The sequence below is a fragment of the Micromonospora sp. SL1-18 genome (assembly GCF_047921505.1).
Lineage (GTDB): Bacteria > Actinomycetota > Actinomycetes > Mycobacteriales > Micromonosporaceae > Micromonospora.
The window spans coordinates 1-55,990 of record NZ_JBLROA010000037.1; the positions used below are offsets into that span (position 1 = coordinate 1).

Consider the following 55,990-nt stretch of genomic DNA (forward strand, 5'->3'; position numbering starts at 1 on the left):
ATCGGTGTTCCCGCAGCGGCTGCACCGCTGGGAGGTGAACGCAGCAGGCACCCTCACGATCCGGGTGCCGGTGGTACGTGCACTGTTGGCCAGGGCTTGCTCGAACAGACCCCAGCCCTTGTCGAGGATCGCCCGATTCAGCCCGGCCTTCTGACGCACGTTGACGCCCGGTTCGGCGACGGTGCCCTTCGCCGTGGCGGTCATCGCCTCGATATTGAGTCGTTCCAGTTTGACGACCGCATGCTGGGCGCAGATCCGGTTCGCCGCCCACATCGCGAAGTCACGACGCCGGTTACGGACCTTCGCTGAGGTTTGGGCGATCTCCGCCCGGACCTTGCGGGCGCGGTTCGAGGTCTTCGCGCCGTACTCGCGGCGGGCGGTCTCGTGCCGGCCAGCCTTCGACTTCAGCCTGGCCAGCTTCCGTTCCTGACCGGCGGTGGTAAAGGCGCGGTTCCACATGCGCCCGTCGGACATCGCCACAGCGACCTTCACGCCACGGTCGACACCCACAACAGCGCCCGGCCGGACGTGCACCTGCGGCGTCTTGACGCCGGCGTGAACGCCGAACCCGACATGCCAGGCAACACCATCGAAGGACACCACCGCGTTACGGACCAGGCCACCCAACGGACGAGACCAGCGGAACTTCACCTCGCCAATCTTCGGCAGACTGACCACGCCCCACCGCCGGTTGACCCGCCGCACCGCAATCGCCTGACCCGGGAACGGGACCGACAACCGCGCCGAGCGGCGCTTGCGTGTCGGTGCACCGGCGGGGTGGCGCGGATCCCACCAGTTGCGGTACGCCTGGTCGAGTTGGCGCAACACCTGTTGACCGGACTGTGCCGGCAGATCCGCGACCCAGTCGAGTTCCTTACGCGCCTCGGTCAAGGAGGCGCACTGCGCAGTGACCCCGAGGGTGATCTTGCGCTGCTGCCACGCGAACTGACGCTGCTCCAAAGCGGTGTTGTACAGCCAGCGGCACGTGTGCCCCCACGAGGCCAGGCGCTGCGCCTGTTCCTCTGCGGGGTACCGCCGGCCCGTATCCGCCGTCACGTTCTACATCGTACACTTGTTCTGATGGCCACCGGTTACCCGGTTCCCGCTGGCGGGCACTGCGTTTTCCTGCTTCACGCCCATTTGATTTTCGTCACGAAGTACCAGGCAAGGGTCTTCACCGACGAACACCTGCACTACCGGGAGGGGTAATGCGGGAGGTGTGCGAGCAGTTTACATGCGAGCTGGTCGAGCTCAACGGCGAGGACAACCACGTCCACCTGCTGATGAACTTCCCACCCAAGGTGCCGCTGTCGAAACTGGTCAGCTCCCTCAAGGGCGTGACATCGCGCTATCTGCGCCACGACTTCCCCGAGGTTCGTCGCTACTTCTGGCGCGGCGCCCGACTGTGGTCCGGGTCCTACTTCGCCAGCTCCGCCGCAGGCGCACCCATGGCCGTCCTACGCCAGTACATCGAGCAGCAGAACCGGTCGGCTTAGAGCACGCTCGGGCCTTGACGGCCCTCCCACGCGGACCTTCACCCCCGCCGTAAAGGGCGGAGCACTGGCCCGCATCTCGGTAGCTTGGGCTGCCCCACTACCCTCCCCGGTATGCCAGACGTGATCGAGGCGACGCTGCGCCGCCAGCGGATCGTCGCGGTGAGCACCGTGGCGCTCGGCGTGCTCTGCGGTTCGCTCGGCCTGGTCCGATTCCAGGGGGCACCCGGCGCCCTGCTCGCCCTCGGTCCGAAACTGCTGGCCGCGGCCTATCTCACGTACCGGCTGCTCCGTCGTCCGAGCCGGGCACAACTGCGACTGGCCACCTCGGCGTTCTACGCACCTCCGCGCGGCCCCGTAGCGCTGCCCGTCGCCGTCACCACGTGGCTGCTCTACCTGGTCATCTACGACGACGGCGAACAGCAGCGCGACGCCCCCTGGGCGCTGCTGTTCGCCGCGTTGGCGGTGGGGATGGCCGGCTTCGTCCTGAGTCGGCAGTGGCGAAACGTCGCGCTGATCGACCTCACACCCGAAGGTATCGGAATGGGCTGGCCTCGGCGGTCCGCCTTCGTTCCCTGGTCGGCGCTGGATCTGCACCACCCTATCTACGCACTGGACCACGACCGGGCGCTCCGCCTGCCCCTCGCCCGGCCTGACCTGGTCCACCGTCGATTCGGACGGCGCCGCGACGAGCACTCCCCCGGGCTGGGGGACATCGACGTCGCACCCAGCTTTCTCGCCGCCGCCGTCCGGCATTACGCCCGGTACCCCGAGTACCGAGCGGCGATCGGTACGCCGGAGGAGTACAACCGGCTACGCTCGGCGCTCGCCGCCCCGCAGCCCGGGGTGCCCCACGGCCCGACGACCGGTGGATGGCCGGGTTAGTCTCGGCGGGTGCGTTCAGCCCAGCAGATCCTCGCCGACTCCGCCGTGATCGCCGTCGTGGGCGCGTCCCGCGACCCGGGCAAGGCCGCGCATCGCGTTCCGGCCGAGATGCAGCGGTACGGCTGGCGGGTCATCCCGGTGAACCCGACGGTGGACGAACTCTTCGGCGAGAAGGCGTACCCGTCGCTGGCCGACATCCCGCACCCGGTCGACCTGGTCGACGTGTTCCGTCCCGCGCAGGATGCGGTCGATGTGGTCCGCCAGGCGGTGGGGATCGGCGCGCCGGCGGTCTGGTTGCAGCTCGGGATCGTCTCGGCGGAGGCGCGACGGATCGCCGAGGAGGCTGGCATCGACTACGTCGAGGACCGCTGCCTCATCGTGGAGCGGGCGGCGGCCGGCCTGACCCGGCTCGGCTGACCCGGCACCGCTGGCCCGCAGAGCGCGACCCGGTCAGGGCTCCGGCGGGCGTCGGAGCGGCACCGCCCGGCCGCGTGGTGCCGGCGGCGCGGGGCCGAACAGTAGATCCAACTGGGCGTCCAGCGCGGCGAGCGCAGTCTCCGGCGGGTAGTGCCCGCCGAGCAGATAGACGCCCAGCCCCTCCAGCACGGCGAGCAGCGCCACCGCGGCCTGCTCGGGGGCGACCGGCGCCTCCGCCGAGCCAGCCGCCTGCGCGGCGCGGATCTGCCCGGCGATGAAGGCCAGCAGTTCGGCCGTGTCCCGGTGCAGCCCGGCGGCGATTGCCGGGCGTACCGCGGTGTAGGCCAGGAACGCCAGGGCTACCCGGCCGTCCGCCAGGCGCGCGTCGTCGAGCGGCAGCAACTCGGCCAGCATCGTCCGGAGCAGCGTACGCGGGGACGGGTCGTCCCCCAGCGCGGCGACGGCGCGGGTCACCCGGGCTTCGCCGCGTTCGCGTACCACGGACAGCGCGAAGGTCATCATCTCGTCCTTGGTACGGAAGTAGTGCTGCACCATCCCGGAGGAGACCCCGGCCTCCGCCGCCACGTGACGCAGGCTGACCGCCTCCAGCCCGCGTTCGGCGGCCACCCGCATCAGCGCGTCGGCGATCAGCGTGCGGCGCTCCCGGTGATCGACCCGCTTCGGCATGTCCCCATGTTTTCACAATGCGACTGCATTGACACGTCAGCCGCGCGCCGTTTACGTTGCAACTGCAATGCAAAGAACATCGGAAGGGTGGTGATCATGGGGAAGCAGGCTGTCGCGTTGCTGCGTCGTGTGGTCGCGTACGAGGTGGGCATGTGGGTGAGCCTCGGCCGGTGGCTGCTCCGCCGACCCCCGGCCCTGGAGCCCGGGGCGGCGGCGTTCAGCTACGTCGGCGTGGTCAAGCCGATCCTCGGCGTCTTCATCGTGCTCTCCACGATCGAGATTCCGATCCTCGACCTGATCCTCCGGCACACCGTCTCGTGGCGGCCGGTCCGGCACACCGCGCTCGCGCTCGGGATCTGGGGTGTGCTCTGGATGATCGGTCTCTTCGCCAGCCTGCGGATCCACCCGCACGCCGCCGGCGCGGCCGGGCTACGCGTCCGCAACGGATTCTCGGTCGACTTCCTCGTCCCCTGGTCGGCCGTCGCCCGGATCGAGCACCGCTACCGGTCGTTGCCGTCCAGCCGGGCCGTCCAGATCGAACAAGCCGACACGGGGACGATCCTGAACATCGGCGCCGGCAGCCAGACCAGCGTGGACATCGTGCTCCGCGAGCCGCTCTCCGTAGGGCTGCCGAAGGGCCCGAGTGAGCCGGTGCACGAGATCCGCCTCTACGCCGACGACCCGACCGCCCTGGTCGCCCGGGCCCGCGAGCACCTGGCGGTACGGCTGCCCCGCTCGGACTAGGCAGCAACCCCGCCCCTCGGCAGCGACGCCCAGCGGGTCCGTCAGTGGCGGAGGGACCGTACCCTGCGCAGGTGCCCCTCCCCCTGCTGGGCCGGCTGCCCTCGCCCGGCGACGGCCTCTGGACACGCCGGCTGCTCGCCGTCGCAGCCGCAGCAGCGGTGGCGGCGCCGCTGGCCGCCGGACTGCTCCGGCTGCCGCCACGCGACCAACTGGATCCCAGCTGTCTGGTCATGCCGCTCTTCGGCGCAGGGTGGCTGTCGCGGCGGTGGTGGCCTCGGCGCGACGGCCGCCTGGTGTGGCGACCACGGGCGGCAGGCCGCTACTCGGTCGAGCCGGGCCTGGTGGCACGGCGGTCCCTCGCCGGCTGGGCCGACCTGGTGGCCGAGACGATGAGGACGGCCGCGGTCGGGGTATGGCTGATCGGCACGCTGCCCGAGGAACCACGGTGGGCGGCGCTGCTGCGGCCGCTGATCGCGGTCGGCGTCGCCGCCGCGATCGCGTGGGTGGTCTTCGAGGAGGTCCGGTTCACCGGGCGGCTGGCGCTCACCGCGAGCGGCATCCGGCATGGCCGCCGGACGCACGGCTGGACGAACATCGACCGGGTCATCCCGCACAAGCAGGACGGCCGGGTGGACGGGGTGCGGCTGCGGCCGGCGAGGTGGGTCTCCCTGGAGCCGGCGCCGGTGGTGGGTGGCCGGGACACGGCGGTGCCCGAGGACCGGCTGGTCGCCGCGATCGAGCACTTCCGGTCCCGACCGGAGATGCTGGCGGTGGGCTTGCCGGTCACCGCGCCGGAGCCGGCCGCACAGCCGGCCGGCGGGTGACCGGCGCGCCGGTCAGAGCTTGTACTGCTTGAGCAGGCCGCGGGAGATGATGGTCTTCTGGATCTCCGAGGTGCCCTCGCCGATGAGCAGGAACGGGGCCTCCCGCATCAGCCGCTCGATCTCGTACTCCTTGGAGTAGCCGTAGCCGCCGTGGATGCGGAACGCCTCCTGGACGACCTCGGCGCAGTATTCCGAGGCGAGCAGCTTGGCCATGCCGGCCTCGACGTCGTTGCGCTGGCCGGCGTCCTTGAGCCGGGCGGCGTTGACCATGAGGGCGTGCGCCGCCTCGATCTTCGTACCCATCTCGGCGAGCTTGAAGGCGACGGCCTGGTGCTTCGCGAGGGGCTGGCCGAAGGTGCGGCGCTGCTGGGCGTACGCGACGGCCAGTTCGAAGGCGCGGATGGAGATGCCGCAGGCGCGGGCGGCCACGTTGACCCGGCCGACCTCGATGCCGTCCATCATCTGGTAGAAGCCCCGGCCGATCTTCTCCGCGCCGCCGAGCACGGCGGAGGCGGGGACGGTGACGCCGTCGAGCACCATCTCGGTGGTCTCGACGCCCTTGTAGCCCATCTTGTCGATCTTGCCGGGGATGGTCAGGCCGGGTGCGGTCTCGCCGAAGCCGGGCTGCTTCTCCAGCAGGAACGTGCTCATGTTGCCGTACACCGAGTCGGCCCCGGTGTCGGTCTTGACCAGGGTGGCCACCACCGAGGAGTACGCCCCGTTGGTCAGCCACATCTTCTGGCCGTTCAGGACGAAGTGGTCGCCGTCCCGGACCGCCTTCGACTTGATCGCCGACACGTCGGAGCCGCACTCCGGCTCCGACATGGAGAAGGCGCCGCGCACCTCGCCGGTGGCCATCCGTGGCAGCAGCCGGGCCTTCTGCTCCGTCGAGCCGTGCTGGGAGATCAGGTACGCCACGATGAAGTGGGTGTTGACGATGCCGGAGATCGACATCCAGCCCCGGGACAGCTCCTCGACCACCAGGGCGTACGTGAGCAGGGACTCGCCGAGGCCGCCGTACTCCTCGGCGATGGTGAGGCCGAACAGCCCCATCTCGCGCATCCCGTCGAGGATGTCGCTGGGGTACTCGTCGGCGTGCTCCAGCCGCTGGGCGTGCGGGATGATCTCCTTGTCGGCGAACTCCCGGACGGTCTCCAGGATCGACCGCTGCACGTCGGTCAGGCCGGGCGTCTGGGCGAGTCGGGCCATCTCAGCCTCCGGGGTCGGCGCCTTACTCATGGGTAACTGAACGCTCGGTAAGTATCGACCCCGCGACCGGCGAGGGCCAAGGTGACCAGTCCACACAACCGCTGTGAAAAGGTTCACCGCTGCGGGTAGCGTCCGCAAGAGAGGGCCGTTGACCTGTGACGGAGGGGGCGAGCGGGCGTGAGCCAACCACCCGGCGAGCCGGAGCAACCGCCGTCGCCGTACGAGCCGCCGTCCTACGGTCAGCCGTACGGGCACCCGCAGCAGCCGCCGTGGGGTCAACAGCCGCCGTACGCCCCACAGCCCCCGTACGGCCAGTACGGGCCGCCCGGGGAAGGACCGCGACCGCCCGGCGGCGGACCGAACGTGCTGGCCATCCTGGCGCTGGTCTTCGCCTTCGTGTTCGCGCCGGCCGGCATCGTCCTCGGCCATCTGGCCAAGCGGCAGATCCGGCAGACCGGCGAGGAGGGCGAGCAGCTCGCCAGCTGGGGGCTGATCCTCAGCTACATCTTCACCGCGATCGGGCTGCTCGCCTGCTGCGGCTGGATCGCCCTGGCCATCTGGGCGGGCTCCGAAAACGGCTCCTAACACTGACGGTCAGCGGAACTGGGCCTCCCGGACGCTGTTGCCACCGTCGACCACCAGCATCTGCCCGGTGATGTACGAGGCGGCCGGCGAGCAGAGGAAGGCGATCGCGGCGGCCACCTCGTCGGGCGTGCCGGGCCGGCCGACCGGGGTGCCGAGCCCCTGCTTGATCTCGGCCATCGTGGACGCCGCGGTGTGGATGAGGCCGGGCGCGACCGCGTTCACCGTCACCCCGTCGGCGATCATCTCCATCGCCAGCGCCCGGGTCAGCCCCACCACGCCCGCCTTCGCCGCCGCGTACGCGGCCTCGGTGGGCAGCGCGTTGACCGGGCCGGCGGTGGCGGCCAGGTTGACGATCCGCCCCCAGCCGCGCTCGGCCATCCCGCCGATGAACGCCCGGCTGCACAGGAACGCGGTGGTCAGGTTGCGGTCGATCTCGCCGCGCCACTCGTCGTAGCTGAGCTGGGCCACCGGCCGCAGCACCTCCGGGCTCGCTCGGCTGGCCAGGCCCGCGTTGTTCACCAGCAGCTCGACGTCGCCGAGCTGCTCGGCCACCGCGTCGGCGAGCGCGCCCACCTCGGACTCGTCGGTGAGGTCGGCGACGAAGCCGGTGACGCCCAGCTCACCGGCGCGCTCGTGGATCCGCCGCGTGGTGGAGACGATCGCCACCCGGGCGCCCAGGTCGGCGAGGCGGCGCGCGGTCGCGTACCCGATGCCGTCCGGGCTGCCGGCGCCCGTGACCAGGGCGACCCGGCCGTCCAACCGCATGGTGACCGGCTCGGCGAGCGGTGCCGGCTGGTCCTGCTCGGCGGATTCCGCCGGCAGGCTGCCGCGCGTGCGCCGCACCAGCCCAGGGCGGCTCACATCCCGTCGCGACCGACCGCCGCGCGCGTCAAAGCCCATGTCGAGATCCTGCCTGCTGCGGACGTTGTGAGCAACGCGGCACCCGAAAAGGGGGGTCTCGGTGTTGCCTGCCACTGGCTACCCTGACGAAACCCGTACGTACCAGGAGATGACCTGATGAGCTATCCCCCGCCGTCTGGTGGTTGGCAAGACCCGTCCGCGCCCGGCCAGTATTCGAACCCGCCCACCGACCCGACCCTGCCGATGGGCGGCAGCCCGATCCCGAGCCAGCCGACCTCGTCGGACCCGTACGCCGCGCAGCCGCCGAGCGCCCCGCCCGCGGCCGGCCCTTACGCCGCACCCGGTTACCCGCCCGCCGGCGATCCGTACGCGGCGCCCAGCTACCAGGCGCCCGGCTACCCAGCGCCCGGCTACCCGGGGTACGGCGCCCCGTCGGCCAAGACCAACACGATGGCCATCGTGGCGCTGGTGCTGGCGCTGGTCGGATTCGCGTCCTGCATCACCGCGCCGATCGGCGCGATCCTCGGGCACGTGGCCCGCAAGCAGATCCGGGAGACCGGCGAGCAGGGCGAGGGGATGGCGAAGGCCGCCATCATCGTCGGCTGGATCCTCACCGGCCTGCTGGTACTGCTGATCGCCGTCTACGTGGTGGTGATCATCGTGGCGATCAATTCGGCCGACACCAGCTACTGACATGACCGGGCCGTCCCGGACGACCGGGACGGCCCGTCGCCGCCCGTCGCAGGCGACCTGCGTTCACTGGGCGGGCGGGGCGAAGGACGAGGTACGCGCCATCCCGGCCGCGCGCCCCTTGGCGGCGACGACCAGGGCCATCTTGCGGGACGCCTCGTCGATCATCTCGTCGCCGAGCAGCACCGCGCCGAGCTTCCCGCCCGCCTCCGAGGTGTACCAGTCGTACGCGTCGAGGATCAGCTCGGCGTGGTCGTAGTCGGCCTGGGCCGGGGAGTAGACCTCGTTGGCCGCGTCGATCTGGCCCGGGTGCAGCACCCACTTGCCGTCGAAGCCCAGCGCGGCCGACCGCCTGGCCACCTCGCGGAACCCGTCCACGTCCCGGATCTGCAGGAACGGACCGTCGATGGCCTGCTTGTCGTGCATCCGCGCGGCCATCAGGATCCGCATCAGGATGTAGTGGTAGGGATCGCCCGGGTAGTCCGGGATCAGCGCGCCGACCACCAGCGACCTCATGTTGATCGAGGCCATGAAATCGGCCGGGCCGAAGATGATCGTCTCGACCCGGGGCGAGGCGGCCGCGATGTCGTCCACGTTCACCAGCCCGGCGGCGTTCTCGATCTGCGCCTCGATGCCGATCCGGCCGACCTCCAGGCCGAGGGTCTTCTCGATCTGGGTGAGAGTCAGGTCCAGCCACTGCACCTGGGTGGCGTTCTGCACCTTCGGCAGCATGACGCAGTCCAGGTTGGCACCCGCGCCCTCGACGACCTCGATGACGTCCCGGTACGTCCACGGCGTGGTCAGGTCGTTCACCCGGACCACCCGGGTCTTGCCGGCCCAGTCGCCCTCGTTCAACGCGGCGACGATGTTCTTGCGGGCGTCCGGCTTGGCCAGCGGGGCGACTGCGTCCTCCAGGTCGAGGAAGACCTGGTCCGCGGGGAGGCCCTGCGCCTTGCCGAGCATCTTGACGCTGGAGCCGGGTACCGCGAGGCAGGACCGGCGAGGGCGACCGACAGCGGCCATGGATGCGCTCCTTCCTGCGTGCGGCGGACACGCGACCAGAACGGAAACCGAGAAAACTTAACGATCCCAAAGGGCGTGGTGACGCCACGGTAACCTCGTGCCGTGACCGAGGTGAATGGACCTGTGGAAGATCTCACTGGGCACCGGACCGTGGTGGTGACGGGCGCCAGCTCGGGCATCGGGCTGGCCGCGGCGGTCGACCTGGCGCGCCGCGGCGACCGCGTGGTGCTGGTCGGCCGGGACCCGGCCCGGCTCCGGTCAGCCGCCGACCGGGTCCGCGAGGGCTGCGGCGACCGGCCGGAACTCTTCCGTGCCGACTTCGCCGTCCTGGACGACGTACGCCGCCTCGCCGAGCGGCTGCGCGCCGCGTACGACCGGATCGACGTGCTCGCCAACAACGCCGGCGCGATCGTCCTCCAGCCCGTCACCACCGTCGACGGCTTCGAGCTGACGATGCAGGCCAACCACCTCGCCCCGTTCCTGCTCAGCAACCTGCTGCGGGACCGGATCGGCCGGATGGTGGTGACCGCCTCCGGGGCGCACCGCAGCGGCGCCCTCGACCCCCGCGACCTCAACGCGACGCTGCGCCGCTACCGTCCGATACGCGCGTACGGCACCAGCAAGCAGGCGAACATCCTCTTCGCCGCCGAGGCGGCCCGGCGCTGGCCGGAGGTGCCCGCGTACTCGTTCCACCCGGGGGTGGTCCGCACCCGGTTCGGCATCGAGAGCCGGCTGGTCGCTCTCGGCATGCGGCTGCTGCCCTTCCGCAGCCCGGAGCGGGGCGCCGAGACCCTGGTCTGGCTGGCCAACCAGGACCCGTCCCGGCTGACCTCCGGCGGCTACCACTACGACCGTCGGCCGCGCCGGCCGTTGCCGAAGGCGGCCGATCCGGCGCTCGCCGCCCGGCTCTGGACCGCCAGCACGAACGCCGTCGGCCTCGACGGCTGACGAAGTCGGGACGCCGCCATGGTCGCCGCCCTGGTGGCCGACCACTTCGCGGCGTACCTGTGACCGTCACTCGGCGACGTGGACCGGGACGCTGGTGACCACCACGCCGGGCAGGGCCCGCAGCGCGGCGCGCAGCCGATGGTCGACGCGGCTGTGCAGGAACCGGTGCCAGCGGTGGCGCAGCACCACCTCCGGCACGATCACGGTCAGCGTCAGCTCCGGCCGGGTGGTGTGCAGCGCCTCCAGGTAGTGCGCCAGCGGCCCGATCACCGCCCGGTACGGCGACACGATGGTCTCCAGCCGCAGGTGGTCACCCCAGGCGCGCCACTGCTCACGGAACCGGTCCGCCTCGGCGTCCTCGGGAGCGATGTGCACGGCCAGCGTCGGCTGGCCCAGCGACGCCGCGTACGCCAGGGCCCGCAGCGACGCCCGGTTCAGCCGGGCCACCGGCACGACCACCAGATGACGTACCTCCTGGGGCAGTTCCTCGCCCTCGGCGGACCCGCCGGCTCCCCGCGGCCCACCACCGGTCGCGGCCCCGGCGGACGGCGGCGGCCCGGCGGACGGCGGCGGATGCAGCGCCAGTGCGCGGTGCAGCGCGGCGTAGTGCCGGTGGATCCGACGGGCGAGCAGCACCAGCGCCGGCACCGCGATCACCACCACCCACGCGCCCTCGGCGAACTTGCTGACCGCGGCGGTCAACAGCACCAGCCCGGAGAGCGTGGCACCGACCGCGTTGAGCACCAGCCGGTGCTGCCAGCCCCGGCCCCGGTGCCGGCGCCAGTGCACCACCATGCCCGCCTGCGACAGGGTGAAGGCAAGGAACACGCCGACGGCGTAGAGCGGGATCAGCGACTGGGTGTGCCCACCGAACGTGACGAAGATGAGCGTCGCGGCGATGGCGAGGGCGACCAGTCCGTTGTTGAACGACAGCCGGTCCCCCAGGTGCAGGAACCGGCGGGGCGCGTGGCCGTTGCGGGCCATGAAGAAGAGCAGCCGGGGAAAGTCGTTGAAGGCGGTGTTCGCCGCCAGCAGCAGGATCAGCGCGGTGGTGGCCTGCAGCAGCGCGTACCAGGGGCCGCTGGGGAAGGTGACCCGGCCGAGCTGGGACAGGATCGTCTGGTCCGATCGGGGCGCCAGGCCGTTCAGGTGGATCAGGCCGATCAGCCCGGCGAAGAGCACCACCAGCAGGGTGACCATCCAGCCGAGCGTGGTGCGGGCGTTGCGCCACTCGGTGGGGCGGAACGCCGGTATCGCGTTCGACACCGCCTCGATACCGGTCATCGACACCGCGCCGGAGGAGAACGCACGCAGCACCAGCAGCAGGCCCAGCCCTTCGGTGGCCGGCACCGCGGGCGGCGGCACCGGCGCGAAGCCCCGGCCCGCCGCCCGCGCGTAGCCGACCAGCAGCAGCGCGAAGATGGCCGCCACGAAGGCGTACGTGGGCAGCACGAAGATGTTGCCGGCGGTACGCACCCCGCGCAGGTTCCCGGCGAGCAGCACGGCGATCACCAGCACGCCGAGCAGCACGGTGGCTGGCGTGAGCCTGGGCATTGCCGAGGTGATCGCACTCACCCCCGCCGCGATCGACACCGACACGGTGAGCACGTAGTCGAGCATCAGCCCGGCTGCCGCCGTGAGTCCCGCCATCGTGCCGAGGTTGTCCCCGGCCACGAAGTACGACCCCGCTCCGTGCGGATACGCCGGTACGGTCTGCCGGTACGACAGCCCCACCGCGATCATCAACACCACCAGCACGGCGGCCAGCGGCAAGGAGAGGCCGAGGGCGCCGCCGCCGGCCAGCACCAGCACCGCCAGCATCGCCTCCGGCCCGTACGCCACCGAGCTGAGCAGGTCGGAGGAGAGGATCGGCAGGGCGACGAGCTTGCGCATCCGCTCGAAGACGACGGCGGAGCTGGCCAGCGGCGGGCCGAACAGCGTCCGGCGCAGCCGGGTGAGCGCCCGCCCGGCCCGGGAGCCGGGCTCGTGGGCGGAAGCGGTGGCCTGCAGCTCGCCCGGCTCCTCGACGGTGAACATGTCGATCGGGGTCAGCCGCCCGAACCGGCTCGGCGACGGGCCGGGCCGGTTGCGGCCCAGGGTCGGGTCGACGGGCAGCTCGTCGGGGCGGCGGGGCACCTGCCAGCGCTCCCCGATCCGGCCCAGCGCCGCACGTTCCTCGGGGCCCAGCGGCGGGAACTCGGCCGAGGGCGTGACCAGCGTCCCCCGGTCCGGCTCCGGGCCGCCCGGCTGCTTCGCTCCCTTCCCCACCCCCGCACTGTCACGGAAAGCGAGCCCCGGGGCGGCCAAACCAGAAAACTGCGCCGCCGACGAGGACGGATGGTACTCAGTCGGCGAGCTGGGCGGCGCCGGCGGGAACCGGTACCGGCTCGGTACGGCGCCCGCCCCGGGAACGGCCGAGGACGACCACGGCAACGCCGGCCAGCAGCAGGGCCAGCCCGGGCAGGGCGAGCGGGCGGGGTAGCTGGCCGAGCCAGACCCAGCCGATCAGGGCCGCGCCCGGGGCCTCCAGCAGGATCAGCACGCTGATCGTGGTGGCGGAGACCCGGTGCAGGGCGTAGTTGAACATCGAGTGGCCGAGCAACTGGGCGCCGGCCACCAGACCGAGGATCGCCAGCCAGGTGCCGGGGGCCCAGCCGTGCAGGGGTACCCCGCCGAGCAGGCAGACCACCAGCAGGATCGCCGCGCAGACGCCGTAGCAGATGGTGGTGTACGTGGTGGTGCTGATGGTGGCTCGGGCGCGTTCACCGAGGGCGGTGTAGACGGCGGCGAACAGCCCGCCCGCGACGGCGAGCAGGTCACCGGCGAAGGCACGGCCGGAGGCGGTGAAGTCGGCGCCGGTGGCCAGCGCCGCGCCGAGCACGGCCACCCCGATCCCGGCCCAGACCGTCAGCGGCAGCCGCCGCCCCTGCCAGCGGGCGATCAGCCCCTGCCACACCGGCTGGGTGGCGCCCAGCGCGGTGGTCGCGGCGACCGTGGTGAGCTGCGCGCTCGGCATCCAGGTGGCGAAGTGGGCGGCCAGCGCCACCCCGGAGAGCACGCAGTACACCCCCTCGCGCCGGCCGGCGCCCACGGCCAGCGCACGGAACTCGGCCCGCCGGCGGGCCAGCGAGAACGGACCGAGCACGGCTACCGAGAGCAGGTTCCGCCAGCAGGCGACGGCGAGGGCCGGCGCGGCGGCGAACGCGACCAGCGGGGCGGACGACGAGACGGCGGTGACGGCCAGCGCGAGCGCGCCGAGGGTCAGCGCGTCGAGCGGACGGCGGTACGGAACGGACGACACGGAGAGCAATCCTCACACGAACAGCGGACACCACGGACCGTCAACGCTCCGTTACGATCATGCGCGTCCCGGCGACACCCTCCCCCTCGACGCCCGGAGGCACTCCCGCATGCCCAGCTACCAGGCGGTGCTGTTCGACTTCTTCGGCACGCTCACCTACGGCGTCCAGCGTGGCGCCGCCCACCAGACCACCGCCGAGCTGCTCGGCTGCCCGCCCGACACCCTGATCGAGGTGCTCGATCGCACCTACTACCAGCGCGCCAGCGGCCGGCTCGGCGATGCCGAGGCGACCCTGCGCTGGGTCTGTGAACAGGCCGGCGTCCACCCCTCCGACCGAGCGGTACGCGCCGCCGCAGCCTCCCGCCACCAGGCCGTACGCGCCGACACCCGGCTGCGCGACGAGGCGGTGCCGGTGCTGGCCGCGCTGCGCCTGCGGGGCGTACGCACCGGGCTGATCAGCGACTGCACCCACGAGCTGCCGGCGTTCCTGCCCGAGCTGGCGGTCGCGCCGCTGCTCGACGTACGCGTCTTCTCGGTGCTGCTGGGATGCTGCAAGCCGGACCCGGCGCTCTACTGGGCCGCCTGCGGCCGGCTCGGCCTCGTGCCGGCCGACTGCCTGTACGTGGGTGACGGGGGCAGTCAGGAACTCACCGGCGCGGAACGGGCGGGCATGACGGCGGTCCGGCTGGCCGCCCCGGACCTGGCCGACCACATGGTCTTCAACGCCGACCGGTCCTGGCACGGCCCGGTGCTGGCCTCGCTGGACGAGGTGCTCGACCTGCTCGACCCGGTCCCCTGCGCGGTCCCGGTCTGACGCTCGGCGGTGGCGTGCTCGCCGGCGGGGCCCGCTCGGTGGCTCAGCGGCGGACCTTGTGCAGCCGGAACGGCGTACGGGTGGCCCGGACCACGGAGGTCTCCCGGGGCCGCTCGGCCAGCGAGTCGGCCGGCAGGTCGCCGCCGGTGACCGGGGTGCCCACCGGGGTGAGCCGGTTCAGCGCGCAGCCCTCGGTGGCCCAGCGTCCCACCAGGTCGGCGGCGGGGCCGGACGCGTTGAGCCGCTTCGCCGCGACCAGCGGCGCGGCGGCCTCCCAGTCCTCGGTACCCGGCCGCAGCCGGGCCACCCGGGCCGGCCAGGTGACGATCCGGCCGCCGTGGTCGCCACGCAGGGTCACGTCGGCCGCGTCCGCGTCGGCGAGCCCGGGAGCGGACTGCTCACCCGGGCCGCTGACCACCAGGAGCCCGCCGTCGAGCGGCAGGCACCACAACGCGTACGCCGACCCGCCGGCCACCGACACCCACGCCACCGCCGCCTTCTTGACCGCCTCGTCGACCAGCGGTGTGGCGACTCGCTCGTCCACCTCTTCGCTCACTCCGGCATCCTTCCGCATCCGCGCCGACTGGCCGCTCAGCCCACGAAGGGCGGGACGGCGATCTCGCCGCGGGCCACCGGCATCACCTGGCCGGAGACCGTCGCGCCCAGAGCTGCTCCGCCGGCCGCGGTCACCGTGCAGGCCAGCGAGGACGGCCGATTGATCTCGATGCCCTGGCGCACCGCGTACTCCGAGCGGCCCTCGCCGGGCAGCAGCCCGCTGGCGACCAGCCAGACCCCGAGCCCGAGGGCGGCCGAGCCGGTCGCCGGGTCCTCCGGCACGCCGAGCCCCGGCACGAAGACCCGGGCGTGCGCAGTGCGCGTGGCGGCGTCCCAGGAGAAGACGCTGACGTGTTCCACGCCGTACCGCTCGGCCGCCGCCGGGTTCACCCTGGCGCGGGCCACCGCGTCGGCGCGTACCGGAAGGTAGGGAAACTCCAGGCCACAGCCGGCGACCCGGGGCGCCGGGCCGGCGTGGTCGGCGGCGGTGAGGCCGGCCATCTCCAGCAGCGGCTCCGGGTCGAGTTCCGGGCCGAGGGTGGGCGTCCCGCCGGTGAGGGTCGCTCCGGTCTCCGTCACCTCGATCGGCAGCACTCCGGCGCCGCACTCCTGGGTGACCGTGCCCGCGTCGAACATCCCGCGCCGACTGGCGGTCACGGCGGCCCCCACGCTCGGGTGCCCGGCGAACGGCAGTTCCTCGGCCGGGGTGAAGATCCGCGCCCGGTACGTCGCACCGACCTGTGCCGGCGGCAGCACGAACACCGTCTCCGACAGGTTGAACTCCAGCGCGAGCGCCTGCATCTGCTCGGTGGCCAGCCCTTCGGCGCCGAACACCACGGCCAGCGGGTTGCCGGCGAACGGTCGATCGGTGAAGACGTCCACGATCTCGTAGGCCAAGGTCGACATGTTGATAAACACTAGGCCCTTAGGCTGGTGCCGTGAGCACGCCGAACCGGGTCTACCTCGCTCGACTCGCCGGAGTCGCCGTCTTCGACCCGAACGGCGACCAGGTGGGCCGGGTGCGCGACGCGGTTGCCCGGATACGGACCGACCAGCGCCCGCCCGAGGTGGTGGGACTGGTGGCCGAGATGCCGATGCGGCGGCGCATCTTCCTGTCCATCAACCGGATCACCACGATCGACCCGGACGCCGTCGTGCTCGGCAGCGGCACCCTCAACCTGCGCCGGTTCGAGAAGCGTCCCAACGAGCTGCTCGTGCTCTCCGAACTGCTGGACCGCCGGGTCCAGTTGGCGGGCGGGCAGGCCGGTTTGGTGGTCGACGTGGCCATGGACTGCGGCCGCACCGGCGAGTGGATGCTGGCCCGGGTCGCCGTCCGCGAGCTGACCGGCCGGCTCACCCGCCGCGGTCACCTGCACCAGGTCGAGTGGGACCAGGTGGGCGGCCTCGGCGGGGTGGGCGACACCCGGGGTACGGCCAACCTGCTGGCCGTACTCGAGGACATGCGCCCGGCCGACCTGGCCAACGCGTTGCAGGACCTGCCCGACGCCCGGCGCAACGAGGTGGCGGCGGCGCTGGACGACGAGCGCCTCGCCGACGTGCTCAGCGAGCTGCCCGAGCGTGACCAGGTGGAGATCCTGGCCGCGCTGGACCGGGAACGCGCCGCCGACGTGCTGGAGGAGATGGACCCGGACGACGCCGCCGACCTGCTCAACGAGCTGCCTCCGCCCGAGCAGGACGTGCTGCTCGACCTCATGGAGCCCGACGAGGCCGACCCGGTACGCCAGTTGCTCCGCTACGCCTCCGGCACCGCCGGCAGCGTGATGACCTCCGAGCCGGTGATCCTGCCGCCGGACGCCACGGTGGCCGAGGCGCTGGCCCGCATCCGGGAGCCGCAGCTCTCCCCGGCCGTGGCGGCGCAGGTCTTCGTGGCCCGCTCACCGCTGACCACGCCGACCGGTCGTTACCTCGGCATGGTCCATTTCCAGCGACTGCTCCGCGAGCCCCCGGCCGACCTGCTGGGCGGGGTGGTGGTCAACGACATCGACCCGCTCCGGCCGACCACCCCGCTGCCCGAGATCACCCGCCGCATGGCCACCTACGACCTGGTCGGCATGCCCGTGGTGGACCGGAACAACCGGTTGGTCGGCGCGGTGACCGTGGACGACGTGCTGGACCACTCACTGCCGCGCGACTGGCGGGACCGGGACGTCATGCGCGCCGCGCCCGCCGCCGAGGAGCCGCCGGGCGGGACCGATGACTGAGCAGCGACGCTCCGAGCGGCGGCTCGACCAGCCGCGCGTACCTCGGGGACTCCGACTGCCCCGGATCGACCAGGAGACCTTCGGCCGGTGGTCCGAGGGGATCGCCCGCAGCATGGGCACGGCGAACTTCATCGTCTACATGACGCTGGTCCTCCTCGCGTGGTTCGCCTGGAACACCCTCGCCCCGTCGAACCTGCGCTTCGACCCCTACACCTTCACCTTCCTCACCCTGATCCTCTCCATCCAGGCGTCGTACGCGGCCCCGCTGATCCTGCTGGCGCAGAACCGGCAGTCGGACCGGGACCGCATCGCGCTGGAGGAGGACCGGCGGCGCGCGGCGATGCAGAAGGCGGACACGGAGTACCTGGCCCGGGAGATCGCCGCGCTGCGCATCGCGATGGGCGAGGTGGCCACCCGGGACTTCCTCCGGTCCGAGCTGGCCCGGCTGGCCGAGGAACTGGACGAGGCAGCGCAGCGCCGGCAGCGGCGGGAGCTCCGGCAGCGGGGCCGGGAGGGCACCCGGCGGCCTGGCGGTGCCGAGCCGCTCGGCGAGCCCCGCGACGACCTGGACGACGACTACGCCGGCGACCGACGCACCGAGAGCTGAGCCGGACGCGACAGCGTTGAACGCCGCGCGCCTCAAGGGGCCAGGCGAGCGGCGTTCGCCCCGATCGTCCCACTTGGTGGCGCAACCCGTCCACCCCTCGGTCGGGGCCATCGAATCGCTCACACCGGCCCCACCAGCGGCGGTCACCGATGACCAGCGACGTAACATTGCGGACATGTCAGCACCCGTCAGCACCATCTCCGACGCGGTCCAGGCCGCCCTGGCCACCGTCAACGACCCGGAGATCCGTCGGCCGATCACCGAACTCGGCATGGTCCGTTCCGCCGAAATCGGCGACGACGGCGTTGTCCGGGTCGAGCTGCTGCTCACCGTGGCCGGCTGCCCGCTGAAGGACAAGCTGCGTAGCGACATCACCGCCGCCGTGGGCGCGGTGCCCGGGGTGACCGGCGTCGAGATCGAGTTCGGCGTGATGAGCCCGGAGCAGCGCCAGCAGCTGCAGTCCAAGCTACGCGGCGGCGCCACCGCCGAGCCGGTCATCCCGTTCGCCCAGCCCGGCTCCCGCACCCGGGTGTACGCGGTCGCCAGCGGCAAGGGCGGCGTCGGCAAGTCCAGCGTCACGGTCAACCTGGCCGCCGCGCTGGCCGCCCGCGGCCTCTCGGTCGGCGTGGTCGACGCGGACATCTACGGCCACTCGGTGCCCCGGATGCTCGGTGCCGAGGGCGCCCCGACCCGGGTCGAAGACATGATCATGCCGCCACAGGCGCACGGCGTGAAGGTCATCTCGATCGGCATGTTCACCCCGGGCAACGCGGCCGTCGTCTGGCGCGGCCCGATGCTGCACCGGGCCCTGCAGCAGTTCCTCGCCGACGTCTACTGGGGCGACCTGGACGTGCTCCTGCTGGACCTGCCCCCGGGCACCGGCGACATCGCGATCTCGGTGGCCCAGCTCCTGCCGAACGCGGAGATCCTGGTCGTCACCACCCCGCAGGCCGCCGCCGCCGAGGTGGCCGAACGGGCCGGCGCGATCGCACTGCAGACCCACCAGCGGGTGGTCGGCGTCATCGAGAACATGTCCTGGCTGGAGCTGCCGGACGGCTCGCGGATGGAGGTCTTCGGGGCCGGCGGCGGCGAGGCGGTCGCCGAGTCGCTGACCCGGACCATCGGCGCGCAGGTGCCGGTGCTGGGGCAGATCCCGCTGGACACCCTGGTCCGCGAGGGCGGCGACGCCGGCACCCCGATCGTGCTGGCCCAGCCGGACACCCCGGCCGCCAGGGCGCTGTCCCAGGTCGCCGACCGCCTCGCGGTCCGCCGCGAGTCGCTCCTCGGCAAGCCCTTGGGCCTCCAGCCCACCCCCCGCTGACCGCCGCCCGCTGTCCTTCCCGCCCGCTGCAAGATCCGCGCTGAGTCACGGAAAGAGTGGCCATTCCGCCGGGAATGGCCACTCTTTCTCTGTATCTGCACCCGTCTTTCTCTGTATCTGCACCCGCTGAGGCGGAAGCGGGAGCTACGGAGCGGGGGTCAGGTGGCGTCGTCGAAGCTGGAGCGGGGGGCGGGAGCAGGGGTCGAGGTGCCGCCGGTGGCGGTGATCGGGCGACTGCCGTTCGTGCGCAGGTCGGCTGCCTTGGCGACGCCCTTCAGATCCTCGTGCACGTCGGTGACGTCCGAGCGCAGGTCGTCGTACATGCTCTGCAGCGGCTTCCGGATGGCCTGCTCGTCCTCCTCGCTGAGGAGGTGCTTGCGGATGAACGCCTTCGGGTGCAGGTCCTCCAGCTGGATGTCGGTGCCCAACTCGCGGCTAAGGTCGCCGGTGGCGTTCCGGGCCATGGCGCGCAGGTTGCGGACCATGCGCAGCCCGTCGTTGATCACGGTGGGCAGCCGGTCACCGAAAATCAGCAGCGCCAAGAGCAGCAGCGCGCCGATTTCCCACCAGTTCAGGTTCTCGAACACTCCGGCCTCCTCGTGCTTGTCAGGGCAAGACTACGCACGTCACGGGCCGACCGGGAGGGGGTGACGGCTGCTCACTTCGCGTCTGCGGCGAGCGTCACCGAGGCCTTCTGCCGGGCCGTGCCCCGCCGGTACTCCACCGCCACCACCGAGCCCGGGGCGTACTTGCGGACCAACGCCACCAGGTCGGCCGGGTCGGTCATCGGATGCCCGTTGAGCCGGAGCACCACGTCCCCGGTGCGCAGCCCGGCGGCCGCCGCCGGGCCGGACGGCTCGACGCCGTTGAGGCGTACGCCCCCGCCCGCCACCCCGGTGCCGCCAACCTGGGCGCCGATCACCGTACGCCGGGCCTTGCCGGTGCCGATGATGTCCTGGGTGACCCGCTTGGCCTGGTTGATCGGGATGGCGAAGGCGAGCCCGATGTTGCCGGCCTCCTGCCCGTCGGCGACCAGCGACTTGATCGTGGAGTTCACCCCGACCACCCGGCCGCCGCCGTCGACCAACGGGCCGCCCGAGTTGCCGTGATTGACCGCGGCGTCGGTCTGGATCGCCGCGTAGTAGCGCGTCGGGCCGCCCGGCTCGCCGGCCTGCATGGTCCGGTCGAGGGCGCTGACGATGCCGGCGGTGACGGTGTTCGTCAGCGAGAGCGGCGAGCCGATGGCGAGCACCGGGTCGCCGACGGCGAGCGCGTCCGAGTCGCCGAACTCCACCGGCCGCAGCCCGGTACGCGTGACCTTGATCACCGCGAGGTCCGACTCCGGGTCCTGGCCGACCACCTTGCCCGACGCCGAACTGCCGTCGTTGAAGATCACCGTGGCCTTGCCGGGGCCGCCGGAGACCACGTGGTCGTTGGTGATGATGTGCCCCTCGGCGCTGACCACAAAGCCTGAGCCCTCGCTGGTGCCGCCCAGGCTGGCCACCCGCACCGTCACCACGCTGGGCAGCAGCTTCTCGGCGACGCCGGCCAGTGACTCGGGCTTGCGCTGGGCGAGCGCCGGGGCCTGCGCCGACTGCGCGCCGAGGCTGGGTACGCCGGGGCCGCCGCGCAGGAAGGCGTACGTCAGGGCGCTGCCGAGCGAGCCGGCGAGCAGGGCTGTGATCAGCGAGATCAGCACGACCTGCCGCAGCCCGGGCCGGACGGGCGCGTCCGGGTCGCTGACCGGTTCGGGTTCGCCGCCGCCGCCGATCGGGGCGGCGGGCACCACCACCGCGGCGGGCGCGTACGGGTCGCGCCACGGGTCGGCGAGCGCGTCGGACCACCAGGGTGAGGCCGTGCCGGCCCCGGCCTCCTGAGGGCCCTGAGGGCCCTGGGCCGGGCTCCCGGGCGAGGTCGTGCCGCCCCCGACGCCCTGGGCACCCTGAGGGCCCTGGGACAGGCTCCCGGGTGCCGGCTGTCCCGCCGGTGCCGGGGTCCCGCCGGGCTGGCGCCAGTCCCAGCCGTCGGTCACGTCGGTGCCTCCCAGTCCGTCCCGCGCGTCCCGCGCCGGGGCCGACGGAGCCAACCGCCGTGCCACACGGGACACCGTCCAGGATTGCACGGATGCCCGGATCGGAGTCAGGGGTTGCCCATCGTGATCGTCTCGAGCCGACTCGCGGCTGCGCCCGTCAGGTCCCACCTCTAGGCTCATAGCGCAAGTAACCCCTCGCACCACTCCCGCCGCCCGGAGGTGTCCCATCGCCACGGTCGCCAGTTCCGGCAACTCGACGGCCCAGGCGCTCCAGTTCGCCGAGTCGTACGTCACCGAGGATGTCGTGCTGCGCACGGCCCGCCGTCTCGCCAAGGAGGTGGGGGTGGACGCGGTGACGCCGGGGGCGGGGGCCGCGCTGCGACTGCTCGCCGCCGCCGGGAATGCCCGCGCGGTGGTGGAGATCGGCACCGGCACCGGGGTCAGCGGTCTCTGGCTGCTGCGCGGCATGCGCCCCGACGGGGTGCTCACCACCATGGACGTGGAGGTCGAGCACCAGCGGATCGCCCGGCGGATCTTCGTGGAGGCGGGCTTCCCGCCGGGGCGTACCCGGATCATCACCGGTCGGGCCCTCGACGTGCTGCCGCGGCTCGCGGACGGCGCCTACGACCTGGTCTTCGTCGACGCGGAGGCGACCGGCTTCACCGCCTGTGTGGACGCCGCGCTGCGGCTGTTGCGGCCCGGCGGGGTGCTCGCGCTCAACGGTGTCCTCGCCGGCGGCCGGATCGGCGATCCGGCCGCACGTGACGTGGAGACGGTCACCGTCCGGGAGACCATCAAGGCGATCCGGGAGTCGGAGCACTGGGTCCCCGCGCTGCTGCCGGTTGGGCACGGCCTGCTCGCCGCCGTGAAGAGCTGACCCCCGCGCCGGTCGCCGCCGGCGCGGGGTGCGACCGGGCGGGCACCCGGGCCCACGCAGGCCGGGTGCCCGGTCCGCGCCCGGTCAGCCCAGCGTCGCCAGCCAGCGCAGCAGCCCGCGTACGCCCCAGCCGGTGGCGCCCCGGGTCAGCTCGGCGTGCACGTCCTCGGACCAGGAGGGGGCGGACATGTCCACGTGCACCCAGCGGTCCCGCAGGTCGCCGGTGAACTCGCGGAGGAAGAGCGCGGCCACCACCGAGCCGGCGCCCCGATCCGGGGAGCTGTGCAGGTCAGCCAGCTCGCTGCCCAGGTACTCGACGTAGTCGGCGGGCAGCGGCATCCGCCAGGCGCGCTCGCCGGCCGCCTCGATCGCGGCCAGCAGGTCGGTCGCGAGCTGGTCGTCCTCGCTGTACAGGGCGCCGTGCCGCTTGCCCAGCGCCACCGCGTTCGCGCCCGTCAGGGTGGCCAGGTCGACCAGCAGGTCGGGGCGGAGCTCCCGGTTCGCGTACGCCAACGCGTCGGCCAGCACCAGCCGCCCCTCGGCGTCGGAGTTGGTGCTCTCGCTGGTCAGGCCGCCGTAGTGGCGGATGATGTCGCCGGGGCGGAACGCCGAGCCGCTGACCATGTTCTCGGCCAGCGGCGCGAGCGCGGTGACCCGCACCGGCAGCCGCAGCGCGGCGGCGCCCAGGGCCGCGGCGACCACCGCGGCGGCGCCGGCCATGTCCTTGCGCATCAGCTTCATCGCCGGCACCGGCTTGATGGAGATGCCGCCGGTGTCGAAGGTGATCCCCTTGCCGACCAGCACCACGTGGGTGCTCGCGTCCGCGGGCCGCCAGTCCAGCTCGACGAGGCGGGGGCCGCTGGCCGAGCCGCCGCCGACGGCGAGGATGCCGCCGAAGCCCTCTTCCGCGAGCTCCGCCGGTTCGCGTACCCGCAGGTGCAGGTCGGGACGGTCGGCTGCCGCAGCCCCGACCTGGGCGGCGAACCAGGCCGGATTCTTGGCCGACGAGGGGGTGTTGGTGAGGTCGCGGGCCAACCGGGTCATCTCGGCGGTGGCCCGGGCCGTCGACAGGATCGGGGCCAGCGCCTCCGGGTCGGCCACCACGACGTCCACCTCGGCCAGCGCGGGCGTTCCCCCGGCCTCGGTCAGCCGGAACCGGTACGACCCCAGCAGCAGCCCCTCGACCAGGCCGCGCAGCGCCGCCGCGCCGTCGGCCGGGAGCGCCACCGTGACGTACGTCTCATCCTTGGCGGCGCGGGCCAGCGCCGCTCCCGCGCACCGCCAAGCGTGTTCGTCACCGGCGCCGACGCCGAGCAAGACCAGTCGCGAAGGCGTACCGGTGGGGCGCAGGTGCTCCCGGATCTCGCCGGCGTCGCCGGTCAGCCGGGCGACGGGGAGCAGCGCGGCGGCCTCGGTCCGGACGTCGTCGGCGGGCGGCGAGGCGGTGGGGACCAGGGCGGCCGGGGAGTCCGGCCCTTCGGGACGAACGGGCAGGACGAGAGTGTCGAGCCGCACGGGCTCGCTCACCAGACGAATGGCCAGCACGCTGGACCGTACCTCCGAAAAATTCTCAGAGCGGACTTTTCGCCGCTCGTTGGGTCCACGAAGTCCCTGAGCCACCGGCACAGCCGGTGGCTCAGGGGCGGACGAACCATTCGCGCGACGCGCATCGCGCGGACCGCTCCTCGATCAGCCGGCAGCCTCCTTGAGCGCGTCCCCCAGCGCGGTGGCCTCGTCGGGAGTCATCTCGACGACGAGCCGGCCACCACCCTCCAGCGGGACCCGCATGACGATGCCCCGGCCCTCCTTGGTGACTTCCAGCGGACCGTCGCCCGTCCGCGGCTTCATCGCCGCCATGTTGTCTCCCCTCAGACCTACACCAGGGTTGGTGGGTTGCCCCACAGCCACTTCGCCATAACCACCCGCAACCACTACGGGGGCGTCGACCAACGATTTTCCCTGATGAACACCGCCGGACCCAAACCGAAGCGGCATTGATGTAACAGCACCTAGCATATCTTGGGCAGGCCTGTCACAATGTGCGGTCATGCAGGCACGGTCGGCGCTCTTCGACCTGTACGGCGACCACCTCCGGGCCAGGGGTGGGCGGGCACCGGTCGCCGCCCTGGTCAAGCTGCTGTCGCCGCTGGGGATCGCCCCACCGGCGGTACGCACCGCGGTCTCCCGGATGGTCCGACAGGGCTGGCTCGAACCGCTCCGGCTCGCCGCCGGGCCGGGATATTCGATCACACCCAAGGCGGCCCGCCGACTCGACGAGGCGGCGGCCCGGATCTACCGCACCGGCCGGCAGAGCTGGGACGGCCGGTTCGACCTACTGGTGCTGGAGGCACCCGTCAATCGACGGGACCGGCAGCGGCTCGCCGCCAACCTGACCTTCCTCGGCTACGGCACGCTCGACGACTGCACCTGGGTGGCCACCCGACCCGGCGAGGACGTGGACGTCCTGCTCGCCGATGCGGGCGTGCGCTACGAGCGGTTCACCGCCGCCCACGCCGCCGGCACCCCCGGCGCGATGGGGATCGTCCGCCGCGCCTGGGACCTGACCGAGATCGGCCGGGCGTACGAGCGGTTCGTCGCCGAGCAGAAGCCCCTCCTGTCCGGGGTCACCGTGCGCAGCAGCGACGAGGACGCGTACGCGGCCCGATTCCGGCTCGTGCACGCGTGGCGTACCTTCCTCTTCCGGGATCCACAGCTGCCCCCGGCGCTGCTCCCCGAGCGCTGGTCGGGCGCCAGCGCGGCCAGTTTCTTCGACCGGCACGCGGCCCGGCTCCGGCCGGCCGCCGACCGGTACGTCGAGCAGTGCCTCGACAACAACAACCGCCTCGCCCGACAGAAGGGTCGTTAGAACGTGACCGAGCCGCTGCTCGTCGACCGCACCGACGCCGTCGTAACCCTGACGCTCAACCGTCCGACGGCGATGAACTCGCTCGACGTCGCGCTCAAGGAGGCGCTCCGCGACACCCTGGCCGAGCTGGAGACCGACCGGTCCTGCCGGGCGGTCGTACTGGGCGGCGCGGGCGGCTCGTTCAGCGCCGGGCAGGACCTGCGGGAGCACGTGCAGACCCTCGAATCCGCCGACCCCGACCCGCTGGCCACCGTGCGGGCCCACTACAACCCGATCGCCGCCCGGCTCGCCAACCTGCCCCAGCCGGTGGTCGCCGCGGTCCGGGGCATGGCCGCCGGGGCCGGCGCCTCGCTGGCGTTCCTCGCCGACTTCCGGATCGGCGGCCCGAAGACGAGGTTCCTGATGGCCTTCGCCGGGGTCGGGCTCGCCGCCGACACCGGCGCCTCCTGGACGCTGCCCCGGCTGGTCGGCCACGCCAAGGCCGTCGAGCTGCTGATGCTCGCCGAGCCGGTGGGCGCCGAAGAGGCCAACCGGCTCGGCCTGCTCACCAGGCTGGTGGACGACGACGAGCAGGTGCTGCCGGCCGCGCAGGAGCTGGCCGCGCGACTCGCCGCCGGGCCGACCGTCGCGTACGGGGCGATCAAGCGCCAGCTCTCCATCGCCGACGCCGGCACCCTCGCCGACGCCCTCGCGGCCGAGGCGCAGGCGCAGTCGATCTGCGGCGCCACCGCCGACCACAAGGCGGCCACCATGGCGTTCGTCAACAAGCAGAAGCCGACGTTCGAGGGCCGCTGACCGTCCGCCCCCGCAGCTCCCGGATGGCCACTCTTTCGCGGAACGTGTGGCCATCCGCCGCGGCATGAGCCTTCAGTCCGGAAAAAGGGCGCCATGCGGCGGGGCACGGGTGGATCAGTCGTCCTCTTCCGGATCCTGATTGGCCTCGGCCCCGAGCACGAAAGCCTGCATGGCCAGCTCGTCGCCGGCGGGCGAGACGAAGGCGGGCAGCTCCCGGGGGCCAAGCTCCTGGACGTACGACCAGAAGAGCCGGACCGCCTCGGCGGGCGAGGCCGCCTCGATCGGCAGGTCGAGGCTGACCAGCCAGGACCGGCGGGCCGGGGGCGGGCCGAGCCGGTCGGCCAGCTCCCGCCAGACGGCAAGGTCGAGCCCGGTCACCGGCCCGTCGAGGGCCAGGCCGTGGACCCGAACCGGCTCGTCGAGCACCCGCCGGGTGTACGTGATCACCAGCTCCCCGGGGCCGGGCTCGGACTGCGGATCGTCCGGGTCCTCCCGGGTCTCCGCGGCGGGCAGGGCGACCCGGCCGAGGGCCACCAGCCGCAGCGGCTCGTCGACCAGCACCGCGACCAGGTCACCCGGCCGCGACCGGGCCGGATGGTCCAGCCCGGTCAGCTCAAGCGTGTCGTGGTGCACCAGGCGCTCGGCCTCGTACCGCCCGGCGGGGAGCAGCACCGCCCAGGCGCCGGGCGAGGTGCCGTCGGTGCCCTCCTCGATCGTCTCGCTCGTCCGGAGCTCGGTGTCGCTCATGAACCAATCCCATCACGCCCGGCCGGTGCCGGTCCCGGCACGTCCGCCGGACGCCGCCCGGTCACGCCCGAGCCGGCTCGGTGGCGACATGGCAGCCGCCGAGGTGGTCGTCCACCATGCCGGTGGCCTGCATCAACGCGTACGCGGTGGTGGGGCCGACGAACCGGAACCCGCGCTTCTTGAGCGCCCTGGCCAGCGCGGTGGACTCCGGGGTGAGCGCCGGCACCTCGGCGAACGACCGCGGCCGGTCCGGCCGGGGCGGCGGCGCGTACGACCAGAGCAGCGCGGAAAGGCCGTCGGGCAGCTCCAGGGCGACACGGGCGTTGGCGATGGCCGCCTCCACCTTGGCGCGGTTGCGCACGATCCCCGCGTCGGCGAGCAGCCGGGCCACGTCGGCCTCGCCGTAGCCGGCGACCTTCTCGATCCGGAACTCGTCGAAGGCGAGCCGGAACGCCGGACGCTTGCGCAGGATGGTCAACCAGGAAAGGCCGGACTGGAACGCCTCCAGGGTCAGCCGCTCGTAGAGCGCGTCGTCGCCGCGCAGCGGCCGGCCCCACTCCCGGTCGTGGTAGACGGCGTAGTCCGGGGTGCTCGCCCCCCAGGCGCAGCGGGGCAGCCCGTCGGTGCCCGTCACCAGGTCAGTCACGGCGTACACGGTAGGCCAGCCCACCGACAACGGGCCGGGCCTCGCCGGTCAGGGCAGCCGGCCCTGCTCCACCAGCCGGGCGAACTTCTTCAGCGCCTGGGTGAGGCCCAACTTCGAGCCGGGCCAGAGCACCGGCCAGGCCACCCGCCCGGCGGTCCCGCCGGGCAGGTGGAACCACTCGTGCCAGACAACCTGGGTCCGGTCCCGTTCCACCGGTGTGCAGCGCAGCACGCCGGGGCCGCGCAGCAGCTTGCCGCAGTGCACCACCCCGACCTCGTACGGGGCGTCCACCCGGACCACCCGCATCTCGTCCCGCAGCACCGCCGGGCCGAGCGCGGTGACCGCCTCGACCAGGCTCCCCTCCCCGCCGTCCCCCTCGACCACGTGGACGCTGGTGAGCGGGATCCAGTCGGACTGCCGTTCCCAGTCGGTGAGCGCGGCGAAGACCTGCTCGGCGCGCGCGTTGACGATCACCGTCGCGGTGACCTCCCCGGCGCCGGGCTGGGCCGCCTCGGTGAAGCCGTCGCCCTCCGGGCCGGTCACGCCGACTCCGACCGGACCACCCCACCGTGCTCCCGGGCTCCGTCGGCGTCCGCGTCGTCGATGTTCTCGGCGGCACCGGTGGCCTGCTGGTCGCTGGGCTCGGCGGCCGAGGAGGAAGAGGCCGGCGGACGCAGGGAGACCGGCCCGTCGGCCGGCTCCCGGTCGACGGGCGCGGCGACCGGGGCGAGCGGACCGGCCGACGCCGGGACGTCGGCGGCGGGTGCCGTCTCGTCCTCGACGGCGGCCGCCGCCGGCGCGGCGGCCACTCCGGCCTCGGCGGTCAGCGCACCGACCTGGCTCGGCCCGGCGGCCGGGGAGCCGGCGGCGGGGCCGGTCCCGGCGGCCTCCTCGCGGGTGCGGCGCAGCGCGTCGGCCTCCTCGGTCCGCCCCTCGCGGAGCGCGACGACCTCGGCCTCCAGCACGCCGATCAACTCGGACTTGTAGCCGATGTCGTACGCGGCCCGCCGCATCGCCTGGTCGACCTGCGCCATCCGGTAGCCGCGCAGCGCGGTGTCGAAGCGCGCCTCGGCGACGTCCGACTCGTGCAGCGGTCGGCCGCCCGGCAGGGGTACGGCGCGGCCGTCGGGCTCGGCGGGCGCCAGGCCCGGATCGCGCCCGGAAACCAGCACCGTCACTCCGAACACCACCGCCGCGACGGTCAGTGCGACGACCAAGATGAGCAGAACCTGACCCATGGGGAGATCGTGACATGCTGGCCGGCATCGGGCGAGTCCTCCACTCACTCCGATCATGATTCGGTGCCCCGGCGTACCCGGCGGACCGGCCGAGGCGGGACCGGATAGCGTCGTGGGCGGCCGGCGGACGACCGGAGATCAGGAGGCGGGCATGGCCGGGGCGCTGCGGCTCGGTGGGCGGACGTTCTCCCCCGGTGAGCTGGTGGTTATGGCGATCATCAACCGCACGCCGGATTCGTTCTTCGACCGGGGCGCCACCTTCGCGCAGGACAGCGCGCTGCGTGCGGTGGAGCGGGCGGTGGTCGAGGGCGCGGAGATCATCGACATCGGCGGGGTCAAGGCCGGGCCGGGCGACGAGGTGGACGCGCCCGAGGAGATCCGGCGGACGGTGGACACCATCGCCGCGGTCCGGGCCGCCTTCCCCGACGTGGTCATCTCCATCGACACCTGGCGGGCCGAGGTGGCGATGGAGGCGGTGGCGGCCGGCGCCGACCTGCTCAACGACACCTGGTCGGGGGCGGATCCCGCGCTGGCCCGGGTGGCCGCGGCGACCGGTGCCGGGCTGGTCTGCTCGCACGCGGGCGGTCTCGCGCCGCGGACCCGGCCGCACCGGGCCGCGTTCGACGACGTGGTGGCCGACGTGGTCGCGACGGTGACCGGGCTCGCCGAGCGCGCGGTCGCCCTCGGCGTACGCCAGGACGGGATCCTGATCGACCCGGCGCACGACTTCGGCAAGAACACCCGCCACTCGCTGGAGATCACCCGGCGGCTGGCCGAACTCACCGACACCGGGTGGCCGCTGCTGGTCGCCCTGTCGAACAAGGACTTCGTCGGCGAGACGCTGGACCTGCCGGTACCGGACCGGCTGGAGGGCACGCTGGCCGCCACCGCCGTGTCGGCCTGGCTGGGCGCCCGGGTGTTCCGCGCCCACCAGGTACGCGAGACCCGGCGGGTGCTGGACATGGTCGCGTCGATCAAGGGGGACCGGCCGCCGGCGCTGACCCGGCGCGGCCTGGCCTGAGCACTCGACAACTCCTGTGCGGCGTCAGGTCCAGCGGAGGATGTTCTTGCGCCAGGCGTAGAGGATGCCGAGCGCCACCACGGCGATGAAGACCGCCATCTCCACCACGGTGGTCAGGCCGAACCCGGGCCGGTCGAAGACCAGCGCCCAGGGGAAGAGGAAGACCGCCTCCACCGCGAACAGCACGTACAGGTACGCGTAGACGTAGTAGCGGATCTGCATCTGCGCCCAGTCGCCGCCGACCGGGTCGAGACCGCACTCGTAGCTGGCCCGCTTGCCCCAGGGGTCGGCCGGACGGCCAGGACGCAACACCCGGTTGGCCGAGAACGCCGTGACGAAGAAGACAACGGCGGCGAGCAGCAGGAGACCGAGCGTGGCGTACGAGCCGAGGTAACCGGTCACGGCCGGCAGCCTACCGGTCCGGCCGTCGGTCCTGGCACCCGCGACTGGCCCGTGCCGCCCGTGTCCGCGCGGTGATGTGAATTACGAGCAGCGGCACTTAACGCCACAAATCCGGGCATACAGTAGCCCGATCGGGTCCCACACGTCGGACCTCCACCAAGGTTGCCCTAACGGGGCGACGTAGGCTCTGACGTGAGAAACGGAGCGGGCCGAGCCAGGGACGGACGGCCGGCGGCAACAGCGCGTCTAGGAGGGCATGTGGCCGGACAAGGCGGGGTCACCATCATGTTCAGCCGCCCGTGCGACGGAGCTGAACGAAGCGAGGTACGGGCGTGACCAAGCAGATCCGTCAGCTGGACCGGGTGGTGATCCGGTTTGCCGGTGACTCGGGCGATGGTATGCAGCTCACCGGCGACCGGTTCACGTCGGAGACGGCCCAGTTGGGCAATGACATCTCGACGTTGCCGAATTTCCCGGCGGAGATCCGGGCCCCTGCGGGCACGTTGCCGGGTGTGTCGAGTTTCCAGGTGCACTTCGCCGATTACGACATCCTGACACCAGGGGATGCCCCGAACGTGCTGGTGGCGATGAACCCGGCGGCGTTGAAGGCGAACCTGGTGGATCTGCCGCGCGGGGCGGACATCATCGTCAACACCGATGAGTTCACCAAGCGGAACCTGACCAAGGTCGGCTACCCGTCCAGCCCGCTGGAGGACGGCTCGCTCGACGGGTATGTGGTGCACCCGGTGGCGTTGACGTCGATGACGATCGGCGCGTTGGCTGAGCACGCGGTGTCGAAGAAGGACGCGGAGCGGGCGAAGAACATGTTCGCGCTCGGCCTGCTGTCCTGGATGTATTCGCGGCCGTACGAGTCGACGCTGCGGTTCCTGGAGCGCAAGTTCGCCGCCCGGCCCGAGTTGGTGGCGGCGAACGTGGCCGCGTTCCGGGCGGGCTGGAACTTCGGCGAGACCACCGAGGACTTCTCCGTCCGGTACGAGGTGAAGCCGGCGCGGATGCTGCCGGGCACCTACCGGAACATCACCGGTAACCAGGCGCTGTCGCTGGGTCTGGTGGCCGCGGGGGTGCGCTCGGGGCTGCCGGTGTTCCTCGGGGCGTATCCGATCACGCCGGCGTCGGACATCCTGCACGAGCTGAGCAAGCACAAGCGCTTCGGCGTGGTCACCATGCAGGCCGAGGACGAGATCGCCGCGGTGGGCGCGGCGCTGGGCGCCTCCTACGGCGGCTCCCTGGGGGTGACCACCACCAGCGGTCCCGGCGTGGCGCTCAAGGGTGAGACGATCTCCCTGGCGGTGGCGTTGGAGCTGCCGCTGCTGATCGTGGACGTGCAGCGGGCCGGCCCGTCGACGGGCATGCCTACCAAGACCGAGCAGGCCGATCTGAACATGGCCCTGTACGGCCGGCACGGTGAGGCCCCCGTCGCGGTGATCGCCCCCCGCTCCCCGGCGGACTGCTTCTACGCCGCCCTGGAGGCGGCGCGGATCGCGCTCACGTACCGCACCCCGGTGATCCTGCTGTCCGACAACTACGTGGCCAACGGCTCCGAGCCGTGGCTGCTGCCCGACGTGGAGTCGCTGCCCGATCTGCGGGTGGACTTCGCCACCAGCCCCAACGGCGAGGACGGCACCACGTTCCTGCCGTATCTGCGGGACCCGCAGACCCTGGCACGGCCGTGGGCGGTCCCAGGCACCCCCGGGCTGGAACACCGGATCGGCGGCCTGGAGAAGGCCGACAAGACCGGTGACATCTCCTACGACCCGGCCAACCACGACTTCATGGTCCGCACCCGCGCGGCCCGCATCGAAACCATCCCGGTGCCGGACGTGGAGGTGGAGGACCCTGACGGTGACGCCCGGGTCCTCGTCCTCGGCTGGGGTTCCACCTACGGGCCGATCGGCGCGGCCTGCCGCAGCCTGCGCCAACGTGGCCTGCCCGTCGCGCAGGCCCACCTGCGGCATCTGGCGCCGATGCCGGCCAACCTCGGCGAGGTGCTGGCCGCCTACGACCGGGTGGTCATCCCCGAGATGAACCTCGGCCAGCTCGCCCACGTCATCCGCGCCAAGTATCTGGTCGACGCGATCGGCTACAACCAGGTCCGCGGCCTGCCGTTCACCGCGGCCGAGCTGGAGACGATGCTGGAAGAGGTCTGCAAGAATGTCTGAGCCCGTCGCCCTCAAGCTCACCGCCAAGGACTTCAAGTCCGACCAGGAAGTGCGCTGGTGCCCCGGCTGCGGTGACTACGCCATCCTCGCGGCCGTCCAGGGCTTCATGCCGGAGCTGAACATCCCCCGCGAGCGGATCGTGTTCATCTCCGGGATCGGCTGCTCGTCGCGTTTCCCGTACTACATGAACACCTACGGGATGCACTCCATCCACGGTCGCGCGCCGGCGATCGCCACCGGCCTGTCCGCCACCCGACCCGACCTGTCCGTCTGGGTCGTGACCGGCGACGGCGACGCCCTGTCCATCGGCGGCAACCACCTCATCCACGCGCTGCGCCGCAACGTCAACCTCAAGATCCTGCTGTTCAACAATCGGATCTACGGCCTGACCAAGGGCCAGTACTCACCCACCTCCGAAGTCGGCAAGATCACCAAGTCGACCCCGGTCGGCTCGGCGGACGCCCCGTTCAACCCCCTGTCCCTGGCGCTGGGCGCGGAGGCCACCTTCGTCGCCCGCACCATCGACTCCGACCGCAAGCATCTGCAGTCGGTGCTGCGGGCCGCCGCGCAACACCAAGGCTCCGCGTTCGTGGAGATCTACCAGAACTGCAACATCTTCAACGACGGCGCCTTCGACCCGCTCAAGGAGCCGGCCACCCGCGACGACCACCTGATCCGGCTGGAGCACGGGCAGCCGATCACGTTCGGCAAGGACGGCGAGCACTGCGTCGTCCACCCGCCGGGCGGCTTCGGGCTGGAGGTCCGGGACACCGCCACCACCCCGGCCGACCAGATCGTGGTCCACGACGCAGGCGTCACCGACCCCGCGTACGCCTTCGCCCTGTCCCGGCTGCCGGGGCTGGACCTGCGTAACACGCCCATCGGCGTGTTCCGCTCCGTCGCCCGCCCCGCCTACGACAGCGTGGTGCAGGAACAGGTCGCCACCGCGAAGGCGAAGACCGACGAGACCCCGGAGCAGCAGCTCGCCGGCCTCCTCGCCAGCGGCGACACGTGGACCATCATGTGATCCGCTGATCATGCCGAAGGCGGCCGACCCCGACCGGGGCGGCCGCCTTCCGCGTTCTGACGTCAGACGCCGGCGGTCTGGGGACGGTCGTCGCGGACGTACACGATCATGTCGCCGGTCTCGATCTCCGCGCCGGCCCGGTCGGTGAGCGTCACCACCCGGCCCCGGCGGACCAGGGCGATGACCAGCGAGTCCAGCTCGCGCGGCGACCGGCCCACCTCGTCGCGGTCGGCCGAACGCATGGCCAGCGCCATGCCCTGCCCGGGGGTGAGCAGATCCTCCACCACGTCGATCAGCGGCGGGGCGGAGGTGGAGAGCCCGAGCAGCCGGCCGGCGGTCGCCGAGGAGACGATCACGTGGTGCGCGCCGCTCTGCTTGAGCAGCGGCGCGTTCTCCGCCTCGCGTACGGCGGCGATGATCCGGACCTGGCCGGCGGTGAGCTGCCGGGTGGTGAGCGCCACCATCACCGAGGCGTCGTCACTGTCGGTCGCGATGATCACCGCCTTGGCCGTCCGTACGTGTGCCTCTTCCAGCACCGCCGAGCGGGTCGCCGAGCCGTCGACGGTGACCAGCCCGGCCGAGGTGGCCTGCCGCAGCGCGGCGCCGTTCCGCTCCACCACCACGATCCGGGACTTGTCCATCCCGTTCTCGAGCAGCGCGGAGACGGCACTGCGGCCCTTGGTGCCGTAGCCGCAGATGATCACGTGGTCCTTCACGGTCCTCCTCCACCGGATCAGGCGACGGCCGTTCCGGTACTGGTCGGTCAGGACTTCCAGGGTGGTGCCGACCAGGATGATCAGGAAGAGCACCCGGGCCGGGGCGACGAACAGCACGTTGGCCAGCCGCGCCGATTGGCTGGCCGGGGTGACGTCGCCGTAGCCGGTGGTGGAGAGCGAGACCACCGAGTAGTAGAAGCAGTCGAGGAGGGTCAGCCCGCCCTCGTTGTTGCCGTCGTGGTAGCCGTCCCGGTCCAGCCAGACCACCGCCACGGTGGCGCAGACCAGGACCACCGCGGCGGCCAGACGCAGGCTGAGCGCGCGCAGTGGCGCCCGCCGGTGCGCCGGAAAATGGATCACCGTCGGTCCTGCCCCGCCGCCGTCGCCTGCACGTGGACAAGATAGCGGGTACGCCGCTCTCCCCCCGTCGGGGTGTCGGTCGCCGTGACCACCGGGCCAGCGGTAGCTGGCACGCCGGGCGGTCGACCTGGCAGTGACCGGGACCGGCCCGGTGCGCCGGCCGCGCACGCGGCATGATGGGACTCCGGGGGGACGACGACCGCGAGGAGGCCCGCATGTCCTTGCTGCGACGCGTGATCGGCGGAGTGCTGCGCCGGATGCGGCAGCGGCAGGGCCGCACGCTGCGCGAAGTCGCCAAGGCGGCCGGCGTCTCGCTGCCGTACCTGTCGGAGGTGGAGCGCGGACGCAAGGAGGCCTCCTCCGAGGTGCTCGCGGCGATCTGCCGGGCGCTCGGGATCAACCTCTCCGACCTGCTTGAGGAGGCCCGGGACGAGCTGCGCCGGGGCGAGCAGCGGATCATCGCGCCGCCCGGCGTGGCCCTAGCCCAGGTGGACCGGGCACCGGCGGTGCGTGGCGCGCGCACCGGCCCGCAAGCGCGGGTCGGCGGTGGGCCACGGCTGCACGTCACCCGGCGTCCCGCCACCCCCACCCCGCTGCTCGGTGGGGCGCTGCGGCTGCCGGCCACCGGGCCGACGCCCGTCGGCCCGGTGATCGGGTACGCGACGCCGACGGCCATCGGGACGGGCACCAGGATCTGGCTGATCCCCTCCCCGCCGGCCGGGCGCCGTCGTCCGCGTACCTCGGTCGCACTGGCCCGGCGACGGGCCCGGCCCGGCCGGCGACGGCTGGCCGCCGCGTAGGCCCGCCCGGTTCTGCCCACGGCAAATCTGCCGCCGGCAGAAGTGCTGGTCTCGGGGCCGCCGCCGACCGGAGGCTGGAGACCGCCGGTTGCCGGGCGGCCCGTCGCCCGCCGGGGGCACGGAGGGTGGTCAGGTCATGGGGTACGGCATCTGGATGTTGGACGGCGGTCAGCCGTCCTTCGGCGACCAGGTCTTCGAACGGCTGCTCAAGGAGCGCATCATCTTCCTCGGCACCGAGGTCACCGACGCCTCGGCCAACCAGATCTGCGCGCAGATCCTGCTCCTCGCCGCCGAGGATCCGGAGCGGGACATCTTCCTCTACATCAACTCGCCGGGCGGCTCGGTGAGCGCCGGAATGGCGGTCTACGACACCATGCGTTACGTCAAGAACGACGTGGCGACCCTGGCGCTCGGGATGGCCGGCTCGATGGGGCAGTTCCTGCTCTGCGCCGGCGCCGCCGGCAAGCGCTTCGCGCTCCCCCACTCGCGGGTCATGATGCACCAGCCGTCCGGCGGGATGGGTGGCACGGCCGCCGACATCACCATCCAGGCGGAGAACATGCTGCACGTGAAGCGGACCATGCAGGAGCTGATCGCCCGGCACAGTGGGCACACGCTGGACGAGATCCAGACCGACTGGGACCGGGACCGCTGGTTCACCGCCGAGCAGGCCCGCGAGTACGGCCTGATCGACCGGGTCATCACCCGCGCCGAGCAGCTTCCGGCCTGACGGCGGCCTGGCGGACGGCACGGGGCGGCCGGCGGGGCGAACGCGACGGCGGCCGGCGGGACGGTCCCCCGCCGGCCGCCCGCGCCCGACTCACGGGTAGCTGATCACCGGGCTGGTGCCGTCTGAGGTTGGGCCCTCAGCAGGCGCTCTGCCCTGCTACGCGGGCTCCGTACGCCGCTTCACCAGGCTGTCGACGAGGACCTCGACGTAGTCGGCCGTCTCTTCCCAGCAGGTCACGGAGTGACACTGGATGCCCATCGCCTTGACCGGGTAGTCGTTGCCGCCGTGGTCCAACCGGTCACCGACGAAGAGCACGTTGTCGTGCTTCAGGTCCAGGCACTCGAGCAGCTTGCGCATGCCGTACGCCTTGTCCACGCCCTTGCGGGTGACGTCGATCGACGTGGAACCGCCGCCGCGGACCTCCAGGTCGGGCAGCTTCGCGGCGACCGTATCCCGCAGCCGCTGCTTCTTGCTGCCGTCCGGGTCCCAGCCGTACTTCTCGGCGGGCGGGGCGGACTGGCCCAGCGCGGAGAAGGTGATCTGGCTGCCCCGGTCCTCGATGATGTCCCCCCAGGTCTTCGCCTCCCAGAGGTCGAGCGCCTTCGCCGACTCGGTGAGTGCCGCGACGACGCGAGCCTTGTCCGCCTCGCTCAGGTCCTCGGCGTAGATCAGCCGCCAGTCACCGTCCTGCCACCGGAGATACCGCGTGCCGCAGGTCGGCATCAGGTGCAACCGGCGCAACTTGTCCTCGGCAAGATCGAGGTGGGCCAGCACCTGCGCCTCGAACTGCTCGAACCGGCCACCGGAGATGATCAGGACGTCCACCTCGCCCAGCAGGTGGCCGAGGAGTTCCGCCATCCGACCATCGATCTGAGACTTGGAGACAGCCAGGGTGTCGTCCAGGTCGAACGCCACCACTCGAAGATCATTCATCAAGTACCACCATGTCTCGCGAGCAGGCCAGGACTTAGCAGGGTACCGACGGTGACCATCCGCCAGCCGCGAGCCCCGAGCGTCACGCTGAGCAGTCCCTCCTCGCGGAGGGTAGCAGCGGACCGAGTTGGCTCGGGCCCGGACGAGTGGGTCCGCAGTCGATCGGCGTCACGACGCGCCGCCGAAACCTGGCCAGCCGGGCGAGCCGACACACGCCTCGTTGCCTTCGGGCCAACACCCCGCGTGGGCATCGCTCACCAGACGTCCGCCGGCCGCGACCGCCGCGATCCGGGCCGGGGGCCGCCAGCAGCGGGCAGGTAAGTCCCGGAAGGCGGAACCGCGATCGTTGATCAAGGGTGTGACCTGGTGCCCCCGGCAGGATTCGAACCTGCGAACACACGGTTTAGGAAGTGTCGACAGGGCCGGAAGTCACACGCAGCGACCTGGCTTGACCTGCGCCGCCATGCCAGCCGCCACGTCCAGGAGCTGACCGCCGTTGACCCTCGGGTCCCGTCTCAACGGGCACGCCCGCACTCCCCTGCCTTGCAAAGATCAAGACCACTGTCGGCCGGCGTCGGCTACTACGGCCGGCTACTGGCCCACGGATGGCCCGTCGGCATTCGCGTGGTCTTCGCTCTACGAGTGGGTGTAGCGACAACGGTGGCCGATCCCTATAGTTCGCGATCATGGAACAGTCTGTCGCAGCCGTTCTCCTCTACGTCCTGGGCCTGTTCGTCCTCTACTGGGTGATTCGCCTGGCTGTCCGGCATGCGATCCACGACGGCGACAGGCGCCGGTCACGTGGTGAATCGTGAACGTCGGGGAACCGCCGCAGCCGGAGCATCCGAGCGGCGAAGAGAAGGTAGGACGTGCCATGACCGGTCAGCTCTCCGAGAATCAGCGAAGGTACAACCCTCTGGCGATCATGGCCTGCTGCATGGGCCTGGTTCCGCTGCTGTACATCAGCGCGGGCTATGCCGAGCTGATAGACCTGGATATCCGACTTCTAATCCCTGTGCTGCTGCTCGGCGTCAGCGCGGTTGCCGTAGGCACAGTGGGACTGAAGCAGATCAAGACGACTGGCCAACGTGGTCGCGGTCTGGCGATCGCCGCGTGCGCGGCTGGCACAGCCGTGTTTGCGGCCCAGGCCTTCTCCTTCGTGTATCTGATGGTGGTGGGCTGGTCGCCTGCCGGCTGCGGCCCACCCGACCCCTGCTGGTGAGTCGTGAACGTCGGGGCCTTGACTTCAGCGAACGTCGATGTTGCAGACCGGCAAAGCTAGCGGATGCTGGGTCGCGGATTCCCACGGCGTTCTGATGGCCGCTCGTCGGCTCGGGCACGCCAATGCCAGCGTGACGACCCGCCACTACGCCCGTGCCGTCGATGGGCGAGACGCTGAGGTCGCTCAGCCCTTGGACGCGAGCAGGGCGAAGGTGACGAGGCGATCGGGCACGCAGCGGGCACGCAAGCCCCGGAAGGCGGAGCAGTGATCGTTGATCAAGGGTGTGACCTGGTGCCCCCGGCAGGATTCGAACCTGCGACACACGGTTTAGGAAACCGATGCTCTATCCCCTGAGCTACGAGGGCGCGAGGGCCTAGTCTAGCGACCTGGGCGTTCACCTGGGGTGGCAGGGAGTGGCCCACGTTCGCCCACGTCACCCGCACCCCTGTTCTCCCAGCCCAGGACCACACCCCGAGCACACGAACCCCGGTTTGCGACCGGCGGTCGGCCACGGTGACCCGCACTGGCACCGGTTGACCCGGGTTGGCATCCGCTGGAGAGCACACACCCCGCACATCATGCAAGATCATGGTACGCCGCCCGCTCTACCGGCCCGGGATCCGCCTGCCGGCAGGAACGCGCCTCGGCGGCAAACCTCCGCGGGCTTCGAGCGCTGATTCAGGCCACAACGCGGATGCCGGGCCAGCGTTCAGCGGGGCGGTAACGGGCGAGTCTTTGCCGGGCGATCTCCGGGCTGACTCTGGTCGGGTTTACGCCGCCACACCCCGTCGAGCACGACGTCCCGCACGGCCGACGGATCGAACCCGTCGCCGTACCGCTCACGCCACACCATCTCGCGAAGGACGCCAGCGCCCCCGACCCAGGTGTCCGGCAGCCCGCCCCATCACCCCGTCCCCGACCCCGACGCCGACGCCGACGCCGACGCCGAGACTCCCGGACGACGCCCAACGTCCGGGTCAACCACGGTCTGCGCCGAACCAGCCCCCGCAACTCGTCCTCGCGCACGCTCCCACCCCCCACGTCGTCCTGCCACGTGCCGACCCGACCGACCAGCGTCTCACCGTCAGGCCCAGGTCGTCGCGTCGGTTCTGAACGAATGCGAGCACCAGTTCCTGTCCCGAGTCGCCTGTTCAGGCGAACAGCCGGCCAAGGAGAGCACCCTGGCCGGACTGCAGGACGTGCGCGGACCTCAGCGGTATCCAGAAGCACTCGAATCGAGTGGGTTCCTGCTCACCGTCGTGCTCTTCCTGGCTCGTCACCGAGCAGGCGCCGGTCCAGCGAGTTCCAACTGGAAGACGTGACGATGCTGGATCTCGAACCACTCGCGCTCTGACAGCGTTGCGTTCACCATCGTGGCGGCGGGGCAGCGCCGACCTGGCGAACGCCGGCTCCCGGCTGGCTCACCAGTTCGCGCTGATCGCCGACCTCACCCTGTTCCTGGCGTCCATGGTGGTCTTGTTCTCCGCCACCCGCTCCACCCGCCGCTGACGGGCCGCCCTCGGGCGGGGAGATAGACAACACCCCACCCGGAACGTCGGGCGTGTCGCCCACCCGGATGCGGCAGGCTTGACCCCCGACCCGCGCTCGACGAGGAGGCCACCCGCATGTCCGATCGCACCATCGCCGCCGACGACCTCGCGAAGGTCCTGGAAGACCACCCGAAGCTCAGCGCCGAGGGCTACGACCACCCGGACGTCCGGCAGCCCGACAAGCTCGTCGGCTCCCGCGACAACCTGACCCGCCGGCTGGACGAGGTGCAGGCCGCCTACGACTGGATCACCACCCTGCGCCGGGTCCGGATCACCCGCGGCACCGCCAGCAGCTACGGACTCAAGCACGAGGGTGAGCGAGCCGGCATCAGGTACGTCACGAACGGGGCGATGATCGCCGCCGCGTACCTGGCCGGCGTCACCGTCAAAGTCGTCCCCGGTGACCCGAACCCGAAGCTGGGTGTAACCACCGCCCGGCGGAAGCCGAAGCCCGTGCCGGGCAGCTTCGCGGCGTGGCTGGCGGGGCAGGTCGACCACAACGACCCGGTCGGTGACCTGGCCCGCGACGCCGCCGAGGACGACGGCTGGCCGGTCGACGGGGACTACCGGGTGTACTACGACTACCTGAACTCGGTGCACGCCATCGACGGGGCGATGCGGTCACTGCGCACCGCGTGGACCGCCTTCTCGGGCAGCGAGCCGGAAGACCCGTACGGCGACGACGAGTGACCCGCTGCGGGTCCGGCGGGAACGGCTGGCCGAACACGCTGGACGTTCCCGCCCACCGCTGGCCCGGCGTGTCCGGAACCCACGATCACCAGCCGCGGCAGCAGAGCGCCGCCGAGCAGTTCCGCGTCGAGCTCGACCGCCGAGGCATCGCCCCCCGACCCCGAGGTGCGGGAGTGGGCGCGCGAGCAGATCGCCGCCAAGGAACCATGCACCGTCAGCACAATCGTAGGCCCGACACTCGGCGCCTTCTGCTGCTGGCTCTCATCGGCACCCCGCCGGCGTCGGCGCGTCCCTCGCGAGCGGCGAGCCCGCCCACGCCGCCGACCACCCGCCCCGCGTCGAGCGGCCGGGGGCCTGCTCTACCGGGTGCTCGACGTGCCCGACCGGATCCTCGCGCCCGGCAAGGCGACGCCGTCCGCGGGCAAGCCGCGCCAGCCAGTGCGTTCCACCGTGGACCGGGTCGTCGACGTCGTCGCCCAGTCCCTTACCAAGACGAGCGTTAGTTTCTTGACCGTTGATGGTGGTTTCGGTGTTATGCCCTGATATAGGCAAGGTGCGGGTCGGCGAAGAACCCGCGCACGATCTGGGGCATCTTCTGTAGGCGCCGCAGGGCGCCGATAGCGAGGCGTTTCATCTCCGCCTGACTCGTGGGGACGGCGCGTTTGATCCGGTCGTGCTTCACGTTCTTCCACGCCCACTCGTCGGGGTTGAGTTCCGGGGAGTAGCCGGGGAGGAAGAACAGCTTCAGTCGCCCGTCGGTGGACTCCACGTACTGCGAGGTTTCCTTTGCCCGGTGGGCGGGGTGCCCGTCCACGATCAAGAACACCGGACCGTTTGCATCGGCCAGGAGCCGATTGCAGAAATCGATGAACCGGCCGGCGTTCAACGTGCCTTCGAACACCTGGAACCGCAACAATCCTTTGGCGTTGACCGCCGAGATCATATTGATCGACTTGCGTTCGCCAGTGGCGACGACGACCGGGGTCTGCCCGATCCGTCCCCACGTGGTACCGGCGTGGTGGTCCGTGCGGATGCCGGCCTCATCAGCGAAGAAGACCTCCGCGCCAGCCGCAGCGGCCTCCGCCTTGATCGCCGGGAAGGTCTCCTGCTTCCATGCCCGCACCTTTTCCGGGTCCTGCTGATAGGCCCGGTACAACGGCCGTTGCGGCGACAGGCCGAGCTTTTTCAAGATCCGACCAACGGTCGGCAGCGACAACCGCACCCGGAAATGACGCTTGATCAGGTCCCGCACCAGCTGACGGGTCCACAACGCGAACCCGAACGTATGCGCCCGTGGATCCGATCCCACGATCCACGTGTACACCCGCATCATCTGCTCATCGCTGAGCGCCGTCGGCCGGCCCGAGGCGAACTTGGTCGACAACGCCTCCAGCCCACCTTCACGGAAGGTCTTCTGCCAGGCGAACACCGACCCGCGACTGACCCCCAGGGCCTCGGCGACATCCTCAGCCCGCCACCCGTTCTCCATCAACTGGACCGCCCGGATACGTTCCTCGTGCGTCGATCTGCGGCCCTTCTTCGCCATTCGACCATTGTGTCATGTCCAGCATGGATAGTCTAGAAACTTACGAACTCCCTAGTAAGACCACCGCGTTCGATCGCCCCCAAGTCCTCACGTCGACGCGGTCCTGCCGAGCGCGAGTCCCACCGCCCTGTTGGGGAAACCGGCACGACCTCGGCCGCGAGCCCGAGGGCCGCCCCCCGTTCGAGTCGCGTGACCGTCCTCAGTCGCTGCGTAGGAAAATGTTGATGAAGACGAGAAGCTACGGCCTGCATCGCACGGCAGTGCCGGTAGCGGCACGCTGACCTGGACCTCCACGAATGGCAGAGCCACCGTGATTCGGGATCGTGCGTCGGTGGACCGGCGCGCCGAGCCGCTCGCTCCACTGTTTCACTGCCTCATTGAGTCCGGCCATGATGTCGTCGATGGTGCGAGGTCAGCGACGTGGTCGGACGCCGTCGGACGGAGCGTCCAGAATGCACGGGTCGATCGCGCCGCGGCCTGTGCACGATGCGGCTGGCCTCACACTTCCTGCCCTCGGCCGGTCGCAGCCTGCACGACGGCGCGGGCGTCATGCAGCGGCGTTGGCGAAATCATTTCGATGGCTTACTAGCTGTTGTGGATTTTTGTGCGCGCACGGTGTCGATTACGACTGCGCTAAGTGCGTCTTGTTTCGCCCCGTCCAGGAACGCGTTAGCCCAGGGTTGGGTGTCTTCGACGCGCGCCGCTATCGCAAATATATCCGTCCTATAGGCGTCAGGACATCTTCTGAGTAGCGCATTTGCGTCAGCAGGGCTTAGCTTGCCGCGAAGAGCCCCGAGCCTTGCCGCCTCGATACGCGCCAACCAGTCACTGTCGTCAGTTCGCATAATAGACAAGGCTTCGTCTAAAATTCTGTCGCTCACCTTGTCGGACGCGCGACTGAGAACCCGATACAGCCAACCGTACTGCCAGCCGAGCAGGAAGCCTGCGTGCGTAAGTGGGATCTCGACTGCGCGAACTACTTCGGTAGGGTTTGCATCTACCACCGAGAGGAGGTAGCTGCAGACGTTCTGAGTCTCCTCGGGAAATACCGTGAGAAGTTCGGCGGCATGGTTGATCGCAACGGATGAGCGAGCTGCGGCAAGGCGGCGCAAGCAGAAAACCAGTCTCGCGTGCCATATTTCCCGAGTGAGGGCGTTCGCTTTGCCAGGGCGACGTCTCATCGCATCGCGAAAAATCTCCTCCACAACTTCTGTGATGGAAGGTGCGATGTGGTCCTTGAGCTTCTCCAGGACCTCGTCGATGTCGATCTCCTGGTGGTACCAGAAGCTCCATTGAGTGTCCTCGTCGACACCGGCGGCCTCCATCAACTGAGCAAGATCGTCCGGTTCTCCGTGCTTGATGGCGTCTCGCCTGGCCTGTGCCATCCGCTGGGTGAATTCGGTCCTCGCCTTCTCGAGGTCTGCCAAATGACCTTCGTAAGTTGCGAGCTTGAGCACTCGCACCTTGCTCGCATTCATCAAGAGACCGGCACGACGGAGAGCTTCCTCTGTGACGCTTAGAGCTTGTCGGGCCTCTGGCCACGTCGGCACGCTAATGCGCATGTCGTCCCCATGACGAACGTACGGAAGGCTCGTTCGTCGAATGGACGCGTCCGAGTCGGCCAGGTAGAGAGTCGCGAGCGGGTCTGAGGTAGCAATCCCCTGAGGTAGCCCTCGCCTCTTCCCCATGACATCCCGAAGGAAAGATGCGAGGGCGTCCACTAGTGGCCGGCCGACGCCAGCCCGGACTAGTTCGGATGACAAACGACCATGCTCGACGGACTCATAGAAGCCGGCAACGTCTGCGATCACGACGTAGCCACCGCCTTGCGCCAACGGTGCTCTTTCGAATTCGTCCCATCGCTTATCGGAAGTCACGCCTCTCGGCCACAGGACTACGTCGCGAGACACCAAGAATGCTTCGATCTTCTGTCTCATCGGTTCAACGAGGGCTTCGAATACTATCCGATCTTGTAGCGTGAGTAGCATCGCGGGTCGGGTAGCAAAGCGGGTCTTGGGCACGAACACAGTACTGCCAGCACTAGGCGTGTAGTCGCCGGCGCGTAGCCGATCATCGAGGGCTGCCGTAAATCGTGTAGCTAGACGCCCTGCGACTTTGTCGTCTTCCCTGGGGGGAAGCATATCGTTAGTACGTCCGACGCGAGCCAGAGCAGCAAGCAGATCGGATCCTTCGAGCGCCTTAGATATGGGGTGGTCCGGCATCAGGACTCCTCGTCGAGAGGCAGGCACCGCCTCACCGCTGGATGGAGGTGATAACCGGTCAATGATACGGGGTCCGGCCACACGGCAGGCGCCCCCGCCTACTCAGTGCAGCGCGGCTGCCGGTCCCAACAGGAGGTTCGCGCCTGCGGGTGCCGAAAACCTCATCCGTCCTGGTCGCGGCCCTCTTGAACTGGGATCAGAACGCCGCGCAGCCTCAAACCCGCTCAGCCCGATGCACCGGCTGATCGACGTTGAGCGGTACGCGAGAATGACCCTTTGTGCTGTTGCGACTGGCCTACCTCGGTGTGACCAACACGCTCGCGCTGCTACGGCTGCTACCGATGAGCGACCGGGACAAAGACGCCGGGATCCTCGCGCTACGCCACCAGATCACCGTCCTGCAGCGGCAGATGCACGGCGAGAAGGTCCGGTTCACGCAGGCCGACCGAGCGTGGCTGGCTGCACTTCTACACCGGCTACCCAGAGACGTCCTTCGCAACCTGCGGCTGCTGGTCCGTCCGGAGACCGCGCTGCGCTGGCACCGTGACCTGATCGCCCACCGACACGCCAGAATCTCCCGACCCCGGCGGGCCGGCCGGCCACGTACCGTGCGGTCAATCCGCCGGCTGGTGCTACGCCTGGCCCGCGAAAACAGCACCTGGGGATACCGCCGCATCCACGGCGAACTGGTCGTCCTGGGGGTGAAGGTCGCCGCCTCCACCGTCTGGGAGATCCTCCAGCAGGCCGGCATCGACCCGGCACCCCAGCGGACCAGCACCACTTGGGCGACGTTCCTGCGCTCGCAGGCGCAGGCCATCATCGCCGCCGACTTCTTCGACACGACAACGTTGACCGGCGCCCGCCTGTACGTCCTTGCGGTCATCGACCACGCCACCCGCCGGGTCCGGATCCTCGGCGCCACCGCTCATCCGACCGCCGGCTGGGTTGCCCAGGCGGCCCGGAACCTGGTGATGGACCTTGAGGACGTCGGATCCCAGGTGAAATACCTGATCCGGGATCGAGACGGCAAGTACCCGACCATGTTCGACATGATTCTCGCCGACGCCGGGATCAGCATCATGCTAAGCGGTTTCCGGATGCCCCGCATGAACTCGATCATGGAACGCTGGATCCAAGCCTGCCGCCATGAACTGCTCGACCGGACCCTCATCTGGAACCACGCCCACCTGATACACGCTCTCCGCGAGTACGAACACCACCACAACCAGCATCGGCCTCACCGGGGCATCGCGAACGCCCGACCGCTGCGTCCGCTGCCCAAACCGATCACCGATCCCGCAACGCTGACACGCCTGAACGTTCGTCGGCGCGACCGGCTCGGCGGACTCCTCCACGAATACGAGAACGCTGCCTGACCAGCGCGGATGAGGTTCTCGGCACCTGCAGGGTCGACGGCACACGGGATGGCAAAGGACTGGGCCTGGTCTGGGTTTCTTGTACCGCCCTATCGCGAAGCAGTACCGTGCACCCCCGTCTCCGCCTGCGTATTCAGAAGCTCGTCTGCTATCGCTTGGAGGGAAGATGGATGAAATCCGGCTAAAGTGAGCAAGCATGTGTCCCAGCTGGGAGTCTGCAACAATTCGGCGATCAAGCGTTGTGCACGGCCCGTCTCGACCTGTGCTGTTAATGCCTCCAATGCTGTCGCCTGCTGACTCGGAACCCTTAGTGAGCAAGCAATCTCCTCAGCCCGCTCTAGATTTCCGGCTGCTATTTCGACTCGTGCAGCATGAGCCAACGCTTTTTCCTGCTCGTCGATTTCGATGAGGGTGCGGGCGACACTTTCGGCCCGTTCGTTTAGCGCTCTCGCTCGCTCAGGGTCACCCGCATGGGCTATTGCCTCCGCAACGTATGCCAGTGCCTCCGCCTGTTCCGATGGTTCCGTGATGGAATCTGCGATGACCTGCCCCCGATCGAGGTTACCAATGGCCGACACGACTCTTGCGATATCAACCATTAAACGCGCGCGGTCATATCGATCACCGATAGAGTGGCTGATCTCCTCTGCACGGTCTGCCAGAGTTCTGGCACGGTCCGTATCATCGGCCTGGGCTGCCACCTCCCCAACGTCGATCAGAGCCCATGCCCGCTGGAACGGGTCGGCAAGTGAGTTGCTGATGGCCTCAGCTCGATCAAAATTCCCGGCCTCGGCAATTGCCTCGGCAACATTGCCTAGGGCTCGGTCTTGCGTCTCTGGTTTGATCCTAGAGCGGGCGATAGTCTCAGCGCGTTCGGTGAGGCCCAAGGCGCGATCAGAATCACCGGCCCAAGCAGCCTCCCGCGCGATGCCGGCAAGTGCCCATGCCTGCTCGAACGGTTCGGCAATTAAGTCGACAATGGCCTCGGCCTGGTCGATACTGCCGATCTCGGCGGTCGCCACTGAAATGTCCCGCAACAGTCGTGACAGTTGAAAAGAGTCAGCCGTCGTTAGGGCAACTTCTTTGGCCTGTTCGGTTAGGGCATGTGCTCGACCGAAGTCGCCGGCCTCAGCTGTCGCTACTGCGACTCTCGTCAGCAGTCGTGTCCATCGATAGGGCGAGGTGTTAGAGCGAGCGGCTCTTTCTGCCTCTTCGGCCAGCCTGCGGGCCTGGTCGATGTTGCCCGACTCTGCGACGACCAAGGCGACATCGCTCAGTGCCGGCGCCCGATCGATGCCCACAACCTGAGCGCAGACGATAGTCTCTACGCGTTCCGCAGTGGCGCGGGCACTGTCGAGATCTCCCTGGTTGACGTATGCGCGTGCTATGGCGCATAGCACTCGTGCCTCAGAGTTCAGATCGATGATTGATTCTTGCGTGCACAGTTCGAAGATGGACTTCGCGACGCTCTCCGCCTTACTCACGTTGCCGATGTTGGCGGATGTGCATGCAATAAGAGATAGAGCCCAGAGGCGCTCGAGGGGGAATGTGACGGAGCTAGCGAACGCATCCGCTTGCTGGATAAGGGTGTAGGCCCAGTCCAAGTCACCCGTCGCAGCTGCTGCCCGTCCGATAAAAGCCAGCACCTGCGCTCGCTGGTAGGGGTCGGTCATGGATGCGGCGAGCGCCTCAGCCCTGTTTATAAGAGCAACAGCACGCTCGATATTGCTCGCCTCAGCAGCCCTGCGTGCAACCTGGACCAGTGCCGACGCCTCCGAAAACGATTGGGTGATAGAGGAGGCGATGGCCTCGGCTCGGTCGAAGGAACCTGCTGCAGCGGCCACCCGGGCTACCTCGGCCAGGGCTCGGGCCTGCTCCTCCAGGTCGGCGAAGGAGCTCGCCATGGTCTCGGCTCGCTCGACCAGGACGCGGGCAAGCTCGGACCTGCCAACCTCGGCGGCCACCTCTCCAATGCCGATCAGCGTCCACGTTTGCTCGTAGTGGTCGGTGATGGTGTCAGCCCTGCCCTCCGCATCTTCGATTAAGACGCCGGCCTGCTCCACATCACCGATCTCGTTTGCCGCCCTTGCGAGCTCGGCGAGGGCTTTTGCCTGCTGGTCTTGTTCGGCAATCGAGTAAGCCAGAGCTTCGCCGCGGGCGTTGTGTCCCATCCGAGCCCAAACGGCCGGAAGGCCGATGGGTATGTTCGTATTGCGTTCCATTAATGCGGTGCGATGTACCGCTAGCCGCCCCATGGCTGTGAGGTCGGGATTAGCGTGGGCCGCGATGGAGTCTTGAGCGCGGGTGATTTCCAATAAGGCCGTGCTGTCTCCGCCCGTGATGCCAAGCATTCGGTTATGGCGGCTTCGGTCGGTGGCACAATCCAACATGCGCGGCAGGTCCCCCGTTGCGCGCAATAATCGGTAGTAGCCGCGAAGCAGATATTCCGGTGTGTCGGGCGGCCAGCCTCGCGCACGGTAGCTATCAGCCCAGGTGTGCAGTCGGTGCTGGTAGGATTCGATCCGCTTCGGGCCGAGGAACCGGATGGCTGCCTGCTGCAGTTCCTCATGGCCGAGCAGGTAGACCTGGGTTGCCGGACTCCAGCGAGCGTTGTGGCGGGCAAACGTTCTGCCTGCTACTGACTGCAGGTGTTCCTCAACTTCCCAGTCAGTCCAGCCTGTCAACTCGGATAAGTCCATACCGGACAGCCCGCCTCCAGCGGCGGTGAGCAGACCAAGGAGGTCCTGCTCCGCGACGGTTCCGTGCAGCAACTGCTTGAGTTCGCGCTGAGCGTCTTGACGCACCACTTCAGCGTGCGGCGAGATCGTTAGCTTCCACCCGCTGCTCTCGGCGTGGAGGGGGTGACCGAAAGGCACATCGGTGGGGATAGGTGGATTAGGTCGTCCAGCCACCACGATGCGTAGCCCCGCAGGAGGCCGCGCTGGTAGCAGCGCGGCAATGCTATGCGCGTCCGGTCCGACGGTCACGCCACGGTCCTCATCGAGGCCGTCGACGACCAGCACCAATCGTTCCCCTCGCCGGTCGCAAAGTTCGGCCGCCTCGGCAAGCATGGCGAGCAGATGCACCTCACGGGTGGACTCGGTCAGGTACGCCGGTAGAGGCTCGCCTAGCAGTTCAGACAACTGCTCTAGCAGCACATCGACAAAGGCCGCCCGATCGCTCTGACCGGCGTAGCGTGCGGTGATGAAGAAGGACACCACCCGAATCCCAGGTGGTGGATAAAGCACGAACCAAGACATCAACGCCGACTTACCGGCCCATGCCGGCCCACGCCACCACATGAATGAGGTGCCCTCAGGGCGGCTGCAAAACTCGGCTAGCGCGGCTAGTTCCCCTTCGCGGCCATGCAACCTTTCGGGAGCGATTCGCTGCACCTGCTGGCGATATGCCGAGCGGACTGGGGCACCGCCGACAGTCGTAACGTTTCCATGAATGATTCCGGTGTTCGCGAACCCACCGATGGCTGTCGCCGACCCGCTGTCATCAACGCGCACCTTTGACCCGCCGAGCATCAGTCCTCCTGACTACCGCCCGTCAGTAATGTCCGTCTCATGTCAACCGGACCCCAGTGTTTGCGTCGCCGCCGCTGGAGGCGTCGGCGTTACCGGTGAATTCTGCAGCTACCGGCCCCTTCAGCGTGGCAGCTTGCCCGGCCACACCCGTGTTCGCCGTGCTAACGTCCTGGGCCGTCGCCCGTCCAGTTCGGATAGCGTTCACTGAGGGCCGCACTGCCGGCAAAGCGGCCCAGACTGCCACCCCAACCGCTGCTACCGTCGCCAGGGCAGAGATAGTGGTAGCCCAGCGGTTGGCTTGGCTCCACTGCAGCACCACGAGGAGGACACCAAGGCCGGCTACCAGGGCACAAGTCACTGTCAACACCACTCGCCGTCCAGTCATCGCACTATCATCGCTCACAGTGCGAAACATCGACATGCACGCTGGCCGCACTGTCGTGGCGGGGCCGCACCGTACCCAGCCTTCCTGAGTGTCTACCGAGCCTGTTGCTTGGCCGCTTCCCTTCCTGGCTTACGGTTTCGTGGTCGCGGGCCGGGAGCCCGGCAGCAGCGCCGACAGCAACCGGCCGGGACGAAGGCAGCCGCCGGCGGCCGATTACACAGCCCCCCAAGGTCGCAGACGTGGACGGACCCTGCCGGACGGAGCGCCCAGAACTTACAAGCGAGGGACCTCCTTGCCCGACTATGTCGGACTTACGACAGGCTCGACCTGGTCCCTGGTGAGTTGACCTCTCACTAGGTTGGCCTGATGGACAAAGCCCCGCTTGACCAGCCAGACGTTCGACTACTACTCGATCTTCTTGCAATGGCTCCGGCGGCTCGCCACGGCGGCCGGAGCGAGTTCTGGGCAGACTATGCACGGGCTCACCCGAGAGCGTGGTCGGACGAGTTCTACATCATGGAGAAGCTCGACATCTGGCCGCGCATGCTTCGGGAGCGGAACGGCTGGTCTGACGTGCTACGGCTCGCGGCCTACTGCCTCGTGTTCTTTGACGTAGCGGAGCACGAGAAGCTTTGCGTGATGATGGACCAGGTCGCCGGGGCCGAGCTGGCACCGTCCGAGCCTGGCGCAATGGGCCGGCGATGGCTTCGGTCGGTCGGCGAGGTCGCGTGGCGGTTGTACGTAACAGCGGAGGCCCAGCAGCGGCGGGGTGGTGGGTAAGTGACGCGAAGAGCTGGCATAAGCCAAGCTCCGCCGGTCAGAGGGGTGCCGGCGGAGCTTGACTTCGTTGAATCTCCCATCGTGGCCTCATGGGAGGGTGGCGGGATCCTAAGCCGAGGCGGTGGCCCGTTCGTTCTTGTGCATTCGGCATGCAAGGCCGTTGCGCGATCGCCTATTCGTTTCGCTATTGCCCGTTGCTGCGGCAGAGCCCTGCTGGTATGCCAGCGAAGTTGCTTGCACGGCTCGGTGGTAAACCAGGGCGGTGGATATGCCAAGTGCTAGCAATATTGCCGAGCTCGCCAATAGGATGATGCTTGCCGGACCGCGCAATGCCTCTTGGGCGCGAGGCAGGAGTGCAGCAGCACTTACAAGTGTGCCGGCCGATGCTCCCGTAGACGCGCCAAGGAAAATAAGTCGTTTGAGCCTTCGCGGCTTTGTGGGAGCCTTCTTCTGCTTAGCATCGTCACTTCCGTGAGGGGTGGAAGGAAGTATCTCTAACGTCAGGTAGGGTGATTCTTTGCAGGAATTGCTGGAATCCATCGAGCTGCTTAGGCTGACGGTCTCCATAGGTCGCCCACTGTCACCCGCCCAGGCGATTCCAAGGGCGGCACTTGACAGATTTCCGCAAGTAGAGTCCTTAGCGTCGGCGAGCGTGTCGGCAACTGCTTTCGACTTGGCCTCAAGCAGCAGCGCTTCGAGATCCTCATCCGGAATTAGGACATGCACCGCCTCGGTAACCACCGAGGCGATGTAGTCATCTATCATTTCGTCTTCGATCGCGGCGCAATCCATCGCGGCGTCGTCGCCGTCTACGGGCATACGCTGGTTGGGGACTCCTGCATCCTTCTCGTCGTTACCAATCATGGTTGCCGTCCTGTACGTGACGGACTGTCCGTCGCGTCGGTAGGGTTCGAGAACAACTTTTCTCGGAGGGTCTTCCGTGCATGCCTGAGATTCGAACGGACAGTATCCGCGTTCATGCCGTTCTCGGCAGCAACCTCGGTGGCAGTCATGCCTGAGAGCGCCGCCGCGATGAGCTGCCGCTGAATGGGAGGTAGCTTCTCCACTGCGGCGGTGATGCTTTCCATCTCGATGACCGTCCCTATCGGATCAGTCTCTGTACTGACGAGGCGAGAACCCGATCGCAACGCGTCCTGGAGCTTTTGCTCATTAACATTACTCGCGATGAAACTGAGGGTTGCCACCTTCCTGGCGTACGCGCGCGGATACTGGGTGGTGGCCCATCTCTTGGCCACCTCAATCATTGCGGTCTGTGTTGCATCTCTCGCCTCCTCGAAGGTTGCGCCGTGCATCATCGTCTGGGCGACGATCGGCCGGAACTGCGATTTGAAGAACTCGTCGAAGCTGCTGAAGGACAGGTCCTGCCCGTCTGGTCCTTGACCTGTTTCGGGATTGTCAGGGCTCTCGCTCACGCCACCCTCGACTTGATCATCGGTTCGATCGCCTTGCTCATCGATCCCAAAGCTCTCTACTAGATGTAGTGCGTGCCAGCTGCAGCAGCGTGCAATGGGCCGTCCAAGTTTTTTGGACGGCGCGTTGTCCACGACTGGTTACCTGCGCCGCCACAAGCTGTAGCCCGTGACGGCGAAGGCGCTCAGGGCGGCGGCGGCGATCGTGGCCGCAGCCGAGCCGGTTGAGAGGTAGGTGGCGCCGACGGCGACCGTTGATCCGTTGATCAGCACCAACAGGTCGGCCGTCGTGATACGGGCGCCCGCATCGTTGTCGCCTCGATCATTTGTTGCGGGTAGCCTTTCGGGCATCGCGTTCGTCCTTGAGAGGTTCGGATGGCGACACTGCGGCCCGCGCCCTGGCCGGCGCGGGCCGCACCCCTGTGCCCGGCCACCATTTGTGGTGGCTCAACTAGGTAGAGGGTGAAATCAGCCCGTTCGTGCAGAGAAACCGGAAAATACTTTTAGTTCTGTTGCACTCACGGATCGTGGCGGGCGGTGCCGCCGCACCCCTCTCCCGGCAACTGGTCAAGCAGCCTGATCAGGCCCCTCGTCGCGCTGGGGTCCCCGAACCTCATGCAGCCGCTCGCGCAGCGAGGGCGACGCCTTCGTCTTGGAGGCCGACGCCTTACGCCGCGCGTCGATCACGACCGGCATGACAGTGATGCCGTGGTGTTCCGAGCTGAGCTGAGCGGCCCGCCTGATCTTGGCCTGGTGGTCCGGGGAGAGCTCCGAATCCTCGTAGGCGATCGCGACGAAGTAGGCGACCGCCACCTCCTCGGCGATCGCGTACCTCCCGGTCTGCTCGAGGATCCCGTCCCAGAAGCCCGAGTTGCGCATCAGCTTGATCTCGACCAAGGCCTGAGCGGACCAGGCCCGAGAGAACTTGAAGTCAACCGGTCCGCGTCCGGCGTTCGACTCGCCGGTGAGGACGATGCCGTTCGAACGGCAGTAGTGGATGACACAACTGCGGAAGAGCGCCTGGGCAACCCGTTCGCGCTGCGGGAACTTGTTCGACCAGAGACACTGCCAGCCGTCCTGGTCCTCGATGCTGTGCCGGAAGGAGTCCAGGACCGCCTGCACGAACCGCTGGAACTGGTCAGGCTGCTCCGGGACGTAGGACAGCGGCGACTTCTCGGCCAGCCGCCCGCCAGCCTCCCACCACTCGCTGACCATCTTCGGATCCGCGCCGAGGGGATACGGGGCGTGTTCCTGCTGCTCGAGGTCCTGTAGGTACTTCGCCGCGATCTCCGGCTTCTGCCGCGCCATCTTGGCCTTCTGCCGCCGATCGACGTGTCGCGCGATGTAGTGGTTGAAGTCGCCGCGCAACTCCTCGGCGTAGTTGCGCCAGGCGTACGACCAGAAGCCGTCGGCGCTCGCCACGGGGATATCCCTCAAGAACCGCCGGGGAGCCAGCAGCACCGGATGAGGGCGCTTGGTGAACGGGTTCGCAGGGAGATCGACCTCAAGGTCGTTCCACCTCGCGAACTGCTCGCTCCAACCCGCGTTGCGGACACGGAACCGCCGAGTCTCGATCCCGTGCCGGCGGGCGACATCCTGCGTGTACTTGATGAAGTACGACTTCAGGATGTTGCAGGTGGCGTCACTCATGCGGTCGAGGCCCATCCCGCCCTGGAACAAGGCGAGCATCTCCATGTGCGGAACGTTGTCGATCCCCAGCCCGACCGCGGTTCGGATGCCCTCAAGCATGCCGTCCTGCATTCCCGCGCCGGTACCGGCGCCCATGGTGGAACTCTCCGAGAGGCCGAGGCAGAACTCAGACGGCTCGGGGAAGAGCAGGAGGCGCATGGCCTGCTTCCAAGCCAGGGACTTCTCGTCCCCCTTGGAGGCCCGCATCAAGTCGAACACGACCGAGAAGAAGTCGAGGATGTGGTCGTGGGCCGAGGCCCACCGGGCGTCCTGGTCCTGGAAGACCAGGAAGCTGTCGATGCAGAGGTTCGTGTCCGTCGTCAGGAGCGGGTCGAACCAGTCGTCCTGATCGGTGACCTCAACGTTGAAGTACTCGCTGAAGCGCATGAGGGGCGGCTCCCATCTCGCGGCACGCCGAGGTGACCGTCACCTCGGATGCGCACACGGACGAACCGTCCATGAGAAATCCCACTCTGCCCTACACGGGGAGGCGGATTCCCTATAAAGTCCCTGCTGAGACGCCAATCTCCAGCGGAACCCCGGACGGTTCGTCGGCCCCGACGGTCACGACCCCGGGGTTTTCGCGTTTGCGGTGCTGCTGTCTGACGGTAGCAGACGGTAAGGCCGAAACCAGACACGGAGCGTTGTACTTCGTGTCGTTTGAGACTCCGATCACATGACTGCACGGAGTGTGCCCTGAGCAGGGAAACCTTGCCCGTCATTGACTAGCGGGGTTCTGTCGGACCCCTCAGCTATACTCCGCGCCCCCTCGGGGGTCGATTACACTCGGTAGTCGACGTATTGGGACAATTCGATACCACGAGGCGGGTTAGAGCGACTAGAAGTTCCAATCCCCATCCGGTTGGTAGTTCAGCCAGGACCTTGGTGGGGGCCGGAGTCGAACGTCGGTCGACGACGCATGGCACCTGCTCGTCGACACAGGCCGGCAACATCTGCGGAGCTCTGGGGCGGCGGGGGGGGCGGCGGAGTGGCTGTCGACAGCAACGCTGACAGCAACCGCGCCGGACGGCGGCACGCTGACGCGGGCTGGCATGGACGAGGCTCCGAGCGTGCGGCCGTTCCCGGACGTGTGCGGACGCGGTGCACAGAGCTTGTAAGCGAGGCGTCAGGGTCCCCATCGCGCGGCCAGCGAGCAGCCAAACTGGCGGCACCGACGGACGATCGCGCCGGGCCCATCGCCACGCGTTCGTCACGATCTCTGTGACCCCACCATCATCGGCAAGAAGGAGAGGATGAGCGGGTGACCGACACCCCCGAAGTCGAAGAACCCGACATTGAGCCCGCCGGCGACGGCCGTTTCGCCGACCTGATCGACGCCCGGCTGCAGGACCCCGCGTTCACAGCCATGCTGCGCAATGTCTTCACCGACGTCGCGGCGATGTCCAACGCCTTCGCCCGCGTCGGCTCGGCTTCCAATGCCTTAGCGAACGCCGCGGTGGCCTCCAACGCCTTCGCCCGCGTCGGCTCGGCGGCCAAGGCGCTCGCCGATGCCAACCGGTCGGCGATGCTCACGCAACTCCCGAACTACCAGCGGATCCTCGCCAACCTCACCCCGAAAATCGCCTTCCCCGACTTCGCGGAGCTGTTCCGCCAACATCAGCCAACCAACTGGCACGACGCGACCGGCGACGGCGTCAAGACCCTGGACCTGATCGAGCTGGCCCGCGCTGGCTGGCCCAGCGCGTGGGTTCCTGGACCGAAGGTGCTGCGGGCCCTCGTGCTCGCCACGCCAGCGGAGCGCGGGCGGGTGCTGTGCGACCACGAGGACCAGGTCCTCGACGACTGCGACACCGTACTGGCGGAGGTGGTCGGCGGCCCAAACGAGGTACAGGCGGGCCTACTGCGTCAGGCAGTCGCCGCGGCCCGGCAGAGCTACCACGCCCCGGCTCAGGCCTTAGCCGCCTCCGTCATCGACACCGTGATACGCGAGTCCGTCTCTCCATGGCGGGGGTACAACGAGTGGCTGCGGCGGCACCCGGACGATGATGACTTCACCATCGGACAGATGCGGTACGTGACCACGATGGCGCCGGTGCGGCCCGCACTTGAGCGTTTCTACCCTGAGAAGGGTGACCCGGTGCCCGAGGCGTTCAACCGGCACGCGAGCACGCACGCGGTGGGGGATGTGCAGTACACGCGGACAAACGCGTTGGTTGGCGTGCTGCTGGCCGTGTCGATCGTGCGGGAGCTCCACGCCGAGTATGCCGAGAAGACCGAGGACGGGCCGCCGGAGGTGGAGGGCGCGTAGAAGGGGTGGCATCTACCGGCCGTTGGTTGCGCCTGCGGAAGGCTCAGCTGGCCGAACCGCGTTCGTTGAGGAAGTCGCAGTCGATGGGCACCATGATCACATGGCACAAATCCGGCACAACCGAGCGCGAGTGACGACGGAAGATGCCGGAAACCGACGGAAGGCGTTTCGGCAGGTCGGAAGCCGTGTCAGGGACCGCGCGGGAGGTCGGGAGGCTGGGGCTCTTACTTCCAGCGGAAATGCACGAACTGGCCCTGGGTCAGCCGAGCGCCGGCTGCGGAGGCACTTGACCGCGTCAGGGTCCTCGCGAGCCAGCGCGCGCTGCCGTCAGTCTCGTCCCACAGCACAGTGAGGGCCGAGGCCTGGAAATGCCAGGGCTGCGATTGCTTTGACCCGGGCGGGCGTGATCGGAAAGCATGGCCTCGAGTCGGCGACGTGTACTAATAATTGTCACTATGGTGCGCTCGTCGATGTAGCCATAATCGTCATTCTGATCGTGCCGAACCCCGGTACCGCCTCGCATGCTGCTCTCGCGGCGACGTGCCCAGGGGCGGCGCGGGGTCCTGTTCGCGCCACTGGCCCGCGGTGTCGGCGCGCAGGAGACGATCAACCATGTGCAAGGCTTCGGGCGAGCCACACGTCACGGCGGGCCAGTCGCCCCCAGGTGCCGTTCCACCACCTCCGGACCACCTCTTCCACGCGACGATCGTACGCATGTTCGAATGCCGGGCGGGGCGGGGTG

At 69.7% G+C, this 55,990-nt stretch carries 54 protein-coding genes, 1 tRNA gene and 2 pseudogenes; 28 read left to right on the forward strand and 29 right to left on the reverse strand.

Annotation, left to right across the window (positions count from 1 at the left end; translation table 11 throughout):
- Positions 1-1,056: RNA-guided endonuclease InsQ/TnpB family protein (locus tag ACNAW0_RS18635; protein WP_416289178.1), on the reverse strand; the 1,056-nt coding region annotated here is incomplete at its 3' end.
- A 24-nt stretch (positions 1,057-1,080) separates the two neighbouring features.
- Here ACNAW0_RS18635 and tnpA point away from each other — a divergent pair.
- From tnpA to ACNAW0_RS18650, 3 genes and pseudogenes are all read left to right on the forward strand, one after another.
- Positions 1,081-1,496, forward strand: a pseudogene (gene tnpA / locus ACNAW0_RS18640) (IS200/IS605 family transposase).
- A gap of 111 nt (positions 1,497-1,607) precedes the next feature.
- Entirely contained in the window at positions 1,608-2,378 is a 771-nt protein-coding gene (locus tag ACNAW0_RS18645) for a hypothetical protein (RefSeq protein ID WP_416289179.1), read from the forward strand.
- Between the two features lie 9 nt (positions 2,379-2,387).
- Positions 2,388-2,795 (forward strand): CoA-binding protein, encoded by a 408-nt coding sequence (locus ACNAW0_RS18650; RefSeq protein WP_416289180.1) that lies wholly within the window; start codon positions 2,388-2,390, stop codon positions 2,793-2,795.
- Positions 2,796-2,828: 33 nt separating this feature from the next.
- On the opposite strand, the gene ACNAW0_RS18655 is transcribed toward ACNAW0_RS18650, so the two are convergent.
- Positions 2,829-3,482 (reverse strand): TetR/AcrR family transcriptional regulator, encoded by a 654-nt coding sequence (locus ACNAW0_RS18655; protein ID WP_416289181.1) that lies wholly within the window; start codon positions 3,480-3,482, stop codon positions 2,829-2,831.
- Positions 3,483-3,578: 96 nt separating this feature from the next.
- Between ACNAW0_RS18655 and ACNAW0_RS18660 the strand changes: the two genes are divergently transcribed.
- Together ACNAW0_RS18660 and ACNAW0_RS18665 are read left to right on the forward strand one after the other, a co-directional pair.
- Positions 3,579-4,226, forward strand: a complete 648-nt coding sequence (locus tag ACNAW0_RS18660; protein ID WP_416289182.1) for a hypothetical protein — start codon at positions 3,579-3,581, stop codon at positions 4,224-4,226.
- Between the two features lie 71 nt (positions 4,227-4,297).
- Positions 4,298-5,050 (forward strand): hypothetical protein, encoded by a 753-nt coding sequence (locus ACNAW0_RS18665; RefSeq protein ID WP_416289183.1) that lies wholly within the window; start codon positions 4,298-4,300, stop codon positions 5,048-5,050.
- A 12-nt stretch (positions 5,051-5,062) separates the two neighbouring features.
- On the opposite strand, the gene ACNAW0_RS18670 is transcribed toward ACNAW0_RS18665, so the two are convergent.
- Complete coding sequence (locus ACNAW0_RS18670) at positions 5,063-6,259, reverse strand: acyl-CoA dehydrogenase family protein (protein WP_416289232.1); 1,197 nt, start codon at positions 6,257-6,259, stop codon at positions 5,063-5,065.
- 177 nt (positions 6,260-6,436) lie between these two features.
- Here ACNAW0_RS18670 and ACNAW0_RS18675 point away from each other — a divergent pair, with 177 nt between their 5' ends.
- Entirely contained in the window at positions 6,437-6,844 is a 408-nt protein-coding gene (locus ACNAW0_RS18675) for a DUF4190 domain-containing protein (protein ID WP_416289184.1), read from the forward strand.
- A 9-nt stretch (positions 6,845-6,853) separates the two neighbouring features.
- Here ACNAW0_RS18675 and ACNAW0_RS18680 read toward each other — a convergent pair whose 3' ends face one another.
- Complete coding sequence (locus ACNAW0_RS18680; RefSeq protein ID WP_416289185.1) at positions 6,854-7,744, reverse strand: SDR family NAD(P)-dependent oxidoreductase; 891 nt, start codon at positions 7,742-7,744, stop codon at positions 6,854-6,856.
- A 117-nt stretch (positions 7,745-7,861) separates the two neighbouring features.
- Here ACNAW0_RS18680 and ACNAW0_RS18685 point away from each other — a divergent pair, with 117 nt between their 5' ends.
- The gene (locus ACNAW0_RS18685) at positions 7,862-8,398 is read left to right on the forward strand and encodes a DUF4190 domain-containing protein (protein ID WP_416289186.1); all 537 of its coding nucleotides are present in this window, start codon (positions 7,862-7,864) and stop codon (positions 8,396-8,398) included.
- A gap of 63 nt (positions 8,399-8,461) precedes the next feature.
- On the opposite strand, the gene ACNAW0_RS18690 is transcribed toward ACNAW0_RS18685, so the two are convergent.
- Positions 8,462-9,418, reverse strand: coding sequence for an HpcH/HpaI aldolase/citrate lyase family protein (locus ACNAW0_RS18690; protein ID WP_416289187.1), 957 nt, complete (start codon positions 9,416-9,418; stop codon positions 8,462-8,464).
- 123 nt (positions 9,419-9,541) lie between these two features.
- Here ACNAW0_RS18690 and ACNAW0_RS18695 point away from each other — a divergent pair, with 123 nt between their 5' ends.
- Positions 9,542-10,366, forward strand: a complete 825-nt coding sequence (locus tag ACNAW0_RS18695) for an SDR family NAD(P)-dependent oxidoreductase (RefSeq protein ID WP_416289188.1) — start codon at positions 9,542-9,544, stop codon at positions 10,364-10,366.
- A gap of 66 nt (positions 10,367-10,432) precedes the next feature.
- On the opposite strand, the gene ACNAW0_RS18700 is transcribed toward ACNAW0_RS18695, so the two are convergent.
- Together ACNAW0_RS18700 and ACNAW0_RS18705 are read right to left on the reverse strand one after the other, a co-directional pair.
- Positions 10,433-12,634, reverse strand: coding sequence for an amino acid permease (locus ACNAW0_RS18700; protein WP_416289189.1), 2,202 nt, complete (start codon positions 12,632-12,634; stop codon positions 10,433-10,435).
- Positions 12,635-12,710: 76 nt separating this feature from the next.
- Positions 12,711-13,667 (reverse strand): DMT family transporter, encoded by a 957-nt coding sequence (locus tag ACNAW0_RS18705; RefSeq protein WP_416289190.1) that lies wholly within the window; start codon positions 13,665-13,667, stop codon positions 12,711-12,713.
- A gap of 109 nt (positions 13,668-13,776) precedes the next feature.
- Between ACNAW0_RS18705 and ACNAW0_RS18710 the strand changes: the two genes are divergently transcribed.
- Complete coding sequence (locus ACNAW0_RS18710) at positions 13,777-14,481, forward strand: HAD family hydrolase (protein WP_416289191.1); 705 nt, start codon at positions 13,777-13,779, stop codon at positions 14,479-14,481.
- Between the two features lie 43 nt (positions 14,482-14,524).
- Here the strand turns inward: ACNAW0_RS18710 and ACNAW0_RS18715 are convergent, their stop codons facing one another.
- On the reverse strand, positions 14,525-15,055 hold the full coding sequence (locus tag ACNAW0_RS18715; RefSeq protein ID WP_416289192.1) for a hypothetical protein: 531 nt from the start codon (positions 15,053-15,055) through the stop codon (positions 14,525-14,527).
- A 17-nt stretch (positions 15,056-15,072) separates the two neighbouring features.
- Entirely contained in the window at positions 15,073-15,942 is an 870-nt protein-coding gene (locus ACNAW0_RS18720; protein ID WP_416289193.1) for a PhzF family phenazine biosynthesis protein, read from the reverse strand.
- Between the two features lie 32 nt (positions 15,943-15,974).
- On the opposite strand from ACNAW0_RS18720, the gene ACNAW0_RS18725 reads away from it, so the two are divergent.
- The 3 genes from ACNAW0_RS18725 (at position 15,975) to ACNAW0_RS18735 (ending at position 19,186) form a co-directional block, all read left to right on the forward strand.
- Entirely contained in the window at positions 15,975-17,258 is a 1,284-nt protein-coding gene (locus ACNAW0_RS18725) for a magnesium transporter MgtE N-terminal domain-containing protein (protein ID WP_416289194.1), read from the forward strand.
- Positions 17,251-17,865 carry a DUF1003 domain-containing protein gene (locus ACNAW0_RS18730; protein ID WP_416289195.1) on the forward strand — a complete coding sequence of 205 codons (615 nt, stop codon included), beginning with the start codon at positions 17,251-17,253 and terminating at the stop codon, positions 17,863-17,865. The genes ACNAW0_RS18725 and ACNAW0_RS18730 overlap by 8 nt, the downstream gene beginning before the upstream one ends.
- Before the next feature lie 175 nt (positions 17,866-18,040).
- Positions 18,041-19,186 carry an Mrp/NBP35 family ATP-binding protein gene (locus ACNAW0_RS18735; protein WP_416289196.1) on the forward strand — a complete coding sequence of 382 codons (1,146 nt, stop codon included), beginning with the start codon at positions 18,041-18,043 and terminating at the stop codon, positions 19,184-19,186.
- Positions 19,187-19,344: 158 nt separating this feature from the next.
- Here the strand turns inward: ACNAW0_RS18735 and ACNAW0_RS18740 are convergent, their stop codons facing one another.
- Together ACNAW0_RS18740 and ACNAW0_RS18745 are read right to left on the reverse strand one after the other, a co-directional pair.
- Positions 19,345-19,773 (reverse strand): preprotein translocase subunit TatB, encoded by a 429-nt coding sequence (locus ACNAW0_RS18740; RefSeq protein ID WP_416289198.1) that lies wholly within the window; start codon positions 19,771-19,773, stop codon positions 19,345-19,347.
- Positions 19,774-19,844: 71 nt separating this feature from the next.
- Positions 19,845-21,233, reverse strand: a complete 1,389-nt coding sequence (locus ACNAW0_RS18745) for a trypsin-like peptidase domain-containing protein (RefSeq protein ID WP_416289233.1) — start codon at positions 21,231-21,233, stop codon at positions 19,845-19,847.
- A gap of 289 nt (positions 21,234-21,522) precedes the next feature.
- Here ACNAW0_RS18745 and ACNAW0_RS18750 point away from each other — a divergent pair, with 289 nt between their 5' ends.
- Complete coding sequence (locus tag ACNAW0_RS18750; protein ID WP_416289200.1) at positions 21,523-22,095, forward strand: O-methyltransferase; 573 nt, start codon at positions 21,523-21,525, stop codon at positions 22,093-22,095.
- 84 nt (positions 22,096-22,179) lie between these two features.
- Here ACNAW0_RS18750 and ACNAW0_RS18755 read toward each other — a convergent pair whose 3' ends face one another.
- Complete coding sequence (locus ACNAW0_RS18755; RefSeq protein ID WP_416289201.1) at positions 22,180-23,640, reverse strand: leucyl aminopeptidase family protein; 1,461 nt, start codon at positions 23,638-23,640, stop codon at positions 22,180-22,182.
- Between the two features lie 144 nt (positions 23,641-23,784).
- The gene (locus tag ACNAW0_RS18760; protein ID WP_416289202.1) at positions 23,785-23,952 is read right to left on the reverse strand and encodes a DUF3117 domain-containing protein; all 168 of its coding nucleotides are present in this window, start codon (positions 23,950-23,952) and stop codon (positions 23,785-23,787) included.
- A gap of 190 nt (positions 23,953-24,142) precedes the next feature.
- On the opposite strand from ACNAW0_RS18760, the gene ACNAW0_RS18765 reads away from it, so the two are divergent.
- Both ACNAW0_RS18765 and ACNAW0_RS18770 read left to right on the forward strand, forming a co-directional pair.
- Complete coding sequence (locus tag ACNAW0_RS18765; RefSeq protein WP_416289203.1) at positions 24,143-24,961, forward strand: PaaX family transcriptional regulator C-terminal domain-containing protein; 819 nt, start codon at positions 24,143-24,145, stop codon at positions 24,959-24,961.
- Positions 24,962-24,964: 3 nt separating this feature from the next.
- A complete protein-coding gene (locus ACNAW0_RS18770) occupies positions 24,965-25,756 on the forward strand; it encodes an enoyl-CoA hydratase-related protein (protein WP_416289204.1) in 792 nt (263 codons plus the stop codon).
- 114 nt (positions 25,757-25,870) lie between these two features.
- Here the strand turns inward: ACNAW0_RS18770 and ACNAW0_RS18775 are convergent, their stop codons facing one another.
- From ACNAW0_RS18775 to ACNAW0_RS18790, 4 genes are all read right to left on the reverse strand, one after another.
- Entirely contained in the window at positions 25,871-26,503 is a 633-nt protein-coding gene (locus ACNAW0_RS18775; RefSeq protein WP_416289205.1) for a hypothetical protein, read from the reverse strand.
- Positions 26,504-26,564: 61 nt separating this feature from the next.
- Positions 26,565-27,149, reverse strand: coding sequence for a DNA-3-methyladenine glycosylase I (locus ACNAW0_RS18780; RefSeq protein ID WP_416289206.1), 585 nt, complete (start codon positions 27,147-27,149; stop codon positions 26,565-26,567).
- A 48-nt stretch (positions 27,150-27,197) separates the two neighbouring features.
- On the reverse strand, positions 27,198-27,692 hold the full coding sequence (locus ACNAW0_RS18785; RefSeq protein WP_416289207.1) for an SRPBCC family protein: 495 nt from the start codon (positions 27,690-27,692) through the stop codon (positions 27,198-27,200).
- Positions 27,689-28,387 carry a DivIVA domain-containing protein gene (locus ACNAW0_RS18790; protein WP_416289208.1) on the reverse strand — a complete coding sequence of 233 codons (699 nt, stop codon included), beginning with the start codon at positions 28,385-28,387 and terminating at the stop codon, positions 27,689-27,691. The genes ACNAW0_RS18785 and ACNAW0_RS18790 overlap by 4 nt, the downstream gene beginning before the upstream one ends.
- A 151-nt stretch (positions 28,388-28,538) precedes the next feature.
- Here ACNAW0_RS18790 and folP point away from each other — a divergent pair, with 151 nt between their 5' ends.
- Positions 28,539-29,408, forward strand: a complete 870-nt coding sequence (gene folP / locus ACNAW0_RS18795) for a dihydropteroate synthase (RefSeq protein ID WP_416289209.1) — start codon at positions 28,539-28,541, stop codon at positions 29,406-29,408.
- Positions 29,409-29,432: 24 nt separating this feature from the next.
- On the opposite strand, the gene ndhC is transcribed toward folP, so the two are convergent.
- Positions 29,433-29,810 (reverse strand): NADH-quinone oxidoreductase subunit A, encoded by a 378-nt coding sequence (gene ndhC, locus ACNAW0_RS18800; protein ID WP_416289210.1) that lies wholly within the window; start codon positions 29,808-29,810, stop codon positions 29,433-29,435.
- A gap of 332 nt (positions 29,811-30,142) precedes the next feature.
- Here ndhC and ACNAW0_RS18805 point away from each other — a divergent pair, with 332 nt between their 5' ends.
- Both ACNAW0_RS18805 and ACNAW0_RS18810 read left to right on the forward strand, forming a co-directional pair.
- Entirely contained in the window at positions 30,143-31,990 is a 1,848-nt protein-coding gene (locus tag ACNAW0_RS18805; RefSeq protein WP_416289211.1) for a 2-oxoacid:acceptor oxidoreductase subunit alpha, read from the forward strand.
- The gene (locus ACNAW0_RS18810) at positions 31,983-33,017 is read left to right on the forward strand and encodes a 2-oxoacid:ferredoxin oxidoreductase subunit beta (protein ID WP_416289212.1); all 1,035 of its coding nucleotides are present in this window, start codon (positions 31,983-31,985) and stop codon (positions 33,015-33,017) included. Before ACNAW0_RS18805 ends, ACNAW0_RS18810 begins: the two co-directional genes overlap by 8 nt.
- Before the next feature lie 62 nt (positions 33,018-33,079).
- Here ACNAW0_RS18810 and ACNAW0_RS18815 read toward each other — a convergent pair whose 3' ends face one another.
- Positions 33,080-34,093 (reverse strand): potassium channel family protein, encoded by a 1,014-nt coding sequence (locus ACNAW0_RS18815; RefSeq protein WP_416289213.1) that lies wholly within the window; start codon positions 34,091-34,093, stop codon positions 33,080-33,082.
- Positions 34,094-34,308: 215 nt separating this feature from the next.
- On the opposite strand from ACNAW0_RS18815, the gene ACNAW0_RS18820 reads away from it, so the two are divergent.
- Together ACNAW0_RS18820 and ACNAW0_RS18825 are read left to right on the forward strand one after the other, a co-directional pair.
- Entirely contained in the window at positions 34,309-34,893 is a 585-nt protein-coding gene (locus tag ACNAW0_RS18820; protein WP_416289214.1) for a helix-turn-helix domain-containing protein, read from the forward strand.
- 136 nt (positions 34,894-35,029) lie between these two features.
- Positions 35,030-35,623 (forward strand): ClpP family protease, encoded by a 594-nt coding sequence (locus ACNAW0_RS18825; RefSeq protein WP_416289216.1) that lies wholly within the window; start codon positions 35,030-35,032, stop codon positions 35,621-35,623.
- 156 nt (positions 35,624-35,779) lie between these two features.
- Here the strand turns inward: ACNAW0_RS18825 and ACNAW0_RS18830 are convergent, their stop codons facing one another.
- Entirely contained in the window at positions 35,780-36,556 is a 777-nt protein-coding gene (locus tag ACNAW0_RS18830; RefSeq protein ID WP_416289217.1) for an HAD-IIB family hydrolase, read from the reverse strand.
- Positions 36,557-37,242: 686 nt separating this feature from the next.
- On the opposite strand from ACNAW0_RS18830, the gene ACNAW0_RS18835 reads away from it, so the two are divergent.
- Complete coding sequence (locus ACNAW0_RS18835) at positions 37,243-37,371, forward strand: hypothetical protein (RefSeq protein ID WP_416289218.1); 129 nt, start codon at positions 37,243-37,245, stop codon at positions 37,369-37,371.
- 59 nt (positions 37,372-37,430) lie between these two features.
- Positions 37,431-37,778: a DUF4190 domain-containing protein gene (locus tag ACNAW0_RS18840; protein ID WP_416289219.1), complete on the forward strand. Its 348-nt coding sequence runs from the start codon at positions 37,431-37,433 to the stop codon at positions 37,776-37,778.
- Positions 37,779-38,067: 289 nt separating this feature from the next.
- On the opposite strand, the gene ACNAW0_RS18845 is transcribed toward ACNAW0_RS18840, so the two are convergent.
- Positions 38,068-38,143: transfer RNA gene (locus ACNAW0_RS18845), tRNA-Arg, on the reverse strand.
- Between the two features lie 994 nt (positions 38,144-39,137).
- Between ACNAW0_RS18845 and ACNAW0_RS18850 the strand changes: the two genes are divergently transcribed.
- The 3 genes from ACNAW0_RS18850 (at position 39,138) to ACNAW0_RS18860 (ending at position 40,561) form a co-directional block, all read left to right on the forward strand.
- The gene (locus ACNAW0_RS18850) at positions 39,138-39,287 is read left to right on the forward strand and encodes a hypothetical protein (RefSeq protein WP_416289220.1); all 150 of its coding nucleotides are present in this window, start codon (positions 39,138-39,140) and stop codon (positions 39,285-39,287) included.
- 116 nt (positions 39,288-39,403) lie between these two features.
- Positions 39,404-40,018 carry a YozE family protein gene (locus ACNAW0_RS18855; RefSeq protein ID WP_416289221.1) on the forward strand — a complete coding sequence of 205 codons (615 nt, stop codon included), beginning with the start codon at positions 39,404-39,406 and terminating at the stop codon, positions 40,016-40,018.
- A 366-nt stretch (positions 40,019-40,384) separates the two neighbouring features.
- Positions 40,385-40,561: a hypothetical protein gene (locus ACNAW0_RS18860; RefSeq protein ID WP_416289222.1), complete on the forward strand. Its 177-nt coding sequence runs from the start codon at positions 40,385-40,387 to the stop codon at positions 40,559-40,561.
- Here ACNAW0_RS18860 and ACNAW0_RS18865 read toward each other — a convergent pair.
- The 3 genes and pseudogenes from ACNAW0_RS18865 to ACNAW0_RS18875 form a co-directional block, all read right to left on the reverse strand.
- Positions 40,551-41,564 (reverse strand): IS630 family transposase, encoded by a 1,014-nt coding sequence (locus ACNAW0_RS18865; RefSeq protein ID WP_416289223.1) that lies wholly within the window; start codon positions 41,562-41,564, stop codon positions 40,551-40,553. The genes ACNAW0_RS18860 and ACNAW0_RS18865 overlap by 11 nt on opposite strands.
- Before the next feature lie 569 nt (positions 41,565-42,133).
- Positions 42,134-43,021 (reverse strand): hypothetical protein, encoded by an 888-nt coding sequence (locus ACNAW0_RS18870; RefSeq protein ID WP_416289234.1) that lies wholly within the window; start codon positions 43,019-43,021, stop codon positions 42,134-42,136.
- Positions 43,022-43,027: 6 nt separating this feature from the next.
- Positions 43,028-43,786, reverse strand: a pseudogene (locus ACNAW0_RS18875) (RNA-directed DNA polymerase); the annotation flags it as partial.
- 278 nt (positions 43,787-44,064) lie between these two features.
- Here ACNAW0_RS18875 and ACNAW0_RS18880 point away from each other — a divergent pair.
- Positions 44,065-45,162 carry an integrase core domain-containing protein gene (locus ACNAW0_RS18880; protein WP_416289224.1) on the forward strand — a complete coding sequence of 366 codons (1,098 nt, stop codon included), beginning with the start codon at positions 44,065-44,067 and terminating at the stop codon, positions 45,160-45,162.
- Between the two features lie 89 nt (positions 45,163-45,251).
- On the opposite strand, the gene ACNAW0_RS18885 is transcribed toward ACNAW0_RS18880, so the two are convergent.
- Positions 45,252-48,380: a hypothetical protein gene (locus ACNAW0_RS18885; protein ID WP_416289225.1), complete on the reverse strand. Its 3,129-nt coding sequence runs from the start codon at positions 48,378-48,380 to the stop codon at positions 45,252-45,254.
- Between the two features lie 1,216 nt (positions 48,381-49,596).
- On the opposite strand from ACNAW0_RS18885, the gene ACNAW0_RS18890 reads away from it, so the two are divergent.
- Positions 49,597-49,860, forward strand: a complete 264-nt coding sequence (locus ACNAW0_RS18890) for a hypothetical protein (RefSeq protein WP_416289226.1) — start codon at positions 49,597-49,599, stop codon at positions 49,858-49,860.
- Positions 49,861-49,968: 108 nt separating this feature from the next.
- On the opposite strand, the gene ACNAW0_RS18895 is transcribed toward ACNAW0_RS18890, so the two are convergent.
- The 4 genes from ACNAW0_RS18895 to ACNAW0_RS18910 form a co-directional block, all read right to left on the reverse strand.
- Positions 49,969-50,724, reverse strand: coding sequence for a hypothetical protein (locus tag ACNAW0_RS18895; protein WP_416289227.1), 756 nt, complete (start codon positions 50,722-50,724; stop codon positions 49,969-49,971).
- Positions 50,721-51,425, reverse strand: coding sequence for a sigma-70 family RNA polymerase sigma factor (locus ACNAW0_RS18900; RefSeq protein ID WP_416289228.1), 705 nt, complete (start codon positions 51,423-51,425; stop codon positions 50,721-50,723). The genes ACNAW0_RS18895 and ACNAW0_RS18900 overlap by 4 nt, the downstream gene beginning before the upstream one ends.
- Positions 51,426-51,431: 6 nt before the next feature.
- Positions 51,432-51,641 carry a hypothetical protein gene (locus ACNAW0_RS18905; protein WP_416289229.1) on the reverse strand — a complete coding sequence of 70 codons (210 nt, stop codon included), beginning with the start codon at positions 51,639-51,641 and terminating at the stop codon, positions 51,432-51,434.
- Positions 51,642-51,857: 216 nt separating this feature from the next.
- Positions 51,858-53,366 (reverse strand): hypothetical protein, encoded by a 1,509-nt coding sequence (locus ACNAW0_RS18910; protein ID WP_416289230.1) that lies wholly within the window; start codon positions 53,364-53,366, stop codon positions 51,858-51,860.
- A gap of 874 nt (positions 53,367-54,240) precedes the next feature.
- Here ACNAW0_RS18910 and ACNAW0_RS18915 point away from each other — a divergent pair.
- Positions 54,241-55,248 carry a hypothetical protein gene (locus ACNAW0_RS18915; protein WP_416289231.1) on the forward strand — a complete coding sequence of 336 codons (1,008 nt, stop codon included), beginning with the start codon at positions 54,241-54,243 and terminating at the stop codon, positions 55,246-55,248.
- The last annotated feature ends 742 nt before the right edge of the window (positions 55,249-55,990 follow it).

Bases quoted from the DNA above. Each gene is read 5' to 3' on its own strand.
- ACNAW0_RS18645 (WP_416289179.1), top strand. From the start codon at position 1,608: ATGCCAGACGTGATCGAGGCGACGCTGCGCCGCCAGCGGATCGTCGCG.
- ACNAW0_RS18655 (WP_416289181.1), bottom strand. From the start codon at position 3,482: ATGCCGAAGCGGGTCGATCACCGGGAGCGCCGCACGCTGATCGCCGAC.
- ACNAW0_RS18660 (WP_416289182.1), top strand. From the start codon at position 3,579: ATGGGGAAGCAGGCTGTCGCGTTGCTGCGTCGTGTGGTCGCGTACGAG.
- ACNAW0_RS18670 (WP_416289232.1), bottom strand. From the start codon at position 6,259: ATGGCCCGACTCGCCCAGACGCCCGGCCTGACCGACGTGCAGCGGTCG.
- ACNAW0_RS18680 (WP_416289185.1), bottom strand. From the start codon at position 7,744: ATGGGCTTTGACGCGCGCGGCGGTCGGTCGCGACGGGATGTGAGCCGC.
- ACNAW0_RS18685 (WP_416289186.1), top strand. From the start codon at position 7,862: ATGAGCTATCCCCCGCCGTCTGGTGGTTGGCAAGACCCGTCCGCGCCC.
- ACNAW0_RS18690 (WP_416289187.1), bottom strand. From the start codon at position 9,418: ATGGCCGCTGTCGGTCGCCCTCGCCGGTCCTGCCTCGCGGTACCCGGC.
- ACNAW0_RS18710 (WP_416289191.1), top strand. From the start codon at position 13,777: ATGCCCAGCTACCAGGCGGTGCTGTTCGACTTCTTCGGCACGCTCACC.
- ACNAW0_RS18715 (WP_416289192.1), bottom strand. From the start codon at position 15,055: ATGCGGAAGGATGCCGGAGTGAGCGAAGAGGTGGACGAGCGAGTCGCC.
- ACNAW0_RS18720 (WP_416289193.1), bottom strand. From the start codon at position 15,942: ATGTCGACCTTGGCCTACGAGATCGTGGACGTCTTCACCGATCGACCG.
- ACNAW0_RS18730 (WP_416289195.1), top strand. From the start codon at position 17,251: ATGACTGAGCAGCGACGCTCCGAGCGGCGGCTCGACCAGCCGCGCGTA.
- ACNAW0_RS18735 (WP_416289196.1), top strand. From the start codon at position 18,041: ATGTCAGCACCCGTCAGCACCATCTCCGACGCGGTCCAGGCCGCCCTG.
- ACNAW0_RS18760 (WP_416289202.1), bottom strand. From the start codon at position 23,952: ATGGCGGCGATGAAGCCGCGGACGGGCGACGGTCCGCTGGAAGTCACC.
- ACNAW0_RS18765 (WP_416289203.1), top strand. From the start codon at position 24,143: ATGCAGGCACGGTCGGCGCTCTTCGACCTGTACGGCGACCACCTCCGG.
- ACNAW0_RS18775 (WP_416289205.1), bottom strand. From the start codon at position 26,503: ATGAGCGACACCGAGCTCCGGACGAGCGAGACGATCGAGGAGGGCACC.
- ACNAW0_RS18790 (WP_416289208.1), bottom strand. From the start codon at position 28,387: ATGGGTCAGGTTCTGCTCATCTTGGTCGTCGCACTGACCGTCGCGGCG.
- folP (WP_416289209.1), top strand. From the start codon at position 28,539: ATGGCCGGGGCGCTGCGGCTCGGTGGGCGGACGTTCTCCCCCGGTGAG.
- ACNAW0_RS18810 (WP_416289212.1), top strand. From the start codon at position 31,983: ATGTCTGAGCCCGTCGCCCTCAAGCTCACCGCCAAGGACTTCAAGTCC.
- ACNAW0_RS18820 (WP_416289214.1), top strand. From the start codon at position 34,309: ATGTCCTTGCTGCGACGCGTGATCGGCGGAGTGCTGCGCCGGATGCGG.
- ACNAW0_RS18825 (WP_416289216.1), top strand. From the start codon at position 35,030: ATGGGGTACGGCATCTGGATGTTGGACGGCGGTCAGCCGTCCTTCGGC.
- ACNAW0_RS18830 (WP_416289217.1), bottom strand. From the start codon at position 36,556: ATGAATGATCTTCGAGTGGTGGCGTTCGACCTGGACGACACCCTGGCT.
- ACNAW0_RS18835 (WP_416289218.1), top strand. From the start codon at position 37,243: ATGGAACAGTCTGTCGCAGCCGTTCTCCTCTACGTCCTGGGCCTGTTC.
- ACNAW0_RS18840 (WP_416289219.1), top strand. From the start codon at position 37,431: ATGACCGGTCAGCTCTCCGAGAATCAGCGAAGGTACAACCCTCTGGCG.
- ACNAW0_RS18855 (WP_416289221.1), top strand. From the start codon at position 39,404: ATGTCCGATCGCACCATCGCCGCCGACGACCTCGCGAAGGTCCTGGAA.
- ACNAW0_RS18865 (WP_416289223.1), bottom strand. From the start codon at position 41,564: ATGGCGAAGAAGGGCCGCAGATCGACGCACGAGGAACGTATCCGGGCG.
- ACNAW0_RS18890 (WP_416289226.1), top strand. From the start codon at position 49,597: ATGGAGAAGCTCGACATCTGGCCGCGCATGCTTCGGGAGCGGAACGGC.
- ACNAW0_RS18895 (WP_416289227.1), bottom strand. From the start codon at position 50,724: ATGATTGGTAACGACGAGAAGGATGCAGGAGTCCCCAACCAGCGTATG.
- ACNAW0_RS18905 (WP_416289229.1), bottom strand. From the start codon at position 51,641: ATGCCCGAAAGGCTACCCGCAACAAATGATCGAGGCGACAACGATGCG.
- ACNAW0_RS18910 (WP_416289230.1), bottom strand. From the start codon at position 53,366: ATGCGCTTCAGCGAGTACTTCAACGTTGAGGTCACCGATCAGGACGAC.